Consider the following 57671-nt stretch of genomic DNA (forward strand, 5'->3'; position numbering starts at 1 on the left):
TAGCGCGATGGCCCCACCTGATCCCTTCCCGAACTCAGAAGTGAAACATCGTAGCGCCAATGGTAGTGTGGTTCGCCCATGTGAGAGTAGGTCATCGTCAGCTCTCTATTCTGAAATATCCCCCGACTAGTTACCTAGTCGGGGGATTTTCTTTGGCTAACATTAAAAATTATTTTGCCAATACTATAACGTATATGCGAACCTTACTACTGACAGAATCACAGATGCTTTCATTGCGTATGTACTATTTTAAAGCGAAACCCGTGCCCTAAGACAAAAGAAATATCTATCATCAGGCAAGACTATGCCATTCAATCTAACCAAATGTATTAGATTTATACCTAGCCAGTAGAGTTTATAAGCGATAAACGACGCCAAAATATCCGCTTCTACCCTTTTAGTATGATAAAGGAGAGAGCCGTGAGGTATTAGCATTGATATTGGGACAAGTACCCTTTACTGCGAGTGATGCGGTATCTTAATTATTGAGCGGAGTGATGTTTTTATCTTAAGCAGGGTTCTGTTGATAGAGGTGGAGACTTTATATCTAGCATATGAATTTGATTAGTTATCTGTTCATGATACCTTGATTGATTGGCTTTGCAAATATATCTATATTTAATAGAGGTCTATATCAATGATCAGTCTTATAACTTACTTAATCGTATGCTATCTAAAAAACATAGGCGGATCGAGGGCTTAATTATTTTTTAATGAAGCTGTAATGGAGAGCTATATTGGTAATAAATCTATAAGCCATAGCAGTTTCCAGAATGAGCGTAAACCCATTCTAGAAACTACTTACTGACTGCTAACTATTAACTGTTTGTTGTATTACTTAAAATTTATCTTGGAGTTCTTTATTCTTCTTTAAATTTTGGCACACCTTTTTCCCAGACATCCCAGTTATCAACGATGTAATCGACAGTTTTTGATCCTACTAGCACGATATTTTCTACTGTTTCTGCAAAGCCACCAGCTGTTTCTCCTGGCGCTGGATCTAGATGTTGAAGCGTAGTCTCATTTGGATTACCTTGGTCAAAATTCACTGCACCACGTAAGCTCATGATGCGTTCAATACCTACCGTTCTGTTAAGTACTTGTGCTATTGCAGCGGCTTCCATTTCAGTGATAATGTAATCATCTGCATTATATAGTTCAGCTATATATTGAGCTTGCTTTGACAGTCCTGGACCATGAAAGAAGGTATCTCCTGTCATATGAGTGCCTACGGTTATAGCTGGGCTCCGTCGTGCTGCTGCATCAGGATATTTCATTCGATAGGCGCTGGCTTCTTTTGAATCTTTTAAAGCAACTGACTGGCTTAGATGTAGGTTCCATTTTAGCAGTTCAGAGTTAAGTTGATAGCGGCGAATATCTTCATAGCCTTTGCGGGGAGTAAACGTAGGTGCACCTTTTTCATCTTCTTCAGCTTTCCAGCGGTGACCTAAGTCGTAATCTACGAGCCAAGACGCCCAGCTTACATCACCTATCGTGCCTTTACTCGGTGGTGTTCCTGCGACACCGCTTAGAACGAAGTAGCTTTTGCTAAAGTCAAATTTAGGAGAAAGTGTGATTGCTTGCATGGATGCTGAAGACCCTACTTTACCCATCCCTAATACCGAACCACAGACACCTTCGGAGTTACAATAAACTGGGCTATGGGCACCTTTTACTTTTATAGGCTTACTATCTGTAAAATATTGATTATACCAATGCTGAAATTCGCCTGCTTTATCTCCGCTATTTTCACCAATTTCAAACATCGCTGCGATAAATACCTTTACTTTGATTTTATCTTGATAAGTTTCAGCTTGTGCATTACTGCAAAACATGAATATCATGGTAAAAATAGATAAATGAACAAAATGTTTTTTTATAAACATGTGGGACGCCTATTTGAAGTATTTGAGTCTGGATTTATAATTTAATTAGCAATAACTAAAAAATTTGCTAAAACTAAATAAATGCTTATATATATCCAATATAGAATAGCATAATCTGTAGATAGGCTGGAGCGTTCGGCCAGTGTAGAGGGTAGGTCAAAAGGTTTTGGTTGGAATAGATTTTCCTTTTTTACTGTTTTTATTTAACTATTTACGCTGTGCAGTTATATTTTTCGATAAAAAATTTCTGCTAGTGACTATTGGACTGGACCTTCATTGTTATGTGGCACTTAATAGCGACTCATACTATTTATGCTTTTCGTTATTTTAGGGCTTACTGATACTACTTTTAGGTTATCGGATATATATTTCAGTGTGTAGTAGAAAAAAGACATTTTTTCTACTACACATTCTAGCCTTCTTTTTTGTTTGGGGGTTACCTACTTACTACGATATTTTCTAAAGAAATGAAAACAATGTTATTTGTCAAAAATTAAAATAATAAACTCATATCTAACCCCTTTGGCTAACGCAAAAGGGGCTTTTCTTCGTCTGTAGATTGGTGCGGGAAAGCTACTAGTAATTGAGTTCATGAACTTTCCCTATGATAGTCAAATAAAACTCTTATACGAAAAATTTGTCTAAAAAAGAATAGATCATGATACATATTTCTTGTCGAATATAAATACGTTGTGATGAATTGCTTCATTAGTCTTTTGAATATTAAATGTTTTCTTATCTTCAGGTAATCGTAGTACCTTTGGTAGTCGTGCTATTGCCATCTTTTCATTAGCAATGGCATAGTGACGATAGTATTCATTTAAGACTTCATTGCAGTCAAATTCTACGTAAACAATATTATCATTATGTTTTTTAGCTAAATTTATGATGGATAGAAAAAACTCATTTTTCGCTTCATTCTTTGAATGTTCCACATCTTCTAAAGTATAATTTGGTGGGAAACCGACCTTTATTTTTTGCCAAATACTACCATTTCCCTTAGTTTCAAGATAAGATTTTAATTTTTCTTCTAATTGATTCAACTGTATCAGGTTCTGTTCAGTACTATTGAAAGCTTCCTTGACAATTGCAATTATTTCTTTAGAAGCATTAGTGAAATTTTTTATCTCAAATTTTTTATCCTCTAATGAATCATAAATCGTATCTAGAAAATATTTGAAGCTAATTAGCCTGGCAATCATAATTTCTACATTAGAAGAATATGTAGCGATAGGTCGTAATTGAAAGTTTTGGAGATTATCTATAAGTTTATTAAAAATTTTAGTCAAATAATAAAATAAATAGTATCGATCATCACTATCAGTGACTGCATTATTAATTATATTAGGTAATTTATTCAAAATCGAAATTGTGATTTGGTGCTCATAGTCATTCATACGCTTACTGATATGATATTCTGTCTCTTCGCCGTCTTTTTTCAATTCTTTTTTGAGTAGAGGTATAATTTGTGTCTTACAGAGATGTTGTGCTTCTGCTATAAATTTGATGATTGTGTCTGATACACCAGCATCCAAAGTGTATAGTCGACTTGTACAGTATTTAACGTGTCGTATATAACGTTCTTCATCTATAAGCGCTTTTCTAATGACAACGTGTGTCAGATATACAAATAAATCATTACTACCGCCATCTTCATGCAAAAAACGTTTAATAGAATAAGGATTTTGTCTTGATTTGTCGGCAATACCTATTAAAAACCAGTAACGCTCACTTTCAATGACAAAGAACTTTTTACGCTTTGCCTCTCTTTTTATAATATCGGGTAATTTGTCTTGTTCCTGAAAGTCTATATCAGTAGAATCCCATGCGCGAAAGTCTCGCCCCTGAATCTTTTGCTTAATAAATACTTCTTTAAAGTATGTTTTTACGATATCAGTATTTAAGTGCCTTATACCAGGTTGTACTATAAGATTTACATTATCGATCCAAAATGCTAAATCGTATAAAAATGCTTTTTTTATACTTTCACGACTTTTTTGGTCTAAAATATGATCACCTATATCAATACGGTTAAGATAATCGATCATCGCCTCTACTTTATCAGCAAGTTCAATAGCATCATATGAATCCGGCTTGGACTCAATAAATTTCAACATCTGTATAGCAATTGCTTTTAGCTCTCGATGACGAATTGCTGTTTTAGATAACAAACTTCTCAAATCATCTGGAATGATATAAGTAAAATTTGGGCTAATGTTCCTTTTTGATAATATTTTTTCGTACACACTTTTACGACTGGGTATATCGAGCTGCGGCAAAATACTGATAAGAATGGTTTTCCAGTTACCACCTAATGCTGGGTCTATCGATTTTAATTGATAAACTTGGTATTCTGAGAGCTCATACACATACATATTACAATTTCCTTTACAGAACTAATGTTTGCACAAATGCTCGCTATCTTAGCATCTATCAAATAACTATCACAGCATCTTTATTTCTCAGGCAGCTAGTTTAATAAACTAAGGTAAGATTATGACCACCTCAAAAGTAACCTACCAAGGCAATTTACGCACCCAAGCTATTCATCTACAGTCTAACAACCAAATCATTACTGATGCGCCAACGGACAATCATGGCAAGGGTGAGGCATTTTCTCCTACTGATTTGCTAGCGACCAGTTTGGGCAGTTGTATCTTAACGATTATTGGTATCAAAGCCGAAGCAATGGACATCGATATCTCAGGTACGACCGCAGAAGTTACCAAAGTCATGGCTGCCAGACCAAGGCGTGTGAGTGAAATACATGTCGTGGTCAGTTTTGCTAAGGCATTGGATGAGAGCACCCTAAAGCGATTTTATAAAACCGCGTTAACGTGCCCAGTAGGCAATAGCTTGGATCCTGCGATTACTCAAAATCTAGTATTTAACAACGGCACAGACGCCTGATATGTCCACTAAGACTTTACTCATCGTCGCTCATGCGCCATCGCCCAATACTCAGAAATTGGCGCAGGCAGCTTATGACGGTGCCAATCATCCTGATATAGATATCAACGTCATTTTGAAATCACCGCAGGATACGCAGCCTGAAGATGTATTGGCTGCTGATGCGTTATTGCTAGGTACGACTGAAAATCTGGCGTATATGGCAGGGCTGACCAAGGACTTTTTTGATCGTTGCTACTATCCAGTGCTAGAAGAAAAGCAAGGCATGCCATTTGCGGTATATATACGCGCAGGGCATGATGGTACAGGTACCAAGCTTGCGCTCAAAACGATTACAACGGGGCTACGTTGGTCATGGATTCAAGAGGCGCTGATACTACAAGGCGATTGGCAAGATAGCTTTGCTGAGCAAGTAGAAGAGCTTGCTATGACGTTGGCTGCTGGGGTAGAGGCAGGTATTTACTAGTAGTCAGTTGTTTGGTAGCCACTAAGGTAGTATTAGACAGTGCCTGTTAATCTATTGCTACCAACGCTTAGCATAACAAACGGTCTGGGAGGATGGTGATGCATGACGATAATCTGGATAGTGATAATCCAAATAGTAAAGTAGATATTTCTGCATTGCCGTTTTCTCAAGCGTGTGAAAACAACAAGCAGCCTATTTTAGAAGCACTTCAAACAGAGCTACAAGGCTTTAGTCATGTATTAGAGATTGGCTCTGGAACGGGGCAGCATAGTGTTTACTTTGCGCCTAATCTGCCCGAGATACAGTGGCAAACTAGCGACGTCACTTGTAATCATCGCCATATAATCGCTTGGCACAATGCGTATCCTGCACCTAATTTATATTTGCCATTAGCGTTTGATTTAGCGCATGACTCAGTACCTGTTAGTAGTCATTTAGATAGTGGTCATTTAAATAGCAGTAATATAGCCAAACCTTATGATGTCATATTTACAGCCAATACTTTGCATATCATTAGCTGGGCTTTGGTCGAGCAGTTATTTGCATTGGCTAGTGACGCGCTACCTGTGGATGGTAAACTGATTATATATGGCCCATTTAACGAAAATGGCAAATATACCAGTGAAGGTAATCAGCGATTTGATGCGATGTTGAGAGCAGGTAATCCTGATAGTGGAATTCGCGATAAAGAAGACATTATCCGTCTAGCAAATGCTCATTATCTACAACTCTCTCGAACGTATACAATGCCTGCCAATAATCAGCTATTGGTATTTAATAAACGCTAATTTTTTAAAGCGTTGGCAAAAATTACATAAATAAAAAGACACCTTAATGGATCGTTATCGGATCTTAATTGAGGTGTCTTTTTGTTTGGGCTTGTTTATATTATTACTGATTCGACTTGTGCTGTTAGGTTATTTATATTCTTCTGCTAAAAAGTCCAAGTAACGTTTCCAAGAGCGCTCATCGGCGCGAGCATCATATCTATCGCTGCCAAATACGCTAAAGGCATGTGGTGCGCCGCTGTAGGTAACCATTTCGTGAGGTATCTTAGCTGCTTCTAATGTCTTGCCCAAAGTGACAAAGCTCTCTAAAGAGACAGATTCATCAGCAGAGCCATGAAATACTAGGATTTCTCCCGTAGTTTTGTCATAGCTTTGACCAGTTGGAATATCGAATGCACCGTGGAAAGGTACAAAGGCTTTTTGCTCAAAGCCTGAACGTGCTAGTTCTAACGCGACCGTACCGCCGAAACAATATCCCATAGTCGTGCCTTTGCGCACATCATTGCCTTGTAGTTGTCCTGCCGTTAATGCCCCTGCCAATATGCGGCGCATTTTATTACGATCATCATATAGTTCCCCAGTTAGGCGTTTGTTTTCTTCGATAGAAGTGGGGCGAACGCCTTGTCCAAACATATCGGCCGCCAATACGTTGTAGCCTTCAGCCGCTAACATGTCAGCACGTTTGCGCTCATAGTCAGTTAGACCATCCCAATCATGAATCAATAAGATAAAAGGTGCGTTTGGCTTGTCCGCTTTTGCGTAATAGCCTTCGTACGCTTTATCATCAACCGTATAAGTTACGTTTTTGGTCGTGATAGCAGCAGCCGTTTGACTGAACGTTAATGCCATTAGACCCATTGACGCGCCTACTAGCAATGAGTGATAAGGTTTTTTAGTCAGGGAGCTTAGAGTTGGTAACATGGTAGGTGGCCTTATAGTTATATAAAAATAGTCGCATCATCAAATCCCTATAGGTCCGCTACATCGTTATCCTCGCTGACCATACTAATGTACAGCTTGCGCTCGGTTTTCTTGTAACGAAATTATCTGAATCCAACGACATAAAAAAGATAAATATAAGGCTAAAACCCTGCCAATTTATTTATCAATAGTCTCTAGTACTGCATAAAAAGCATACCTTAAAGAATAACTACATTACAAGATTCTATTGTTAACGTTTATGCGCCTTTAAGACCATCTAAAGTAGTCGCTTTATAGCGTCTATAGACGTTAACTAAATATCAACAAGGTTTACTATATACGCAACTATATTTGACTTATTTTTTGGGTAGTATAACTCCTAAGCCTATTATTCCTTTATGAATTTTAGTGCGGTATCAATTTAACGCTCGACAATGCTATAAACACAGATAAACAAATGACAGATGAAGTCACCACTATCTCAAAGGATATCAAACCTGTGTAGGCACTCTTTTAATGATTTAAAAGAGCACTCTCAATCTATTAGCTAGGACTTTTTATGAATAATAATATCGATCATACGGACCCCGCCAAAGACATGAATACGGAACGTGGCAATGGTGGTGAAACCCATCAGCGCGCAGGTGACGACACTAAAGTATTAACCACGCAACAAGGTGTGGCCATCGCTGATAATCAAAATTCTCTAAAAGCAGGCTCACGTGGGCCGACGCTATTAGAGGATTTTGTATTACGTGAAAAAATCAATCATTTTGACCATGAGCGTATCCCTGAGCGTATCGTCCATGCTCGCGGTAGCGCAGCACATGGTTATTTTGAGCTGACAGAATCATTAGAAGAATATACGACTGCCAAAGTATTGACCGAAACAGGTAAGCAAACGCCACTATTTACGCGTTTCTCAACGGTAGCAGGTAACAAAGGATCAAAAGATACGCCACGTGATGTGCGCGGTTTCGCTGTGAAAATGTATACAGAAGAAGGTAACTGGGATATCGTTGGTAATAACATGCCAATCTTCTTTATCCAAGATGCGATGAAGTTTCCAGATTTGATTCATGCGGTAAAACCAGAACCAGATCGGGGTTTCCCGCAAGCGGCCTCTGCTCATGATACATTTTGGGATTTTGTCTCACTAAGTCCTGAAACCATGCACAATCTAATTTGGCTGATGAGTGATCGCGGTCTGCCACGTAGCCTACGTATGATGGAAGGTTTTGGTATTCACAGCTATCGCTTAATCAACAAAGATGGTAAGAGTACCTTTGTACGTTTCCATTGGAAGCCAGTATTGGGCGTACAGTCAACCACATGGGATGAGGCAGTGAAAATCTCAGGTGCGGATCCTGACTATCATCGCCGTGATTTATTTGAGTCAATCAACAATGGTGACTATCCTGAGTGGGAGTTTGGCGTACAGTTATTTACTGAAGAAGAAGCCAATGAGTTTCCGTTTGACCATCTCGATGCGACCAAACTGATTCCAGAAGAATTGGTACCAGTAAAAGTCGTGGGTAAAATGGTATTGAACCGCTATCCAGATAATTTCTTTGCAGAGACTGAGCAGGTAGCATTCTGCCCATCGCATTTGCCACCGGGTGTTGATTTTAGTAATGACCCATTATTACAAGGTCGTTTGTTCAGTTATCTAGACACACAGCTATCACGTCTAGGGTCGCCAAACTTTGCCCAGATTCCTATCAATGCGCCAAAATGTCCGTTTGCTAACAATCAGCAAGATGGTCATATGCAGATGCAAGTGCCTAAGACGCGTGTACTCTATGAGCCACAAAGCCTAGATCCAACTCGTCCTCGTGAAAGCGCTAAACGTGGCTTTAACTCATTCCATGAGCAACTAGATGATGGCGTAAAAGGTCGCGTACGTGACGAGAGCTTTGCTGATCATTATAGCCAACCACGTATGTTCTACCGTAGTCAGACAGCAACTGAGCAAGCACATATCGCAACCGCTTATGCGTTTGAGTTAGGTAAGGTAGATACAGCCCATGTGCGTACGCGTATGCTTAGTCATTTGATTCATATCGATGAAGACTTGGCCAATCGCGTAGCAACGGCACTGGGTATGGAACTACCAGAGCCAGCTGATGCAGCTGCACCGGTGCAAGACTTGGGAACCTCTAAAGCGGTACAAACGATTGGTCTAACGCCTGATAGCCTAAAAGGTCGCATGATTGGTATCTTAGTCGCAGAAGGTTCTAATAGCAGTGAAGTCAAAAAATTCGAAGATGCTGCTAAAGCGCAAGGTGCTAGTGTCAAGATTGTAGCGCCTAATAAAGAAGTCGTATTGGATGATGGTACACGCATACAAGCTGATGAGCGCCTCGCTGGTGGTCCGTCAGTGATGTTTGATGCTGTCGTTAGTATCATTATGCCTGACCAAGCGAAAAAGCTCGCAAAAGACAGCTCAGCACTAGATTGGTTCAATGATGCGTACAACCATTGCAAAGCCATCGCCTATTGCGGTGCGACTGATGAATTTATCCTAAGTAAACTGCCAGTTGAAAAAGATGAATTTGTTACGCCATTGGCTGAGCTAGACGCCTTTATCAGCAATTCTAAGTCTCGTCTATGGGAACGTGAGCCAAAGGTTCGTGATCTTGCATAAATAGGCTTAATTCAGAATTAATTATATGTTGAATCCAATAAATCAGTCATAGCAATATGGCTGGTTTTTTCATTTGGATAACATGTCTTTGGAGAGAGTATGACTGTTTATGTCTATTTATAATAATTTATATCCCAGATTCGGCGCCTCTACAGACGATCATAACTTTTTTAGAAAGTTATATTATTGCTTAAGGTTTTTAGATGCGGATATATTGTTGTTGTAAGGTATCGATGCTAATATTGTAGTTCGATATACCAACATGAATAGAAGGGGATTGCAGGTATTGTTTACTTCTCAAAAGAATCGTAGTGAATACATATATCATTACACTAAATCTGAAACTGCAATTAATTTTATTCTAAAAAATAAGAATTTGAGGTTTTCTACATTTAATGAAACGAATGATCCAAAAGAAACAAAAGATTGGCTTCTAACTCCTGGTACGAATGAAGGAAGAGATTTAACGAAATACACTCCAGAATATTTGTCAAAACGGCTGAACCCATATTTTAAACAATCAACAAGGTTACTTTGTTTTTCTAAAGACCAAGAGCTTACAGGCAGTCACTTAGAGGACACGCATAAAAGAGGTTTCTGTAAACCTCGCATGTGGGCACAATATGCAGAAAGTCATACGGGAATCTGTCTGATTTTTGACTCGGAAAGTTTTACCGAAATTTTTCATGATAAGTTTTATGATAAAACATATACCTATGATCATGTGGATTATTACGATCGCTTGCTAGCTGACATACAGTTGGAACAAGCATATATGATTAATGTTGACCACTTAGAAGAAAGAGGTGAAAGAAATTACTGTTACGATCATTTGCTCAAGTTTAACAAGCGTTTATTTTTTGAAAAAGCTAAAGATTGGGAAAATGAAAATGAATTTAGATTTGCTATTTTTGAGTGCAATGAGGAGCTCTATTTCGAATATCAAAATTCTTTAAGAGGTATAGTTTTCGGTCAGGATTGTAATGAGTCAGATGTTAAAAGAATTGTCGAATTAACAACAGACGATGGTATTCAGTATCAGAAACTGAGGTGGAGGAATTGTACACCATGGTTTGAATTTGAACGCACAAGGTGGTTATAGTATTACGTGACTTGGACTACACCTTAAGTATATGAGAAATATTTTCCATATAAAAACCCAGCCTAAGCGCTGGGTTTTTGCTTTTTATTGGTAAGGTGAGAATTGCCACGTATAAAACTATATATACAGGTTCTAATCGTTATTTGTTAATAGTATTAGCTTCATCGTCTCTCTATGCCATGTTACTTCTGTATATAGTCACAAGCGTTCACCCAAAGTCGTTTTATTTGTGGTGACGGGCGCTATACTAAAGATTGGCTGTAAAACTGAACAAAAGCCTCACAATAATAATGACGAATGAGGTAAGGAACACCAATGAGTCTATGTGAAATTGTACGTTTAGAAGGATATATCCAGAGTAGCTATCTGGCAGTATATCCAGAGAAAATAATGCTGTTAGATGGCTGTTGCCGTGCTGATGTGCCGATGGTGCTCGACTATATCAAGTCGACGTTAAAACGACCCGTCACCGACCTAAAAGTAGTGGTGGTCACGCATATGCATCCGGATCATGCAGGCGGTGCGCATAAGTTTCGAGAAAAGACGGGCTGTCTAATTGTCTCAGCTGATAAAAAAAAGCAGTGGTATAGCGGTATTGGCGGGCGCACGATGCACTTCGTAGATATACATCTAGGATATTATGTGGCCAGACGTCAAGGACGCCCATTTAAAAACCTATATTACTCGTCAAGTCTGAAACCAGATATCACTGTCACAGATGGCGAGCTTGTGCCACACTTTGATGAGTGGCAAGTACTAGAGACGCCGGGTCATACAGATCGCGATTTGTCTTTGTTTCATCTACCTAGTCGTGAAGTATACACCGCTGATTTAATCATTAAATTGCGCCATAAGTTCGTAGCACCATTTCCTGTCTATTACCCTAAAGACTATGTTCAATCGCTAAAAAAAATCAGAGCGTTGCAACCGTCAATGGTGATGATGGCACATGGTCGAGAGCTGGCGATGAGCGAGGCGGAGTTTGATGAGTTTATCGCTCATGCGCCTAAGCATCCACGTACCATCAAGGATACGATCAGACATAAACTACTATGGCGCAAGAGAGATAACTTTAGACTGTTTAAACGTAAGCACAATAAATAGAGGTATATAAAAGCTAAAAAACATGTTCAAAAAGCCCAGACGAAAAAAAGCCCAGTTACTAAGATAGTAACTGGGCTTTCTAAATATGGTGGGCTGTCCGCGACTCGAACGCGGGACCAATTGATTAAAAGTCAACTGCTCTACCAACTGAGCTAACAGCCCTGAAGAGTATATAAAAAAGCGATGCTTTTTAACTCTGCAAGAGAAAATTCTAACTAAAGAACTTTCTAAAACTAAACATCCTAATGATGTCTTTTAAACTTATCTTTATTAGTCCACTACCGGATAGGGTAGAACGATTAATAAAGATCAAACTAAATATGGTGGGCTGTCCGCGACTCGAACGCGGGACCAATTGATTAAAAGTCAACTGCTCTACCAACTGAGCTAACAGCCCTAACGTTTAAAGTGTTTGTATCCCTAAACGTGAGAGCACATTATATATATTATTATGACAATTACAACCCCACATGATAAAAAAAGTGTAATTCTCTTATAAAATTGCCAATTTATTCCAGTTTATTTAAATTTTCGTCATTATATCGATATTGACTGCTCTATTTTTGGCTAAAGCGAGTCAATAATCGATTATTAGTCTCGAGAAAGTGCTTCAACAGGATCTAGTTTGGCGGCATTACGCGCTGGCAAGAATCCAAATACTACGCCAATTAACGTCGAACAAACAAAAGCGGCAATAATAGAGGTTGATGAATAGATAACTTTGAAATTATCACCGCCCACACTATTAATCAGCTCACCAATGGCAAAGGCCAGTCCAATACCAATCAGTCCCCCTAAAATACAGACCAAAACGGCCTCAATGAGGAACTGCTGCATGATATCGCTCTGACGTGCGCCTACTGCCATACGTACACCAATCTCGTTGGTGCGCTCAGTGACAGAGACTAGCATAATGTTCATTACCCCAATACCGCCGACGATCAATGAAATAACCGCGACTGATGAAATAAGTAGAGTCATCGTGCCTGTCGTCGATTCAATGGTTTGACGGATAGAGTCTGAATTGCGCAGCTCAAAGTCATCTTTGCCATGGCGACTCTCTATCAAGTCAGAGATGGCTGTCTCTGCGGCGCTAGAAGAGATACTATCATCTAACAACGCTACAAAGCGGTCGATATTGGTACTACCCGTGACACGCGACATCACCGTTGTATAAGGCATATAGATAGTAGGCGTCGTCACACTGGGGCCAAAGCCACCATCGCTCTCTTCGAGTACGCCAATCACACGTCCAGGCACACTACCAACCAATATCACCTCGCCAACAGGGTTATCAATATCTGAGAAAAAGGTCTGCTTGGCATTATCATCAATGATGATATCTTGACTACGTAATGTGACGCTTTTTGCATCAAACCCTTGGCCCAATGCCAATGTCTCGCCAGTAACGGTTAGATAGTCTTCGCCAACGCCGTTGACGGTAGCATCCTCTTGTATACTACGATAGCGAACGCTAGAGTTGGCATTTACCTGAGGACTGACGCTGATAATATAGGGCTGATTGCCTACCGCTTCTGCGTCTTCTGGTGTCAAGTTGTCATCATTGTAACGGCGTCTAGGGTCGCCTCTAGGGTAGCCATCATTGACGGTGATGGTATTGGTGCCTAGCGAGCTAATATTAGCGAGGATTTGCTGCTGAGAGCCTTGTCCAAGACCTACGATAGATACAACCGCAGCGATACCGATGATAATACCGAGCATGGTCAGTAGGGTACGCATCTTATGCGCACGCATGGCAAGCAAAGACATTTTAAACGCTTCAAGCAGTCGATCAATAAAGCTACCAAAGGCGCTTTTACGATGCTCGCCAAGGATAGACTCTGGTTTTTTGTCTGTGTGCTTATAATGTTCAGTTTGATAGTCAGCGATGACATAGCCGTCTTTTAGCTCAATCACACGCTCCGCTTGCGCTGCCAGCTTTGGATCATGAGTGACCATGATAATGGTATGGCCTTGTGCGCTGAGGTCATGCAAAATCGCCATGACGTCTTCGCCAGACTTACTGTCTAGGGCACCCGTTGGCTCATCTGCCAAGATCACGTCACCACCATTCATCAGTGCACGAGCAACAGAAACGCGCTGTTGCTGTCCACCTGAGAGCTGATTGGGACGGTTGTTGACCTTATTGCCAAGGCCGAGGTCAGTTAGTAGCTTTTCAGCACGATTGGTGCGTGCCTCGGTATCCATGCCTGCATACACGGCAGGGACGGCCACGTTATCTTTGGCACTAATATCACCAAGCAAATGATAGCGCTGAAAAATAAAACCAAAATGCTCACGGCGCAGCTCAGCCAATTGATCGGCATCAAGCTTACGGGCAGATTGACCATAAATCTTATAATCGCCAGCAGTGGCTTGATCTAGACAGCCTAAGATATTCATCAAGGTGGACTTACCAGAGCCTGATTGTCCAATGATAGCAACCATCTCACCTTGATTGATAGTTAGATTGATATCATGTAAGACACGAATGGTTTGCTCACCAGCAGGGAACTCTCTGATAATGCCAGACAACTCCATAATAGGCTTGCCTGGTGCAGGGTGATTAACGGTATTGGTTTTTGCCAAATTATTTAAGTTATTTAAGTTATCTGAGCTGTTTGAAGGGTTAGCAGAAGTGTGTGACCCTAAGTTTTGAGCCGTGCTACTTTCAGAGCTATCTTCAGTCGACGGTTTAGGAGATTGAGATATAGTCATAGCAGTGTCTTTAATAAAGGCTAATAAGCGTTATAGCGTTGTTATGAAAGGGCTTCTATATTTAATAAGCCCTTTTTTATTCAACATAGTCAAAGAACAAGTTACATTCGAGGTCCACCAGGGATACGGCCGCTACCTGATTTCTTACCGCTTTCTTCACTGATGATTACTTCTTCCCCTTCTTTCAAACCACTTAAGATTTGCGCGTTTACTCGATTATCGATACCGACTTCTACAGTACGCTCTTCTACGGTTCCATCCTCTTTTAATACACGTACAAACTTACCAGTAGCTGCTTTGCCTTTTTCTTTACCTTTAGGGCGTTTTTCTTGTATCACTGTTGACGGTACTAACAGGGCATTTTTGGCTTCATTGACAATGATATAAATCTGCGCTGTCATATCAATGCGGAACAAGCGGTCAGGGTTTGGTACTTCTACGTAGCCGACATAATAGATAGCAGCGTCCGTTGAGCTGGTACTACTGATTTGCTCTGGGGCAGGCTCGATAGCCGTCAACGTCGCATCATACTGCTGATCTGGATTACCAATGATATTGAAATAAGCGGGCATACCAGCACTGACATTGATAACGTCAGCTTCCGAGATTTGCGCGTTGATACGTACGGTCGATAAATCCGCTAACGTCACTAGTGTTGGTGCCGTTTGATTAGCGTTAACCGTGGTGCCTTGCTCAGTCGTAATAGAAACGACAGTACCTGATATCGGGGCGCGAATCGTGGTATAGCTTAGGTCTTCTTCAGCAGTACTGACGTTGGTTCGTGATTTGCGTAATGCTGCTTGCTGACTGTTGATATTAGCTTCGGTGGTCGCAATTGCGGCTTTTGCTGTATCGATAGCCGCACGTGCATTGGCAACCGCTGCTTTTGCGGTGTCGACACTGGTCGCTTGCGTATCATATTCTTGCTGAGAAATAGCGTCGATAGCGACTAAGTCTTGCAAACGCGCAAAATCAGACTGGGCTTGTTTAAGCTCAGACTGACGGCTGGCAAGATCGGCATAGGCACTTTTTAGACTGGCTTGTTTGCTTAACGATTCTGCTTGCGCACTTTGTAGCGCGGCTTCGCTTTGTTCAAGACTGGCTTGTTCATTGCTCAGGCTGTTCTTCTGAGTCACTTGATCAATCTGCGCAATCAAATCGCCCTGTTTGACTTCGTCACCGACTTCAACGTACAGGCGTTTTACTTCACCAGATACCTGTGCCCCTACATCGACGGTATTTAACGCTTTTACTTTACCGGACGCCATGACATTGTTTTCAATATCACCGACTTCGACTGTTGCGGTTAAATAGTTAGGTGTGGTTTCTTCTGGTTTTAAAAAAGTATAGGCCAAAGCCCCTAATGCTACGATAATTAAGGTGATGACACCCCATTTTATAGCAGACTTTTTGCTTATTTTGCGCATGACAACAATCCAATCACAATTAAATCAAGTGTAGATATAGTAGAGACTTCACCTACAAAAGGGAATGGAAATTAGTTTACGAAAGGTTAAGGTAGCCAAGAATAGAGACAGGTACAGAAAAGAAATGCTTACTAAAAATCAATAAAACGGAGATTATAGGAGAATAAGATAGGGTAGTAGAATCTGGATTTATAGCGTTTAAATGTATAAACTAATAAGAAAAACGTATAGATTGGTAAGAGAAGAGATGGATAACTCGTGGCTAAGCGCAACAATAAAAGGTGGTGACAAGCGGATCAGTCTTAGCGCATCGCAAATAAACGCTTACCTGCGAGCTCTAGTGCTGCTTGTAATAATAGCTCCCATGCTGGCTGGCGAATAAGACCTTTAATAGCTTGGTCACAGCGGTAAAGCATGGCAGGCCATTCGGCCGTGTGCGTTTTTGACTGACGACGGCAGGCTTGTTGGTACAACCCTTGCTTACTACGCCAAATGCCTAATGCTTGAGGGTCTTGACCGTCCATAAGTTGAATGATTTGACGCATGTCTTTGCTAATAGCCCAGAGCACTAAAGTAGTGGGCTCATCGGTCGACTTTAGCTGAAACATGATTTTGGCAACCTGCGTACTATTACCCGCGAGCATCGCATCAGACAAATCAAACACACTAAATTGCGCGTCGCTGACCAATGCTGCTTGTAGGTCTGCAATATCCAATGCCACATTATTCACAGGTTGTGAAAAGCTATTAGATTGTTCGGTGCTACTGTCATTAGCACTATCTTCACTAGTACTGTTATTAGCCACTAGCTGCGGTGCAAACAGATAAGACAATCGCCATAGGGTTTGATAAGCACTTAGCAAATGATGCTCAGTGTGTGACATGAGTAGCTGCCACGCTTCTTGAGACAGTCGTAAGCCAAACTTCTGAGCTTGTATTTGTAGTAGCTGTTGGCGCTGCTGCTCATTATACAAATTGCAATCAATGACATTGCCGTATTGTGAAAAAGGAGCAAACCATTTGCTGCTCTGGCTGCGTTTGTCTTGCTTAGGTGTGAGCCACAACACACTATGACCGTGTGTGCCAGCTTGTGCCTCGACCGCAAAACGTTCCAGCTCGGCGATAACTGCTTTGTCAGGTTTATGATTGCCCGTCACGATTAAGGCGCTGGCATCATCAAATAGAGACTGACTGCCAAGCTCTGACAGTACTTCTTGCCAACTCTTGACAGAAATCAGCTCTATACGTTTGATTGCGTAATTTTGCGCGCGCCAGTGTGGACGCAGCGCATCTATCAACCATTGACTCAGCAGTGGCTCGTCACCGTGCGCCAGCCACAAGCCCGCTACCGCAACGGAAGGTTGCAGTAGTTTTGGATAGGCTTTTATGAAAGTATCTTGCATAGCGTGGTGTTACACAGGTTGATGAGCATGTAATACCAGTTCTAAAATATGATCAGCAGTGTCAAGCTAGCTTAGTCTACTCAATGTAGTACTTACGCTCGCTTAGTTTGCTACTCATACTTCTAGAAATGGTATCGTTTGATAATCAGAGCGACTAACTATTCCGGTTGTGGTAGGACGACAACGGTTGGTGTCAAACCTTTATTCATTTGCACAGATTGTTTGGCAGCAGGTGCGACTTTCGGAAGCGAGATAGCAACGTACTGGTCAGTGATACGGCGGGCTAAAGTATCATAGAGCCAATCGCGAGTCTGATCGCCTTGCTGATCGTCAGTACTGACAGATGCTTCGTTGTACTGATAGCTTCGCTCGACCTGAATGGGGTTGCTCAGTGTTACAGGCTTACCATTTTCCATCGTTTGATAGCTGACATCTGCTGATAGTACCAAGCGAATCTCTGTTAATACCCCAACCAATTCGTAACGTTTAAAACGTACATTACGGATATCGATAGCGGCAATAGACTCAGCCCCTGCTTGTTGGTTATTACGAGCAACTTCTTCTGAGCTCATATTACCAATAACATCGACACCTAATGTCTTTAGGCGACGCGTCAATGGTAGTTTCAGCGGGAATGAGGTGCGATTGTCTTCGATAATAACAGCTGTTTTTTCGACGTCAAGCAGCATCGCTGAGTCGTAGCCACGCAGCTGGAAGCCACAGCCGCTAAGAGCAGCGGCTGCACCTACCACCGCAAACATTGGCAGCGTAGCAAATAGGATTGCTCCGAGCTTTTGGCCATGGGACTTTTTGTTAGCTAGGCTGTGTGCGCTCGATTCTGGTTGCGCCTGCTCAGCTCGATGCTTGTATGACATAAACGCTATCCTCATATGATAAGAAGGCTTAGAGCACTAAGCCCAAAATACTTAGCCCAAGATACCTCAGCCTACAACCACGATGTTAACCAGTTTGTTAGGAACGACGATTTCTTTTTTGATCTCGCCAGTGATGAATTTTGCCACACTTTCCATAGTACGAGCTTGCTCTTTTAGCTGCTCAGGATCGCTGTTTGGTGCGACATCCATCTTACCACGCATCTTACCATTGACCTGTACCACCATGGTGATCATGTCCTGTACCAGCGCACTTTCATCCACGGTTGGGTAGTCCAATGTTAAGGTATCAAGACCCAACTGCTCAAGCAGATGCTCGCCAACGTGCGGCGCGTATACAGATAGCATAATTAGCAGATTGGTCAATGCTTCGTGTTTGACGTGCAGCTCTTGCTCATTACTCGCGTTAAAGCCAGTCAGCTCATTAGCAAGTTCCATAAGGCTTGATACTGGCGTGTTCAATGCCAGACGATCACCCAAATCACTGTCAATCTTAGCAATCGTTTCGTGCGTTTTACGACGTAAGTTTTTGGCTTCTTTGCTCAACCCGTCTGTGTTCAAGGTAGCACTATTAAGCGTATCAATATTGATATTGACGGCCGTTAGCGCTTGCATATGGTCGGTTGCAATGCGCCATACTTTTTTCACAAAGTTATAAGGACCTTTTAGCGCGTCGTCTGACCATTCAAGCGTTTGATCCGCAGGCGCAGTAAATAGCGTATATAGACGAACCGTATCAGCACCATATTTATCAATGGTTAGCTGTGGATCTACACCATTATTCTTTGATTTAGACATTTTTTCGATTTTGCCAATCGTCACTGGCTGTCCATCTGACTTCAAGATAGCTTTGATTGGTTGACCGCGTTCGTTGAAGTCAATATCGATATCTTCTGCAAAATAGTAGGTCGTACTGCCATCCGCATTGACGCGGTAGAACGTACCAGCAAGCACCATGCCTTGGGTCATTAGATTGGCAAATGGCTCGTCGCCTGTGACTAAGTTTTCGTCACGCATAAGCTTATGGAAGAAACGCGCATACAACAGATGCATCACCGCATGCTCGACACCGCCGACGTATTGATCGACCGGCAACCATTTATTGGCAGCAGACTTGTTGACCATGTTTTGCGCATCATTTGGGCTAGCAAAGCGTGCATAGTACCAGCTTGACTCTACAAAGGTATCAAAGGTATCGGTCTCACGCTCAGCAGGATTACCACATTTAGGACAAGTGGTATTGACAAACTCTGGTATATTTTTAAGTGGATTACCGCGACCATCAGGTACGACGTCGGTTGGCAATACAACTGGTAGGTCTTGCTCTTCAACAGGTACCGTACCACAATGCTCACAGTTGATCATTGGGATAGGGCAACCCCAATAGCGCTGGCGAGAGACACCCCAATCACGTAGGCGATACTGGATCTTTTTCTTAGCCAGCTCTTTTGGCTCAAGTTTGGCTAGCATTGCTTCAAATGCTTGCTCAAAGTCTAGACCATCAAACTCACCTGAGTTAACCAAAGTGTTGCGCTCAGTATAAGCAAGATTTACTTCACTATCGTTTGCTTTGGCATCTGCTTTTAGCTCATCAAAATAGCCATCAGGGGTATTGATGACCTGTTTGATCGGTAGGTTGTACTTAACCGCAAATTCATAATCACGCTCATCGTGAGCAGGTACCGCCATGACGGCGCCTGAGCCATAGCTCATTAGGACATAATTTGCTACCCACACTGGCACTTCTTCACCAGTCAAAGGATGCGTAACAGTTAGGCCTGTATCCATACCGATTTTTTCAGCTTTAGCCAAATCAGCCTCAGCGACTGAGCCTTTTTTGCAAAGGGCACAGAACTGAGCGATTGCGTCATCTTGCTCAGAGGCATACTGTGCAAGTGGATGCTCTGCGGCAACAGCGACATAAGTCACACCCATCAAGGTATCAGGACGAGTGGTGAACACATCTAAGGTGTTTTCTTCGCCAGCAAGCTCATAAGGGAAGTGCACTTCCATACCGGCACTACGACCAATCCAGTTGCGCTGCATGGTTAGTACTTCAGATGGCCAGTGACCTTCTAGCTGATCCAAATCATCTAATAGCTCATCAGCATAGTCAGTGATGTTGAAGTAGTACATAGGGATGTCACGTTTTTCGACCGCAGCACCACTACGCCAGCCTTTGCCATCGATGACTTGCTCGTTTGCTAAAACAGTGTTGTCAACAGGATCCCAGTTGACCGTCGACAGCTTTTTGTAGACTAGACCTTTTTTGTATAATTGCAAAAATAACCACTGCTCCCACTGATAATACTCAGGGCTACAAGTGGCAAATTCACGTGACCAGTCAATAGACAGGCCTAGCAATTTAAGCTGCGCACGCATGCTGTCAATATTGGCAAATGTCCATGCCGCAGGTGGCGTTTGGTTAGCAATCGCTGCGTTTTCAGCTGGCAGGCCAAAACCATCCCAGCCCATTGGCTGCATAACTTCATAGCCTTTGAGACGATAATAACGGCTCAATACGTCAGAAATCGTATAGTTACGGACGTGGCCCATATGCAGCTTACCACTTGGATAAGGAAACATCGACAGCATGTAACGACTTGGCTTGTCGCTTGGCTCGTTGCTTACTTCAAAGCGCTTGTCAGTGGCCCATTTGGTCTGCTGCGCGGCTTCTATCGCTTGTGGGTTATAATAGTTGTTTTCTGTTTGGTCTGCTGTCACGGCGTTGCTCATAGTCGGCTCGAAATTGGTTGATACTGATTTATTTAATACGGATTTGTTTAATACTGATCAAAATAGGTGGAATTTGACAATGCCATAGCATAGCGTAATTTGGCGAAAATTGCGACGATATGATGCAGTTGCTTACTAGGTTTGACGATTAAAAGTAAAGCATTCTCTATATCCCGTCAGCCTTAGGTATAATAGACAAATTAATGAATATTTATGAGGATTTATCATGACCATCACCATTTACGGTATCAAATCATGTAGCACGATGAAAAAAGCGTTCACTAAGCTAGACGATTTAGATGTCAGCTATAATTTTCACGATTATAAGAAACAAGATATTGAGAAAGAAACGGTACAGCGCTGGGTAAATGAGCTAGGTATCGACAAAGTGCTTAATAAGCGTGGTACGACATGGCGCAAGCTAGACGACAGTCAAAAGCAAGCGGCTGATGCTAGTGTAGACAGCGCGATAGATTTACTTGTGGAAAATACCAGCATGATCAAACGTCCGATTGTAGAAGGTCAGGTGGCAGATAAAGATCAAGCCGTATTACTATGCGGCTTCGATGAATCTGAGTTTGATAAAGTTTTTTCGTAAAATTAATTTATAAAAATTAAGCTAGGCTTATCTATTAAGTATAAAAATACATAAGAAAGCCCGAGCGTTTTACTAACTCGGGCTTCTCTACACTTAGCTTTTTTATATCTAGTATTGCTACATGTTGCTAGCTCAATGATAAGTCTATCTCGCGACTAATGAGCGTACCAACCCCTTCGTTGGTGAAAATCTCAAGTAAGGTCGCATGAGGAACACGGCCATCAACGATTACCGCACTTTTGACGCCGCTACGTACCGCATCCAGCGCACATTGAATTTTAGGAATCATACCGCCTGAGATAGTGCCATCTTCGATTAAGCTATCAACTTTCTTTGGCGTGAGTCCAGTTACCACTTCGCCATCACGGCCCAATACGCCTTTGATATTGGTTAATAGCATCAGTTTCTCTGCTTGTAAAAACTCCGCTACTTTACCTGCGACTAGGTCAGCATTAATGTTGTAGGTATTGCCTTCAGCGTCAACGCCAAGTGGCGCGATTACAGGGATAAAATCAGAGGCAATTAACATGTTGATCACGTCTTTATTGACACTGACCACATCACCGACGAATCCTAAGTCAACTGGTACAGCGATACCATCTGCGCCAATTTTTTCCATCATCAGTTTTTTGGCTTGAATCAAGTTTGCATCTTTACCTGTAAGACCAATCGCGCGACCGCCATGTTTATTAATCAAGCTAACAATCGATTTGTTGACGCTACCGCCCAAGACCATTTCTACGATATCCATGGTGCTTTTGTCAGTGACTCGCATGCCATCGATACGGTCTGATTGACGTCCGAGCTCTTTTAGGAGATTATCAACTTGCGGGCCACCACCATGTACGACTACTGGATGCATACCGACGGTTTTTAACAACACAATATCGCGAGCAAATGAGCTTTCAAGCTCAGGGTCGGTCATGGCGTTGCCGCCGTATTTTACGACGATGAGTTTATCAACAAAACGTTGGATATAAGGCAGAGCAGTGGTCAATACTTCAGCGGTGTTTTTGGCATCATCTAAGTTAAGCGTCATTACAAACTCCTAAGGGCCGGTTTTAAATTGGTTGTTTTTCTACTGTGTCCAATGAGACAGTTATATGTTTTATGAGGCTACTCCGCAGGAATAGCAAGAATCTGTTCTGCTAGTGCTGCGTTAAATGGTCGGCATAAAGCGCCAAATGTCGCCTGAATGTCTTTTAGGTCATCTATACTGTCACCCGCAAAGCGCGCGGTCAGGCTATTGCTGGTATTTGATTGGCGCAGTACGCCAAAGCCATGCGCAAAATCTAAACGCACACCATCGATACAGCTCAGCTTGGTTCCTACAGGTAATAATTCATGCGTCTGTTTTAATGCTATTTGCGTCTTCGCAGTAGCGCAAGTACACGCTGATGACCTGCATGTCGTGGCGGGCAGATAAGTGTCTTCTAATTGCTGACTGTATGAAGAAGAAATACTATGAGTAGACATATCTACTAGATACTGCAAGTAATGACAAAATCTCGTTAATTGTTCTACGAGAGAGCAGTCGGTAGTAGCCGTTTGCGGCATTGGCAAGTAATGGTCAGTAGTACTGACTATAGTGGGCAAGCTTTGGATGATATCTGATAGTTGTTTTTTATCATTAGCATCATTCTGAGTTTGGTCAAGCCAATGCAGCAACCGTAATGCGGCATACATCGCATCATCATAAGGGATAAAGCGGCTGTCATTAAAGATGAAATGCCCTGATAATTCACCAGCAAAGACAATCTGATTGTCAGGATGCTGTACCTGCTGGCGCATAAAGCTGCTGCCAGTTTTGCTAATTACAGGTGTAGTACCAAGCTCAGATAACAGTCTTGGCAAATGATGGGCGCACTTAATGTCGAAAAGAACTTCAGATGCTAATAAAGAGTCGCTAAGAGAGTTAGGATGTTCAGTAATAGCAATACGTGCCAATAGATAGAGCAAATGATCGGGCGTAACTATCTTGCCGTTGTTATCAACGATCATCAAACGATCGCCATCGCCATCGAACGCCAAGCCTATATCTGCTGCATGCAAAACAACGGCTCGTTGCAATTCGTTTAAGCGGTTTGGTTCGGTGGGATCTGGATTACCAAGGGGGAAATTACCATCAGGTCTGTCATTGAGAAAAATAACATGCTGGCAAAAACGTTCAAACAGGCGTTGAGCAATGCTCCCAGTGGCGCCATGCATACAGTCAATGGCTATGACCAAATCAAGTTTATAGGCGCTTTTCTGATTGGCTGCAGTTGCCGAGTGATGGTGTTGAAATAATTGTTCAAATACCTGCGCAATAGCATCGATATAGACGCTTGCTACTTGATGAGCAGGTAGTTGCTCAAGCAAATCAATTGGTAATTTTGAGTCGTGGCTACTCTTAAGATTTTTAATGCCTTCTGAAAACCAGATAGGGTTGTTAGCTTGATTATCGGGATAGGTGTGATGACCATGATTGGCGGTGAGTTGATGATAGAGCGTCTGTATCTCTGAGCTACTAGGAGACTTGTTATTTACTAACCATTTGATACCTAGTATGTCTTTAGCAGAATGGCTCGCTGTTACGACAATGCCATGACCTTGATACTGCATTGCCCAAAATGCCATCATCGGTGTAGTAATCAGACCTAACTGGATTACGCGTAAACCCTGCTGAGCTAATACAGTAGAGAGTGTATGTGCAATGGCTTCACTACCAACGCGCATATCATAACCAACAACGACAACATTTTGCTTAGTATCAACAGAGGTACTAGCATTGATATTTCGAGACGGTTGACTGTCTTGGGAATTGTAGAGAATAGCAAACGCATCGCCTAACGCTTGTATAAAACTGCTAGTAAAATACTGGTTGGTACCACGAATGTCATAAGCACGGAATAAGGATTGCTGCGCCGCAAAAGGTGGCATTGCTTACTCTCCTTATAACCGTGATAGGTGTTCAATGATAAATAAAAAATGAATAGCGCAAGGTTTTATATATAGCTCAAGCAAAATTCTAATCGCTATCTAAAAATTACTAACAGGATGGACCATCAAAATAGCTACTATTGGCGACCTGAGTGTCCAAACCCGCCCGCACCGCGTACGCTTTCATCACTAAATTCTGCAACCACTTCAAACTCAGGACGCGCAACAGGTACCACGATGTACTGTGCCATGCGATCGCTTGGATTAAGAACAAAGTCTTCGTTACTGCGGTTCCAAATACTAACCATCAGCTCGCCCTGATAGTCGGCATCGATTAGCCCAACCAAGTTACCCAAGACGATACCGTGCTTATGACCAAGACCTGAACGCGGTAAAATCATACCTGCATAATTAGGATCTTGAATATAAACCGCAAGGCCAGTGCCAACTAAATGGGTTTCACCTGCTTTAATCGTTAATGGCTCATCGATGCAAGCACGTAAATCAATACCTGCACTGCCATCGGTGGCACGAGTTGGTAAAGAAAACGCTTTATCTTCAGTAATTTTAGGGTTTACCACTTTAACTTGTACAGCTTGCATAACACACTCACTTAACGATTTGATGGTTTTTAAATTATGATTTTAAACTCGAGCTTTGAACTAGAGTTTTAAACAAATCTTATTCGACATTTTTATATAAATAACAACTCTATATTTTAATTATTCAGCAATTCAGCAATTCAGCAATTCAGCAATTCAGCAATTCAGCAATTCAGCAATTCAGCGTTTAACTAAAGTATCAACACGCTGGCCAATCCTAAAAATGACATAAAGCCGACGATATCCGTGACGGTCGTTAGGATAACCGAAGCAGATAGAGCAGGGTCGATATTCATTCGTTTTAGCATCAACGGTATGCTGATCCCCGAGACATTAGCCGCAGTCATGTTGATCGCAATGGCAAAACCGATGACGGCACTGATCTTAATATCATGAAACCATAACTGAGCAATAAACGCCATAATTATCGCCCAGATGATACCGTTTATCGCACCCACCCATAGCTCTTTATTCAACAGCCAGACACGGTTAGAACCACCGATTTGACCCATCGCCATACCGCGGATAACGACCGTCAGCGTCTGTGAGCCAGCAATACCGCCCATACTAGCGACCACTGGCATCAGTATCGCTAGCGCCACGACTTGTGCTAGTACTTCTTCAAACTGTCCAATCACTGCTGCGGCCAATAGGGCGGTACATAAATTGATACCTAGCCAAACGCTACGGCTTTTAGCACTGGTTAGGATAGGGGCAAACAGCTCTTCATCTTGGCTAACACCAGCGAGGTTTTTCATGGTGCTGTCGACATCATCTTGGATAATCTCCATGATGTCTTCACCGTTTAGTTGACCAACCAGCTCGCCATGGCTATTGATGACTGGGGCAAAACGGATGTCTTCTGAACGAAAAATCGCAGCAGCATCTTGGATATCCAAACGATCATTAATCGTAATGGCAGTGTCAATCAGCTCCGAGACCAAGGTATTCTGCTTATGCTTGATTAAATCTACTAGACTCAATAGCCCTAGTAATTGCTGGCTTTGATCGACAACGAGCAGCTCTTGGCTCTCGTCATCGAGCAGGTCGTCGTTTTCACGCAGCCATTCTTGCACATCTGCTAGGTAGATATCATCCCTTATCTGGATAATATCGGGATCCATATAGCTACCCACTTCCCAGTCGGCATAAGTATCAAGCTTGTTGACTTGAACCCGCGTCTCTTCGTCCAGCGTTGCCATAACCGAGGTACGTACGCTCTCAGTGACAGTGTCCAAAATCTCAGAGATGTCTTGAGCATCAAGGTCTTGGGTAAATAAGGAGATTTCTTGAGAAGAAATATTCTCCATCAATGGCTGGCGCGTATCGACATCTAGTTCGGCAAGTACCTCACCTTTGATATGCTCTGGCACCTGCGCCCAAATCAACAGACGGTTTTGAGTTGGGAAGGACTCTAGTAGGTTGGCAATCTCATATTCGGACTGCTTTTCTAAAAACTCTGTAATGGCCTCGTATGCTTTGTCAGCAACCAAACCCTGCAGATACAGAAGCTTATATTCGGCACTATATTCAGCCGAGTTATAGTCTCCTGACAGCATGGCGGTTCGTTCCTGATTGGGCGTCGGGGTAGGCATAAGTGTTCCAAGTTTTTACAGTATATGAAGAACAATAACGATTATAACAATCGTTTTTTACGCAGTCTAAAGCGTGTTCTCTTGAGCGTTTTACTTAAGTGTTTATTACTCAGATGCTTAAATGTTTTGAGTAAGATCAACGCTTACCCAGTAACGCTCGAATATTGGCCAGATATTCGTCAGCAACGGCTTCTGGGTCTTTGGTCGCTTTTTTCTTTTTCGCTTTGGCAGGCCAATCAATATGATCCTCAGGCAGCTCGTCCAAAAATCTTGATTCTGAGGTAACGCGCATCTGACCACCGGCACGGCGCTGAGTCGCGAGCGTCAATGTCAGCTCACGACGCGCACGGGTAATGCCCACGTACATCAGACGGCGCTCTTCTTCGACCGTTTCACTCATGATAGAGTTGCGATGCGGCAGCATCTCTTCCTCAAGCCCCATGATATAAACAAAATCAAACTCCAAGCCCTTTGCCGCATGCAAGGTCATCAAGTTGACTTTGTTGGTATTCTCTTCTTCTTGCTGCTGCTCAAGCATATCAAGCAGAACCAGCTTACGAATGATGGTATCAATCGTTCGGTCTTCATCTTCTTCAGCGCGATTAATCAAGGACTGAATACTGGTGTACAGCATATCGATATTATCAATACGGTTTTTTTCTTGTTGCGGCGTTTTGGCATCGCTACGGACAAAGTCAATATAACCTGTCTCATCAATCATCTGGCGTACGATCGGCACAGGGTCTGGGTGTTGATCCAGCTCACGCGTATAGTGCTCGATGAATTCACCAAACTCTTTTATCGTACCATAAGCCTTTGACGGCAATACATGAGTCAGACCTGCATGAGTACAAGAGGCCAGTAACGATATGCTGTGCTCCTGCGCAAACAAACCAAGTTTTTCTAGCGTTGCAGGTCCCATACCGCGCTTAGGTGTATTGATAATACGCAAAAACGCACTGTCATCTTCGGGGTTCAAAATCAGGCGCAGATAGCCCATGATGTCTTTGATTTCACTACGCGCAAAGAATGACTGACCGCCTGATAATTTATAAGGCACTTGCAGCTGGCGCAGTTGTGCCTCTAGCATACGTGCTTGAAAGTTACTGCGGTACAGTACGGCATACTGTTCCCACTCATTGCCGAAACGCAGCTTATGCGTGACGATTTCTTTGGCCACGCGCTCGGATTCATCATCGTCATTACGGCAGTTAATGATGCGGATTTTTTCGCCTTGACCTTTATCCGACCATAGTTTCTTTTCGAATAAATGCTCGTTATTTAGAATAACGGCGTTGGCAGAGGTCAAGATACGCGTGGTTGAGCGATAGTTTTGCTCAAGCATAACGATTTTTAGTTTTGGAAAATCTTCTTTTAGCAGTGCCATGTTTTCGGGCTTTGCCCCGCGCCACGCATAGATAGATTGGTCATCATCACCAACCACGGTGAAGCGACCTTGCGGCCCAACCAAATACTTAATCATCTCATACTGGGCGGTATTGGTATCTTGATACTCATCGACCAATAAATAGCGAATACGGTTCTGCCATTTGTCACGCAGTTCTCTGTTCTCACGCAATATTTTGGTTGGTAATACAATCAAGTCATCAAAATCGACCGCATTGTAAGCACGCAAGTTACGCTCATAAAGTGCGTATAACGTGGCAAAAATCATGTCTTCTGGATCGTCTAGCGTTTCCATCGCCTTATCAGGCTCGACCAAGTCATTTTTCCAATCGGAAATCATTTTGATGGCTTTACCGACCAACTCGCGGCTTTCAGCGCCGCTTAAGTTATCGCGCATCATCAGCTCCATCAGCAATCGCTTACTGTCGTCGCTGTCCATGATGGAAAAGTTGCCTTTTAGTGGAGTATGAATCAGCTCATAGCGTAAAAACTGTAGACCAAACTGGTGAAACGTCGACACCGTTAGCCCGCGCATTTTTTCGCTTGGTAGCAGTTTGCTGACTCGTGCTTTCATTTCACGTGCCGCTTTATTCGTAAAGGTCACGGCGGTGATACGCTCAGCTGGCATGTCGCACTCTTGGATTAGGTAAGCAATCTTACGCGTAATCACAGAGGTCTTGCCGGAGCCCGCACCTGCAAGTACAAGTAATGGACCAGATACGTAGAGCATGGCCTCGGATTGTTTGGGATTGAGTTGACTCATAACGTGACCTGTAAGACAAAAGCAAAAAAGAGGGTAGCGCTGATATGACAAAGATAGATAAACGCAGCGCGCATCATCAAAACTCGTATCGTTGCGATATTTTAATAATCTTTATTATAAGAATAATAGAATTTAAGGTTTGATGATGGCATATCATAAAAATCTGGTGGGTCATTATAAAGCAAAAATGCTCACTTTGGGGGAGGACTTGGGTGATGAAAGTGGGGTATTCGGACACTTGATTTTTGACAAATAGCGTGGCAGTGTTTGCTCATAGCCAAAAGTACGGATTTGGGGTTAATATAAGGTAAGGTCTATATCATAATTCATAGTAAAAAAAACACATTTTTTTTACACAGAAAGTGACCGTTCAATACAGTTAAAAACTAGCTTTTAGGCACTGATATGCGTATAGTACGTAAATAATTTATGCCAGTTGTCACGTCATTGTTGACCACGTGTAATGAGCTATTAAATCAATTAAGTAAGCAGTCAGATATGATATTGATTTAATACGTTGATCTTACGTTGTTAGAAGATGCGTTGGGCGACCAGCCTTTATCCGCGCGCATACCGGAATCTCTACAGTTGGTCACGTCTGACATCGTCGTCAATAAGCTTGATAATTGGTTGTTACCAGCAAAATACCTAACATGTGACTCAATGACAGTTACTTAAACACAGTGACAGTTACTGAAGTGCAGTGACAATTACTTAAATGAAGTCACTTTTTAAATAAAGTCACTTTGTGTTTTCGTCTGCGTTATACCTGTCGCAACATGGCCTGAGTGGGTCAGTGCTTGCGCTGTGTCTAACACTCGATTGGGTGAGGAGCACGTATTATCATGTCTGCTTTTAATTGGTCAGCCATTGCTTTTATCTTAGCCGCCATTGGGCTAGTTGTCTTTATGCTGGTCGTACCGCGCTTACTTGGCGGTCGCTCTCAAGGATCACAAAAGGAAGAAGTATTTGAAGCGGGTGTTGTCGGATCTGGCAACGCCCGTATTCGTTTGTCTGCCAAATTTTATTTGGTCGCAATCTTCTTTGTGATTTTTGATTTAGAGGCGCTATATCTCTACGCTTATGCTGTGTCAGTACGAGAGGCGGGTTGGCTTGGCTTTGCCGCCGCTGGCACGTTTATCACTATTCTGATTATCGGTTTGATTTATGAGCTGAGCTTGGGTGCGATGAACTGGGCACCTGCTGACAAGTTACGCAAAAAAGTACGCTTATATGCGGCGCCTGCAGGCTTTAACTTAGCAGACATCACCAAGTTTGATGGTGCTCATGAGCTAATGGTCGATCCGACAGGTAAAGTGCCAGCACAGTCATCCGGTCAAATCAATGTCTCAAACAATATTGAGACCAATCGTCGTCATCTACAAAACATCGATCATATTAATACCACGGGTAACGTCACTTCTGTGGATTTTGCGACGTCTGCTCAGCAGGACAAAACTGAACGTTGATAGCAGTTGATGCTCAGCCTAAGCGTTCGCAAAAACGAGCAGCAAAGCATGAAGGCGTCAGTTCTGTATGTATTAATGATCGCTGATGATTAGCCACTTATTAATAATAAAATTATGGTGACAGCGCGAGCAAGATGATTGCCACGCCAAGCCTAATATGAAGGTTGTATGTTATGAAATACACATTAACAAAAGCCAACCCCGATGCAGATACCTATCCTGCACAGACCAGTCAAACGGTCAATGATCCTATCGAAGATGAAGTGAATAAAAACGTCTTTATGGGTCGTCTTGAAGACCTCGTTCATTCAACAGCAAACTGGGGGCGTAAGAACTCACTCTGGCCATTTAACTTTGGTACCTCTTGCTGTTATGTTGAATACGCTACTACCTTAACCGCCGTTCATGATTTGTCACGTTTTGGGGCAGAGGTTATTCGTGCCTCGCCTCGTCAGGCGGATGTCATGATCGTCGCTGGTACTTGCTTCGTTAAGATGGCTCCTGTCATCCAGCGCCTATATGAGCAAATGCTTGAGCCAAAATGGGTTATCTCTATGGGTGCCTGTGCCAACTCGGGCGGCATGTATGATATTTATTCTGTCGTACAAGGCGTCGACAAGATTATCCCTGTTGATGTGTATGTGCCAGGTTGTCCGCCGCGTCCAGAAGCGCTTATTCAGGGCTTGATGTTATTGCAAGAATCTATTACTAAAGAGCGTCGTCCGCTGGGTATTCATGTCAATGAGCAGGGTATCTATCAGCCACAAATGACGCCTGAGCGTGACCGCAAGCAGGCAGATCGTATCGCTGTCAAAAACTTGCGCAGCCCAGACAGTATTTAAGTTTCAAACAGCATTTAGACTTGTAGTAACAGTTTCAATATTTTATGCGCTTATCATAGTTCGGTTATGATTAACATAGCTCAGTTATGGTTGACATAGTTCGGTTATGACTAACATAGTTCAGTTATGATTAATGAAGGAATACATCATTCATGGTCACGGTAGTCGAAAACATAGATCCTAAGATCAAGCCCGTCCCAGCAGTTATCACAGAGCTGGAGCAAAAGTATGCTGGTAAATTTGTCGTGCAGCAGACTGTGGATGAGATTCCAACGGTTTGGGTGGCGCGTGCTGATTTATTAGATATTCTCTTATTCTTGCGCAAACTGCCTAAACCGTATGTCATGCTATTTGACTTGTCAGCGATAGATGAGCGTTTACGCCAGCATCGCGCAGGTTTACCTGACAGTGACTTTACGGTGTTTTATCACTTGATGTCGCTTGAGCGTAATAGCGATGTACGTATCAAGGTCGCGCTGAGCGAAGACGATGTCAATGTACCGAGCGCCACCAATATTTGGCCAAATGCCAACTGGTATGAGCGCGAAGTATGGGACATGTTCGGTATTGTTTTTACAGGTCATCCGCATTTAACCCGTATTTTATTACCGAAATATTGGGAAGGTCATCCACTGCGTAAAGAGTACCATGCGCGCGCGACTGAATTTACCCCGTACTTCTTGAATACTGCTAAGCAACAATACGAGCAAGAAAACCTGCGTTTCGTCCCAGAAGAGTGGGGCATGAAGCGTTCAGGTCGTGATGAAGACTTTATGTTCTTGAACATCGGTCCTAACCATCCCTCTGCTCACGGTGCCTTCCGTTTGGTGCTACAGCTAGATGGTGAAGAAGTCGTCGATTGTATTCCTGATATTGGCTATCACCATCGCGGCGCGGAAAAAATGGCTGAGCGCCAAACTTGGCATTCATTTATTCCTTATACCGACCGTATTGATTATCTCGGCGGTGTAATGAATGAGCTGCCGTATATCATGTCGGTTGAGAAACTTGCTGGAATCACTATTCCACCGCGCGCTGAAACTATCCGTGTGATGATGAGTGAGTTTTTCCGTATTACCAATAACTTACTATTCGTCGGTACGTTCATTCAGGATGCGGGTGGTATGACACCTGTATTCTATATGTTTACCGATCGCCAAAAAGCCTATGACGTGATCGAAGCCGTGACTGGCTACCGTATGCATCCCGCTTGGTTCCGTATCGGTGGTACGGCTGCTGATCTGCCACGTGGCTGGCAGCGCTTGGTGCGTGAGTTCTTAGATTGGATGCCAAAACGCTTGGACGAATATGTCAAAGCGGCATTGCAAAACAGCGTGCTTAAAGGCCGTACCCAAGGTGTTGCTCAGTACAATGCTAAGCAAGCATTGGCTTGGGGCGTGACTGGCGCTGGTCTGCGCGCGACAGGCGTTGATTTCGATCTGCGTAAAGCACGTCCATACATGGGCTATGAGAATTACGATTTTGAAGTGCCAGTTGGCTACAACGGTGATGCTTATGATCGCTGTATGGTCAAAGTCGAAGAGATGCGTCAGTCATTACGTATCATCCGTCAATGTATGGACAATATGCCACAAGGTCCTTATAAAGCGGATCATCCACTGGCCGTACCACCGCCAAAAGACCGTACGCTAAATGATATCGAAACGCTTATTAATCACTTTATCTCGGTATCTTGGGGTCCTGTGATGCCAGCGGGCGAATGTACAACGATCGTCGAGGCGACCAAAGGTCTGAACAGTTATTACATCACCTCAGACAAGGCCACAATGAGCTATCGTACCCGTATTCGTACGCCGACATTTGCGCATTTGCAGCAGATGCCATCGGTCATCAATGGCTCGCTGGTTTCTGATGCCATTATGTACCTAGCATCGATTGATATTGTGATGGCGGATTGTGATCGTTAGAGCCGCTGCTTCAAAAGTATTTGTTCATCAATATATTATTGCCTGATGGCACACCAAAATGCTGTCACTTGTCGATATAACCACAGTTTCAATCAGACTGATATTGGCTTGTGATAGAGCAGGATGAGTGAGGAAAGACAGAAGATTATGAAAATTGTTTCCGACAAAATGCCAAAAGTAGATGTGGAAAGCATTCTCACCAGTGATGAAATCGCTGCTATTCATGAGTTTATGCACCATTACCCACAGGCGCGTGCTGCCTCGCTAGATGCGCTAAAAATCGTGCAAAAGCGCAACGGTTGGGTCGATGATGCGCAAGCAAATGCCATTGCTAATATCCTAGACATTCCGATGTCAGACATGGATGGGGTTGCGACTTTCTTTAACCGTATTTATCGCCAGCCTGTCGGTCGCCATGTGATTCTCATATGTGACTCTGTGGCGTGTTATTTGACAGGTTATGAGGCGCTGTCAGCTGAGATTAGATCACAGCTAGGTATTGAGTACGGTCAAACTACTGTTGATGGACGTTTTACCCTATTGCCAATTTGCTGCTTGGGCAACTGTGATAAGGGACCAGCGGTACTGATTGATGAAGACACTTACGGCCCTGTTCAGCCATCTGAGGTCGCGCAATTATTGGAGCTATACGCATGAGTTTAACGATTTCAGAGCAAATTGCTCGTCGCGGTCAAGGCCAAGCGCCAAGCCAGCTAAATGCACAGCGTGTTCCAATCTATGGTGATAAAGCGACAGCCACTAGCGAAACCAAGCCTTTGACGTGGCGTTTAGCGCATCATGATGCCGTGCTTGATTTAGCTACTTATGAATCTCTAAAAGGCTTTACGGGTCTAAAAGAAGCGCTATCTAAGTCGCCTAAAGACGTCGGCAATATGATTAAAGCGGCCAATGTCCGAGGTCGCGGCGGTGCGGGCTTTAATGCTGGTCTAAAGTGGTCATTTATGTCGCCGCCGGACGGTTTGCCGCGTTATCTGATCTGTAATGCGGATGAAATGGAGCCGGGCACGTTTAAAGACCGTTTGCTCATGGAGCGTCTACCGTTTCAGCTAATCGAAGGTATGCTGATTACCGCTCATGCGATTGGCGCCACTGACGGTTATATCTTTATCCGCGGTGAGTATATCTTGGCCGCTGAGCGTTTGGTCGCTGCTATCGAAGAGTGCTTGGCCAACAATCTAATGGGCGACAATATTTTAGGCTCAGATTTTAGTTTTAATCTGCATGTGCATACTGGCGCTGGACGTTATATCTGCGGTGAAGAAACAGCGCTAATTAATTGTCTAGAAGGCCGCCGTGCTAACCCACGTACCAAGCCGCCGTTTCCACAAATCTCTGGTGCATGGGGTCGTCCAACCGTTGTCAACAACGTTGAAACTCTGTGTAATATGCCAGCAATTTTGAATCATGGCGTTGAATGGTATCAGTCGTTATCTGAAATCAAAGGCAAAAGTAAAACGCCGGGCACCAAACTATTCGGCTGCTCAGGTTTAGTTAATGATCCAGGCCTTTGGGAATTACCGTTTGGTTATACAGCTCGCGAAATCATTGAAGATTTAGCCGGTGGTATGAAAGATGGTAAAACGCTGAAGGCTTGGTTACCGGGCGGTGCTTCTACTGACTTTTTAACCGCAGAGCATTTGGATGTAGTCGTGGATTTTGACACCATTCAAAATGCGGGTAGCCGTATGGGTACTGGTCTGATTATGGTTGTTGATGAATCACAAGACATGGTGCCATTACTGCGCAACCTTGAGATTTTCTTTCAGCGCGAGTCATGTGGTTGGTGTACACCATGCCGTGATGGTCTGCCATGGGGCGTTAAACTGCTTACCGCCATCAATGATGGTGAAGGGCAAGTGGGCGATGTAGAAAAACTAGAAGGCCTGACGCGTGACTTATGGATTGGTAAAACATTCTGTGCGCATGCTCCAGGTGCGATGGAACCACTAATGAGTGCGATTAAATATTTCCGTCCAGAGTTTGATCAAAAAATCGCGCAGGCGGTTGGTGTCGATGTTATTGATGCTGCAGCCAACCAACAGCCAGTAGTGAAATAAGGAGAGCGGCATGGCAGTCATACATATTGATGGAACCACTGTCGAAGTAGATAGCGCAGATAACTTGCTACAAGCCTGCTTATCACTCGGCATTGATGTGCCGTATTTTTGTTATCATCCAGCCCTTGGCTCAGTAGGCTCGTGCCGTCAGTGCGCGGTCAAGCAATTCCAAAATAAAGAAGATATGGAAGCGGGTCGCGGTCGCCTTGTGATGTCTTGTATGGTCGCTCCTGGCGATGATATGTACATCTCGGTCACTGACGATGAAGCCAAAGCATTCCGCAAGTCGATGGTTGAGCTACTCATGACCAACCATCCACATGACTGTCCAACTTGTGAAGAAGGTGGACATTGTCATTTGCAGGATATGACGTATATGTCAGGTCACAGCCGTCGTCGCTATCGCTTTACCAAACGCACACATCATAACCAAGAGCTTGGTCCATTCATCGCGCATGAAATGAACCGTTGTATCGCTTGCTATCGTTGTGTACGTTTTTATAAAGACTATGCGGGTGGTGAAGATTTGGGCGTTTATGGCTCAAATAATCGTGTTTACTTTGGCCGTGATAAAGATGGTCAGTTTGAAAGCGAGTTTTCAGGTAACTTGACTGAAGTCTGCCCAACGGGTGTGTTTACTGATAAAACACACTCTGAGCGCTACAACCGTAAATGGGACATGCAGTATGCGCCAAGCATCTGTCATGGTTGCTCAGCGGGCTGTAATATCTCACCAGGTGAGCGTTATGGTGAATTGCGCCGTATCGAAAACCGCTATAACGGCGAAGTAAACCGTTACTTCTTGTGTGACCGTGGTCGCTTTGGTTATGGCTATGTCAACCGCGCGGATCGTCCAACCCAAGCGCTTGAACGTATCAATGATAAGCATGTCAAAATCAATATTGACTACGCCCTTGATGAAACCATCAAACGTATCAAAGATAAAAAAGTCATCGGTATCGGCTCGCCGCGTGCCAGTCTAGAGACTAACTTTGCGCTAAAAAACCTCGTTGGCTTTGATAACTTCTCAACAGGTTTGAACCATCAGCAGCAAGCACTGGTCAATAAATGTATCGAAGTGCTTAGCACTGAAGGCATTTATAATCCTAGCATGACCGATATCGAAACGCATGATGCGGTGCTCGTATTAGGTGAAGATATCACGCAAACTTCATCACGTGTCGCGCTGTCAGTACGCCAAGCGGCAAAAAATGAAGGCTTGAAAATGGCGGCGGCGCTGCAAACGCAACCTTGGCTTGCTGAACCAGTTAAGCGTATCGCTCAAGATGTACTAAGCCCAGTCTATGTCATCGATGTAACGCAGACCAAGCTAGAAGATATCAGTAAGGTGAGCGTAGTGGCGACCCCTGAAGACATCACTAAACTTGGTTTCAAGGTTGCTGATGAGATTGCGAGCTTCGCTGATGATTTAGCAGACATAGCAGATCCACAAGATGCTGATGCAAGTACTGAAACCGATGGTATGCAAGCATTGGCGCAGCAAATCGCTTATGACTTGATTCAAGCTGATAAGCCGTTAGTTGTTTCGGGTAGTAGCTTGTCTTCTACCGCATTGATAGAAGCAGCAGCACAGATTACCCAAGCATTGACCCAAAAACGCGTGGCAATCAAAGTGACCGAGCAGCAGCAGGTTGAGGCACATAATGCCAAAGTACAAGCAGCTCAAGCAAAAGCGGCTAATGACCAACCTGAAGAAGACCAAGATTTATCTGCCAAGCCGAACAAACCTGAAACGGGCGTAAATACAGAAGCGCAGGATGATGTCGAGCGTGAGCCAGCAGAAAACCTTGAGTTAAAAGAAGTAAACAAACAGTATCAAGCACAAGCAGGTATTTATCTAACGGTTCCTGATGCCAATAGCATGGGCGTTTGTATGCTTGGCGGTCAATCAGTTGAAGAGCTGCTAGCCACTGATTACGATGTGGTTGTGGTTGCAGAAAACCAGCTAACAGATGCGATTGATGCCAATAAATTGACGCAGCTATTGACGGATAAAACGGTCATTGCGTTAGATCATCAGCTCCTTGATTGGCATAAGGACGTCGATATCGTATTGCCAGCGGCTAGCTTTGCAGAAGCGGATGGTACATTAATATCAGCTGAAGGTCGTGCGCAGCGTTTCTTCCAAGTTTATGACAACGAATACTACCATCCGATGAGTAGCATTAAAGAAGGCTGGCGCTGGATACATGCTGTGCATAGTAGCATTGAAGGTCGTGATGTCGATTGGACGCAGCTAGATGATGTAATCAATGCATTGATTGCCACCCATCCTAAGCTTGCAGGTATCAAAGGCGCTGCGCCTGATGCTGACTACCGTATAACGGGTCTGAAAATCGCGCGACAGCCACGTCGTTACTCAGGTCGTACTGCTATGCGTGCACCGATTTCAGTCCATGAGCCGATGCAGCCAAAAGATTTAGACACTGGTTTGACCTTCTCAATGGAAGGTTATAGCGGTAAAGAAACACCAAGCTCGATGATTCCTTTTGCCAATGCGGCAGGTTGGAACTCACCGCAAGCGTGGAACAAATACCAAGACAAAGTAGGCGGTCATCTGAAAAATGGTGACCCAGGTGTGCGTTTGTTCGATCAGCTAGAGCGCTTAGCTACTCGTCAATATGTGGCGCCAGAAGCGATGTCTTCGAATACAACTGACTTGCAGCAAGGTTACGCCAAACTGGTACCGATTCATAATATATATGCCAGCTCAATGATGGCATCACGTAGCCCAATCGTCGCAGAGCAACTACCTGTTGCTGCATGGCGTATCGGTATAGACGATGCCAAAGACTGGAATATCGCTGCTGGTGATTACTTGGCGATTGAAATTGACAAGCAACAAATTACCTTGCCAGTACAGCTGGTCGGTTATTTAGCAGAAGGCTGTATCGGTTACCCAGTTGGGCAGGTGAGTATTATTCACCCATCCATGCCAGCGTCGGTACGTAAAGTAGATGCACCAGTAACGATGATGGGTAGCATGGCTAACGACATGATGAACAATAACGATACTGCGCAAATAAACGCAGCGCCGACCAACACACAGGAGATGTAATATGCAAGTTACCCGTATTATCCCTGATGTGCCAAGCTTTTTGGCCAATAGCATGAGCTTTGATACTTGGTCTATTTTGTTTTTGGTGGGTCAATCGCTAGTCATTTTTCTGGTCGTGGTATTGGTTGCCGCGATGATGATTATTTATGAGCGCCGTATGTTGGCCTTGTGGCAAGATCGTTACGGTCCAAACCGTGTCGGGCCTTTTGGTTCATTGCAGCTGGTCGCCGATATGCTAAAAATCTTCTTTAAAGAAGATTGGACACCAAACTTTACCGATAAGTTTATGTTCACGTTGGCACCTGCGGTCGCCATGTTTACTGCCTTGGCTTCATTTGCCATCATTCCTATTTCGCCAACGCTTGGCGTGGTTGATTGGGATATTGGTATTCTGTTTTTCTTTGCCATGGCTGGTATTGCTGTCTATGCGGTGATGTTCGGTGGTTGGGCGTCTGCCAACAAGTTCTCGCTACTCGGTGGTTTACGCTCTGCTGCACAGACGATCAGTTACGAAGTGTTTTTGGGTTTGTCGTTGATGGGCGTGGTTGCGCTAACAGGTTCATTTAACCTACGTGCCATTGTCGAAGCACAAGCAGACGGCTGGTATATTATCCCGCAGTTCTTTGGCTTTTTGACCTTTGTTGTGGCTGGTGTTGCCGTCACCCATAGACATCCATTTGACCAACCAGAAGCAGAGCAAGAACTGGCTGAAGGTTATCATGTCGAATATTCTGGCATGAAGTTTGGTATGTTCTTTATTGGTGAGTATGTCAACGTTGTCTTGATTTCTGCCTTGATGACTTGCTTGTTCTTTGGCGGTTGGCTTGCGCCGTTCAATTTAGATATTCCATTTATTCCACCAGCTTTTTGGTTCATGATTAAAACGCTGTTCTTTATGACTATGTTTGTTTTGGCTCGAGGCTCACTCATGCGTCCGCGTTATGATCAGGTGATGAACTTTGGCTGGAAAGTATGTCTGCCCGTGACCTTGATCAATCTGTTGATTACTGCTGCGGTCATTTTGATCTTTTCCCCAACGTTGTAATCATCACTAGCCATCACTGATGAACTAGGGTAAAGCTGATAAGGATAATAATCCCATGTTTACTACCATAAAAAAGACCGTCATTGGTATATTTACCATTGTCCGCAGCATGTGGATGGTCAATAGTCATGCGCTCAGACCGCGTGACACCATCCTTTATCCTGAAGAGCCGGTACCTGTGCCGCCGCGTTTTCGTGGACGTATTGTCCTAACGCGTGATCCTGATGGAGACGAGCGCTGTGTCGCTTGTAACTTGTGTGCGGTGGCATGTCCGGTAGGGTGTATCTCATTACAAAAAGCCGAGCGTGAAGATGGACGCTGGTATCCAGAGTTTTTCCGTATTAACTTCTCACGCTGTATCTTTTGCGGATTGTGTGAAGAAGCCTGTCCAACGACAGCGATTCAGATGACCCCAGATTTTGAGCTGGGTGAATATAAGCGCCAAGATTTGGTCTACGAAAAAGAGCATTTGCTCATTTCAGGACCAGGTAAATACCCTGATTATAACTATTATCGTGTGACAGGTATGGCGGTAGCAGATAAACCAAAAGGCGCAGCACAAAATGAGTCTGCACCGATTGATCTAAGGAGCTTGCTACCATGATGAATATTTTGAACCATCCTGAACTGGCTGGGTTTTATTCGCTTGCAGCAGTGGCAGTATTTGCCAGTCTGCGCGTAGTGACTCAGGCCAATCCAGTGCATGCTATCTTATCGATGATTGTATCGTTGCTGGCAATTGCTGGGATATTTTTTGTATTAGGTGCGCCGTTTGCGGGTGCGCTAGAGATTGTTGTTTATGCAGGCGCCATTATGGTGCTATTTGTTTTCGTTATCATGATGCTTAATTTGGGCATGAGTAATGACGAGCGCGAAGAGCGTTGGCTCGATGCAGGCACTTGGGCAATACCAACAGGATTGACGATAATCATTGCCGTTGTGCTTTACGCGATGATTGGTCTTAATCATGATGAAGCTGTCATGATGGGTGGCACGACTATCTCTGCCAAAGCAGTGGGTACGGTGTTATTTACCAAATACATTATGCTGGTTGAAGTAGCCGCATTGCTATTATTGGCAGCCTTGGTCGCCGCTTATCATTTAGGTAAAGAGACAGTCGACGATGAGGTCATCGGTAACGATAGCCAAAATTTCAAGCCAAGCGTAGGCAGTATCAAACAATACGACAATGATAGTACGCTTACACAGCATGACGGCGTAGAAATGGCTAAGCCTTACGAATATAAAGATGTTGACCCGCATGACTATGTTGGTATGAAGGTAGGCATGAAAGCAGGCAGTCAAGTAGGTGCGAACAAAGTTACGCGCAAGGAGTCAGACTAATGGTACTAGCAGCAAGCGTGGCACAAGATGTGTCAAACGTGCCGTTTGCCCACGAGGTGGCAGGCTTAGTACAGCCAGTTGCTGAGGCGCAAAATGTACTGGGTATGATACCTATGAGCCATGGACTGATTTTGGCAGGTATTTTATTTGCCATCGGTTTGTGCGGCGTCATGGTACGACGTAACTTCTTATTTATGCTAATGAGCCTTGAGATCATGATGAATGCGGCAGCATTGGCATTTGTAGTGGCAGGTAGTCGATGGGTCGATCCAGACGGACAGATTATGTTTATCTTTATTTTGACCTTGGCCGCGGCTGAAGCGTCGATTGGTCTGGCAATATTATTGCGTTTTTATCATCAGCGTGGACATCTCGATGTCGATAGCGCCAATGAGATGAAAGGATGATGTCATGAGTTTATTACCATTAACCTTTATATTCCCGCTCATTGGCTTTTTGATTTTAGCCTTTATGCGCGACAAATTATCAGAGACGGCCGCAGCGATAGTTGGCGTAGGTAGCATGCTGTTATCAGCATTATGTACGCTAGTGGTTAGCTATACCTTTTTGACCACCAATCCAGCTGGAACGGTAGTAGAGGTTCCACTATGGACTTGGTTCCAAGTTGGCGATTTTGCGCCACATTTCGGTTTGAGCTTTGATGGTTTGGCATTGACCATGACTGGTGTCATTACTGGGATTGGCTTTTTGATTCATCTGTTTGCCTCTTGGTATATGAAAGGCGACACTGGCTTTGCTCGTTTCTTTAGCTATATGAACTTGTTTGTGGCCAGTATGCTGTTACTGGTACTCGCAGATGATTTATTTCTGCTATATCTCGGGTGGGAAGGCGTGGGTATCTGCTCGTATTTATTGATTGGTTATTATTACCATGATAGAGCCAACGGCCGTGCTGCGATGAAAGCCTTTACCGTCACGCGTGTCGGTGATGTGTTCTTAGCCTTTGGTTTGTTTTTATTATTTCGCGAATTTGGTACGCTTAATATTCAAGAGATTATTACGCGCGCGCCAGAAGTATTCGATGTTAATAACCCAACGATGATGCTTACCACGATGATGTTGGTCGGCGGCGCAATGGGTAAATCGGCGCAGTTGCCACTACATACATGGCTTGCTGATGCGATGGCAGGTCCAACACCAGTATCGGCATTGATTCACGCGGCAACAATGGTGACGGCAGGCGTTTACTTAATAGCCCGTCTACATCCTTTGTTTGAGCTGACTCCAGGTATTTTGTTGTATTGGGTTGGCGGCGTAGGGGCATTGACGTTGGTCGTTGCTGGATTCTGTGCACTCGCGCAAACAGACATCAAACGTATTCTTGCTTATTCGACCATGAGTCAAATTGGCTATATGTTCTTAGCGCTTGGCGTGGGCGCATGGCAAGGGGCAATCTTCCATCTAATGACCCATGCTTTCTTTAAAGCATTGCTGTTCTTATCATCAGGTGCGGTCATCCTTGCGGTACATCATGAGCAAGATATCTTTAAGATGGGCGGTCTGCGTAAAAAGATCCCATTGGTATTTTGGTGCTATATCGTCGGTGGCGGTGCACTCGCTGCCATACCTTGGGTTACCGTTGGTTTCTATTCTAAAGAAGCAATTCTTTGGGAGACTTATGCGACTGGACACTTAGTACTATTTTATATGGGTGTATTCGGTGCGTTCCTAACGGCGATTTATACGTTCCGTATGATTTGGATCATATTCTTTGGCGAAGAAAAAACCCATGCGCATAAGCTATCAGGTGTGTCGTATTGGTTACCTTTAACTGTATTGCTAGTGCTATCTACGGCCGTTGGTGCTTGGATTACACCGCCATTAGATGGTGTATTGCCAGAGAGCGTTGGCCATCTATTAGAAGTCGCAGGTCAAGCGCATGCTAAACATACCGCAGAGTATATCGCGATGGGTGCCATGGCAGCAGGTTTGATATTGGCAGCACTGTTATATGTGGTCAATAAAGGTCGCATGCTCACTAGCTTTAAGCGCTCACGTATTGGTGGGGCGCTATATCACTGGTGCTATCATGGCCTAGGTTTCGACGCGCTATATGATGTAATTTTTGTAAAACCCTTTTTATTCATCGGCCGCTTATTAAAAGCCGACCCTATCGATAAAACGTGGTTGCTGTTACCTAAGCTGGCCTCAGCAGGTAATAAAGTATTGTCTGCGACGCAAACAGGGTCTCTTCGAGGTTATGCCACAAGCTTTGGCTTGGGTATGGCTGTATTGCTGGTGCTGGTAATGATGACGGTGGTGTAAAGATGATTGAGTTACAACAAACGTGGATGCTACCAGCATTAATCGCAATTCCTTTTATTGCAGGATTGCTATGTTGGTTGGTCGAACGGTTTAATAAACGTCTACCGCGCTGGATTGCCTTAATCGGCATGACGTTGACCTTTGCTTTGTCATTGGTACTTTGGCAGCAGGGCGATTTTAGCGGTATGAGTCAGCAGGTCATTGCACCAAGCACAAACGTGCCTTGGGTGGCACAATTTAGTGTGCCATGGATACCGAGCTTTGGTATTAGCTTTCACTTAGCGCTAGATGGCTTGTCACTGATGATGGTAGCCCTAACAGGGTTGCTTGGTGTGGCAGCCGTTGCTTGTTCGTGGAATGAGATTCAGCGTCGCGTTGGCTTTTTCCACCTGAACTTGCTATGGAGTTTGGGCGGCGTTATTGGTGTTTTCTTAGCCATTGATTTGTTCTTATTCTTCTTCTTTTGGGAGATGATGCTGGTTCCTATCTACTTCTTGATCGCGATTTGGGGTCATGATGTGGTTGGCAAAACCAAAGAATACGCCGCAACCAAGTTCTTTATTTATACCCAAGCGTCTGGGCTTATCATGCTCATCGGTATTTTGGTATTGGTCATTATCAGCTACGCTCAAAAAGGGGTAGTAAGCTTTAACTATAATGACTTGCTCGGTACGTCACTTGGCGGCTGGGAATATCCAATCATGCTGTGCTTCTTCATTGGCTTTGCGGTGAAGTTGCCAATCATTCCTTTCCACGGCTGGTTGCCAGATGCGCATGCGCAGGCACCAACGGCAGGTTCGGTGGATTTGGCAGGGGTGCTCATTAAGACTGCGGCATATGGTTTGATTCGTTTTGTCTTACCATTATTTCCAGCAGCGTCACAAGAGTTTGCACCGATAGCAATTACCCTAGGTACGATTGGTATCTTCTACGGTGCATGGCTAGCGTTTATGCAGACTGACATGAAGCGTTTGCTGGCCTATACCAGTATCTCGCATATGGGTTTTGTGGTACTAGCAATTTATGCTGGAACATTGCTCAGCTTACAAGGTCTGATGATTCAGATGCTTGCTCATGGTTTGAGTTCAGCCGCACTATTCATTATGGCAGGACAGCTATATGAGCGTTTGCATACACGCGATTTGACCTTGATGGGTGGTATGTGGGGACAGTTCCGTTACTACGCACCGATACTGATGTTCTTCTGTGCTGCTTTACTAGGTATTCCAGGTACGGGTAACTTCATTGGCGAGTTCATGATTTTATTTGGCTCATTTGCTCAGTATCCAGTATTCGTTGTTTTTGCGACGTTCAGCTTAGTACTAGCAGGCCTTTACTCGCTGATTTTGATTCATCGCGCACTATTTGGCGAAAACAATATCGCCGCATTGGCAGAGCGAGAGACTAAGTCACATGGCTTACCTGCACGCAAATTAAAAGATTTGGGCAAGCGCGAGCTGTCATTACTACTGATGTTAGCCGCTGGTTTGGTATGGCTCGGACTGTACCCACAGCCGTTCCTTGATACCTCAAGTCACGCTATGCAGTGGATCAATAACGCATATATATACAGTCAAGTGACACAGGTAGATGCGTCGCAGCTGCTTGATGTAATGGAGGCACGTTAAGTCATGAATGATATTACGATGAATGATTTGATAGGATTGTTGCCTTACGCGCCGATTATCGCCGTAGTGATTACGGTACTGACGGTTATGATCGCGATTACCTTTAAACGCTCGCACATGGTCACTGGTACGATTACGGTGGCAGGCTTAAACATTGGTCTATTCACCCTTATCGGTCAGATGATCGGTGTGATTGAAAGCGGATCTATCGCGCCAAACGCTGAGCAGTTATTTGTTATTGATAACTTTGCTCAGTTTAATATGGTGGTGATTTTTATCTGTGCCTTGGCTTGTTGTACGCTGTCTTATGCGTATCTGGCCAATCTCAAAGACAATAAAGAAGAGCTGTATTTGCTCATGCTGCTATCGACCATTGGTGCATTACTCATGGTAAGTGCGCAGCATATGGCGTCATTCTTTATGAGCCTAGAGATGCTGTCAGTACCATTATATGGTTTGCTTGCTTACACTTATATGCGCAACCAGTCACTCGAGTCGGGACTGAAGTACTTGGTATTGTCGGCGACTGCATCTGCGACGTTGCTGATGGGTATGGCCTTCATCTATGCAGAAGTGGGCTCACTAGCATTTAAGCCAATCAGCATGGTGCTAGGCAATATCTTTGAGTCGCCACTACTGATATTGGGCGCGGCAATGATGATGTTTGGTATCGCCTTTAAACTCTCAGCTGCTCCTTTCCATATGTGGACGCCAGATGTTTACGAAGGTGCACCAGCGCCTATCGCTACCTTTTTAGCATCCGTATCAAAAGTGGCGATGATGGCACTGGCCGTGCGTTTCTTAATCGATACTGCTTTGCTAGCATTGCCATCAGTGCAAATGCTATTGATGGTCATGGCTACTTTATCTATCTTGGTAGGTAACTTGTTGGCAGTACGTCAAACTAGCCTGAAACGTCTACTTGGTTACTCATCTATTGCCCATATGGGTTATGTGATGATCGTGATTGTCAGCATTGGTTCAGCCGCTGATAGTATCTCTAGTATGTATATGGCGGTTTATGCCTTTACCTCTATCGGTGCCTTTGGCGTAGTGACGTTGATGTCGAGTCCATATCGCCTATCTGGTGAAGCCGATGAGTTGACACATTATCAAGGGCTATTCTGGCGTCGTCCAGTATTGACCGCTGTCATGACTATCATGATGTTGTCATTGGCTGGTATTCCGTTGACGGCAGGCTTTATCACTAAGCTATTTGCTATCTTAGCTGCGGTACAAGGCACCAACTGGTTCTTGGCTGCGATGATTATCTTAGGCAGTGCGATTGGTCTATTCTACTACTTACGCGTGTTACTCACGCTGTTCAAACGTCCTAAGCAGTTCATCGAGTTTGATGTGTCTGGGCAGTGGGGTATTCGTACCGGTGGTATTATGGTCATTGCTGTGACGGCGATTATTCTATTCTTTGGTATTTTGCCAAATAGTATGATCGAGTGGGCAAGTTTGGCTCGCATTTGGTAATGTCGCTGAGTCAATACGACAGATAAGTCGCTGCCATCTATCTGTTGTTACGGTTAAAAAACCAAGATGCGCCAGCTTTATGATAAGCTTGGCGCATCTTTTTTTATGCTTACATTTTTGGTATTTATCTTCTTTTGCCTATCAAAGGTAGCTTATAAAAATACAGTTTAATAAAGTATAAGTGACGAATAATTATGAGTGATAATATTCAAACCGTAACGGTGCTCAACAAAACCACATGGACGCCAAATTTATTTAGCTTTACCGTCAGCCGTCCCGATAGTTTTAAGTTTACAGCGGGGCAGTTTGTACGTTTAGGCGTCAATCCTAGTCAATTAAAATATTATCAACAGACTGAGGCAAGTGATGAAACTGCTGATACCGCATTGAATGAAGATGTCTTTCGCGCGTATTCGATTGTCTCTTCACCATTTGATGAGGTGATAGAATTCTTTTCTATCGTAATTCCTGACGGTGCATTTACCTCGCAATTGCAGCACTTACAAGTGGGTGATGAGCTACTGCTTAATACCATGCCATTTGGGTTTTTGACATTAGCACGTTACCAAAAACCACTCCCAAAAGACTTATGGCTGCTAGCAACAGGCACTGGCTTAGCACCGTTTTTGTCAATGCTGCAAGATTTAAAGACATGGGAAGATTACGAGCACATTGTATTGGCTTATAGTGCCCGTTCGCTCGATGAACTTGCTTACGTTGAGAAAATCGAAAGCCTACAGGAAGACTTCGGCACGCTGGTTGATAATCCAGCAAAGCTTATCTTTATCCCAATCGTCACTCGTGAGCCTGTCGAAGGCGCGTTGTCAGAGCGTCTGCCGAAGCTACTGCTAGAAGGTACGTTACAAGCGCGCGCAGGTATCGCATTAGATATTGATACTACGCATGTCATGCTATGTGGCAACCCAGATATGGTAGAAGATACTAAAGAGGCTTTAAAAACATTGGGACTGGTGATGAATCGCCGCGGTGAGGGTAATATTGCCGTAGAGAACTACTGGTAGTTATCGACTTCAATAAAAAAACGCTGCATCTATAAGGCTAATAACCTCTAAGATACAGCGTTTTTTTATGGGATAAAACATTGTCTTATGGGATGAAACATTAGCGACTTACTCTTGGCTTGGCTCAGTCGCATCGTCTACAGGGTTAATAGGGCCTTGCATCAATTCAGGATCGTCATCATCACCGATGATATCTTCGTTACTGCTGGCAGCCAGTAAATCACGATAGTTGATTTGAGCCTTCAAAATCATTTGCTCTTCTTCTAGCTCGCCATAATTTATCTGTACCTTATGCAAGGTACTCATGATTTTCTTATTGTTTTTTAACCAACGATGGATATCGAGATAAATCACTTCGTCTTTTGCGCGTGCAATATTGACGTACGACAGAATAAATCCTAAAGGGTCTTTTTTGAGGACGCTATGATAAAACCAAATCGCAAGTTTGACGCCTTGGCGTTTCACGAAAGATTCGCAGCGCAGATTTAATATATCGGTATAAGTTTGCTGACCAAACACAAAGCGCTGCACATTGCGATCGAGCTGAACGTGAACTAGGCTAAAGTTACTTGCTACCTCGGCATAGATGCCGCCTGCATTGACAGTGCAGTACAAACGAAACCAGTCATCATGCATCTCGACGCGTAGCTCTAAAATGGCTTTTACATTGTCGGTGACGAATGTTTGTAGTGCATCATTAACGTAAGTCTGTGCCACTGGCAATGACAACTCATCTTCGAACTTGTCCGTCGTTTTATTATAGATATCTTTAACCGATTGGGCGATACGCTCCCAACCACTGCCGAATGACTCGTCAAAACGATAGCCAATACTCTCGAAGAACTCATCAAAATTGTCTGAATTATTCACGTTATCAAAGTCACTCAAACTTATTATCCTTATAGGGCGCGTCATTCAATCGGTGACGTAAAAATGGCTAAACAAACTTTGCAGGCTATCATTAATTTAAACGAACGCTAATCATCTATAATTTCTGAATATCTACGACCATTAGTAATTTTTATACTGATAGGTAGCAAAAGCGAAAAACTGACCTCTGATACTAGTGAACAGTAAATCCGCACTGATTGTGCTGCTTGATCATCTACTGTGCCTAATTAAGACGATGCACAGTTCTGATTGTTGCAAAGTATTGTGCTACTAATTCTATTGTGCTAAAGCAGTATATAACAAATACAGTGGCTTCAAAATGAACACATGCGTTTTATAGCAATTCATTTGGTATAGACAGTGTTTCATCTGCCTTATATATTCTCAAACGCACGTTTTTCAATCAGCGGATAAGGTTACCAATACTGTATGGCAGATGTCAAAATGCCGTCTCAGTGCTTATACTGGCGACATAATTCTATGTCATGTTATGATAGCGCCAGTATAAATTATGCCTATCGTTACAACACTTATTAAATAGTGCTTTGTACTGATGTGCTCACAAGCTGAGATTCATTGTGGCCTATATAAAAGACTCACAGAGCTATCATTTTTCCGCGCAAGCGCCCAAGCGCGATATAAGTTTGCCTGTCGCTATTGTTATTGCGGTGGCTGTTCATGTGCTGATTATTTTTGGGATTAGCTTTTCTATGGGAAAAGACCCAGCTGCTATGATGCAAGATGTGGCAAAGGTACTGACCGACAATATGCAGCCTAACGAAGATGCGCACTTTATTGCCAACGCTTCACAAGAGGGCGGCGGTACAATAGAAGAGCAGCTCAGACAAGAGAACAATCAGTTAAGTGCAATGTCTGCTGAGCAAATAAGTGAGACTCAAGACATCGTTAACTTACAGCGTAAAGTACGTCAGCAGCGCTATCAAGAAAGCTACCTACGCACGACGTTGAGTTGGCGTCAGGCCACTGTAGAGTCGGATAATGACAGCGAACAAGCGCAAGACGATGCGATGGCACAAGAAGAGCGGCTACGTAAGCAGATTGCAACCTTAGAAGCTCAGCTATCTCAGCGTCAGCAGGTCTACGCGACCAAATCCAAAGTCGTGACGATGGATAGCAATTCGACCACACGGGGTGCGGCAGCCGATTATATCAATACATTCCGCGAGCATGTCGAGCGAGTGGGTAACTTGCACTATCCCGTGCAAGCGCGTGCCCAAGGTATTACGGGTGAAGTACGGCTTATGGTTATCATCGGTAACGACGGCAATATCAAAGCCATTCGTCTGCTTGAAAGCTCAAACTCTACGATATTGGATGAAGCGGCCAAGCAGTCTGTACGACAAGCAGCACCCTTCGGTAAATTTACCGAAGACATGAGCGATATCGTCGAGCTGCGCTTGATACGTACTTACCGCTATAGTGATACAGTCGAAGTAACGTACTAAGGTTAGTGCACTAAGAAGACAGGTGCTAAGAAGAAAGCTACTGAAATCAAAGTTACTAAAAATAAAGTTGCTGGAAAAAATGTCACTGAAAACACGACTGTTAAGAATAACGCTTAACGCACCATTTTTATTATTACAGATACCCAAGTTCATAACACACAGCTATAAAATAAAGAGTCAGTATGGAATTTTTAGGTTTTACCGTAGATATTGCCGAACTCACTAGCCACGGCTTAGAGATTGTCATTAAGGTTGCTTTGGCAATTGTCATATTCATCGTGGGACGTTGGCTTGCCAAAAAGGCAGTCGCTTTTTCCGATCGCTTGATGACGCGTAGCCATCTGGACGAGACAGTTGCTAGTTTTTTAAGTCGTCTATTGTATGGCGTGCTACTGGTCGTGGTGATTTTAGCTGCACTTAGCAAAGTCGGTGTACAGACTACGTCTGTCGTCGCGATCTTAGGTGGTGCCGCTGTCGCCGTTGGTTTGTCACTAAAAGACCAGCTATCAAATTTTGCCGCTGGTATTATGATTGTGACGTTTCGCCCGTTTGTACGCGGTGATTATGTACAGATTAGTAGCTACACAGGTACAGTGACTGAGATTACCTTGGTTAATACCCATCTGACGACCATTAACAATCACGATATCATCATTCCCAATAGCGATATCACGACTTCACCTGTGGTCAATTATACAGCGCTACCCAATCGCCGAGTCGATATCACCGTCGGTATTGGCTACGATGCTGATATCAAAACGGCTAAAGATGTGATGTTAAGTTTGGCAAGAAACAACCCATTGGCTTTCACTGATCCTGAGCCTATCGTGCGAGTGACCAATCTAGGCGACAACTCAGTAGATCTTACTCTAAACGTTTGGACAACCAATGCCGACTGGTGGTCGATGCAATGCGAGTTACTAGAGCAGTTCAAGCAAGCTTTAGATGATGAGAAAATCGAGATTCCATTCCCGCAGCGCAGTGTCCATGTTAAAGGCTTAGACCATATGATCAATCAGATGGGTCAAGCGCAAAAGCTACCATTAACTAAAGATTAATGAGTAGCTGTCTAAGAGTTAAAAGACTGTTTAATAAAGCAGTGCTAGTTTAGATATAAGGATTTGGTAGGTTTAGGCCTGCCAAAATCTCAATTTCAAAGTACTCCATCTCATCTTGTTCAGCTTGTCCGAGCTCATGATCAAAACCCAGTAGGTGTAGCACGCCATGCACTAGCAAATGGCTGATGTGCTGCGCCACGGTTTTGTCCTGTTCAGCTGCTTCACGTACCATCATTTCATGACAGATAATCAGCTCTCCAAGAGGCAATGTTGGCATCAGCTCAATGACTGCAGCAGGTAATTCGCTTGGATAAGACAAAATATTGGTCGCATAGTCTTTGCCACGTGCTTCTAGATTTAGAGCACGGCCTTCGACTTCATCAGTGATATATATATCTAGTGTTTTAGACTTTTCCTGCCATAGCTCAGGATCGATATCTGCAAAATAGGGTAGGGTCAGACCATTATTAATACGGCCGTCTATATAATCTAAAGTCGCCATCATGACTGATAGTAAATGCTCGCGATTATAAAAAGTATCTAATATTTCATCATCAATACTGTCGGTCGCACTGATATCAAGTGCTGCTAAGCTGGCATGGTTGCTAGCAATCTTGTCATCAAAATTAGTATTGTCAGGTTGGCTCATGTTGCTGTCCTCTTTATTATAAATGTGTTTCTAATGCTGCATCGTCTAGGTGATTTATTTGCCAGTTTTTTACTATAAAAGTAGTTTAATCACTGTTTATCTTATTGCTAAGTTTTCGACTCATAAATAGAGGTATATGTATAGAATATATAGAGGCTACTATAGCTAAGTTACTGGTAGGCGACTAGTAGTGAATATGCTAAATTCAATAAACTGTCGGTAAGAAAAAACCGGACTACTTTGAGTAATCCGGTTTTCTTATATAAGCTAAATGCTTATAGCAAATGATTGTAATTCAATGATTAGATCGATTATTACAAATTGGCTGCTGCATTAGCGACGGCTTGTCTACGCTCTTGTTCTTTAATACGTTCAAACTTACGTTTTTCTTCTAAAGCCATTTGCTCTTCATCAAATACGTCATAGGCTTCAACAATTTGTTGTACCAATTGATGTCGTACCACGTCTTTTGAATCAAACTTTGTGATATGAATCTCTTCAATATCCTTTAGAATATCCATCGCTTGTGCCAAGCCTGATTTGTGACCACGTGGCAAATCCACCTGAGTAATGTCACCAGTGATGACGGCACGTGAGCCAAAGCCCAAGCGGGTCAAAAACATTTTCATCTGTTCAGGCGTGGTATTTTGCGCTTCATCTAGAATGACAAACGAGTTATTCAAAGTACGACCACGCATATAGGCAAGCGGCGCCACTTCGATAATCTGACGCTCAATCATTTTACCGACTTTCTCAAAGCCTATCATCTCATAGAGTGCGTCATATAGCGGGCGTAAGTACGGATCGATTTTTTGGGTCAAATCACCTGGCAAGAAACCCAGTTTTTCGCCAGCTTCTACCGCTGGACGCACTAGCAAAATACGCTCAATCTCATTACGCTCAAGCATATCGACGGCACATGCCACTGCTAGATATGTTTTACCCGTACCAGCTGGCCCAATACCAAATGACACATCAGAGCTCAGGACATTTTTTACATAGCGTTGTTGGTTGCCACCACGCGGAACGATGCGACCCTTACGTGTACGTAAGCTGATGGGCGTAAAATCGCTAGCCTCATCCAAATCTTCATCATATTCCATATCACCATGATCTTGTTCGTCTTCTTCCATGTCTTCATCACGAGAAAGGCTAGATTGGATGATGAGATGCAGCTCTTCTGCACTGATGTCTTTGGTGTTCTGTGCTTCATCTACCATTTTGTAGATAATACGTTCACCGCGTTCGACATTGGTCACATCGCCACTCAGGCAAAAATCGCCTTGGCGCTGCATGATTTTAATATCGAGGCGTTCTTGGATATATTTCATGTGATTGTTGTATTCACCAAGCACGGTTTTTAGCTGTGCTGGGGTTAATGATTCAAACTTTATACGGCGGCTCATGGAATCAGTCAAGCGATTATCCTTTTATTGTGTACCCGACGCTATGATTTGGTTTTAATTGCGTGGCGGGTTGCAGAGATAAAATAGTTAGTGGCGTTACAGTGTTTAGGTGATAAAAAGATTGTAGATGATAAAAATGACGGCGATATTATTGTTGTTTTTGTGGAAGGTCGTAAATGAAAGTAATGAAAGTCTTGCCTTCATTATGGTAGAGAATTTTTAAATTTCAAGCCATACATCAGATAGATAGCGCTGTTTTTGTATGCAGATTGCAACTGCTTCAGCAATTTTCTATAGACTGACTAGATGTTGCTATCAGTTCTATATAATTCATCGCTACCCATCTTATGATGGCACTTTAATAAGATTGAGGTTTTTGAGTTTTATGAATATAAACCTCGTTTATGATGAGAGTAAAGAAACGATTTGTCTACGGTTAAGACCACGGCATAATAGACAATTTGTGGTAATCTATGGGCGATACCATAGGTTATTGCAACCCATCTAACAACAGCAGCGACATGATAAAAATTATAAAATAAAGTCAGTGACGAGCAGCTATCTATCACTAATAAATTGCTTGTCTAAAAAATTATACTAGGAAAATAACAATGCAAGATACTGATTCACATTTATCCAATACTGACAGCATACCTAAAAAGTTCGACCGCATCTCTAAAAACAAGGAAGCGATAACTGACCAGCAAGTGCTTATCGCAGGTGGTGGTCACGTTGGTTTGTCTTTTGCATTGCTATTGGCCCATCACGGTATTGCGAGCGCCTTATTAGAAAAAAATAGCTATCCAACCATCAGTCCAACGGATGATAGTACTCGCAGCCATTATTTAGACAGTCGCAATACGGCGTTATCACGGCGCACGGTACAGATATATCAAGAGATTGGACTGTGGGATGAATTACAGAGCCATGCCTGCCGTATCGATACCGTACAGATTAGTGAGCAAGGCAGCTTTGGGCGCGCGCAGCTGAATAAAGCAGAAGAGCGCGTTGAGTCATTTGGGCAAGTCATCGAAAACGCTTGGCTGGGTCGTAAGCTTTTATTAGCCGCCCAGCAAGAGCCACTAATTACCTTAATAGATAATGCCAATGTGACAACTGTCCAGCAGCAGGCCGATGGCGTGACACTTAGCTTTAATTACAACGATGAAGCCGAAAACGAGCAGCAGCTACAAGCTAGCGTATTAGTCGCTTGTGATGGGCGCGACTCTACGGTACGACAATTGCTAGATATCGGTACAACTACGTATGACTATCAGCAAACGGCCATCGTCGGAGTAGTAGAGACAGATACGCCACACGAGCATGCAGCGATTGAGCGTTTTAGTCCAGCTGGCCCACTTGCCGTGCTCCCACTGACTGATCCAGAAGGCGATGGCAACGATGAGTTTCAACAAGGCTACAGACGCTCTGTCGTGTGGGTATGCCCAACGGGTGAAGAAACCAGGTATTTAGAAGATGACGCCCATTTCTTGCAGACGCTACAGCAAGCCTTCGGTCAACGCGCTGGCAAGTTTATCGCTGCTGGTCGCCGCGGCGCCTATCCATTGAACCGCGTACTAGCGGACAAGCAAGTAGAGGGGCGCTGCGTCATTATGGGCAATGCCGCTCATACCTTACACCCTGTCGCTGGCCAAGGCTTTAATCTCTGTATGCGAGATGCACATGTGCTGGCACAAATGCTAAATGCACAAGTGCTCAAAGGCGCAGATATCGGTGATGCACAGCTATTAAAACGTTATGAAAAAGCACGTCAAACTGACCAGAAGCGAGTGATTCGTTTTTGCGATGCGGTAGTACACGGCTTCACGCATCCTAACCCCGCGATTAAGCTGGCAAGAAATATGGCGTTATTGGCCTTTGATAAATTGCCAAATATCAAGCCATTAGTCGCCACTTATGCGATGGGTCTAAAATCATAGCGCTATAGTTAAATCCTCTTTAAAAGAGTGACAGCGTTAACCTCGCTTGAAGTATTGCCTATACATCTGCACTCGGTTGCCTTGTCTCTCTTTTAAACTGAATCAACTAACTGTAATTAAGATTGATAATAAGCATTCTAATATTGAGCAATATTGAGAGACACCTTATGAAAAACAACCATACGCTGATTATCGGTAGCGGTATCGTTGGGGCGACGCTTGCTCTAAAGCTGGCACAGGAAAAAATGCCGGTGACGTTGATTGATGCCCGTCCTGAGCGTGATGAATCAGCTTGGCAACATGTACTTAGCAAACGTGATGCACGTGTCTATGCACTCAGTATGGCTAGTATTAATCTGCTCAATGACATTGGCGCTTGGCAAAAGATAGCCGCCTCTAAACGCAAAGCAGACTACTCGCAAATGCAGGTGTGGCAGCTAAATGGTATGGGTGAGTTATTATTTGGCGAAAGTGAAGATAGCAGCGCCGAGGATAATAGTAGTAAAAATCATGAGCCTACATTATTAGGTAGTATGGTTGAGCCTGCTGTTATCGAGCACGCATTATGGCAACGCTTGCATGAAGCTGATGTTAGTGAGTATCTGACTCTTATCGCTGGTCATAAAGTTGTCAATATGGATTGGCTAGGGGCACAGCAAGGCTACCGTGTAACTCTGGATAGTGGCGAGGCGATTGATGCGCGTCTATTAGTTGGTGCTGATGGTCGCGGTTCATTTGTCCGTCAGCAAGCAGCGATTGGGCTGGACACGCTCGACTATAATCAAACCGCGATTTGCTGTGCGATTCAGACTGAGAAACCGCATCAAGCGACAGCACGTCAAGCCATGCTACCGACGGGTACACTGGCACTATTGCCATTAGCAGATATAACCGATGCTGATAAGACAAACCCGCAGCATTGGCAGTCGATCGTATGGACATTGCCGCGCAATCAAGCATTGGCATTGATAGAGGAAGAAGATCGTTTTATTGCTGATAAGTTAGCAGCTGCTAGCAATTACGAGCTGGGTGCGATTAATCAGATTGAGTCTATCGCTAGTTTTCCATTAGCGGCACAGCAAGCGAAAAGCTACGTCGCTGATAACTTGGTGCTGATCGGTGACGCTGCTCATGGCGTACATCCGCTGGCGGGTCAAGGGTTGAACCTCGGTATGCTGGATGTGCAAGTATTATGTGAGCAGCTAAAGCATGACTTTGCCCGTAGTGGCGGTACGCTTTGGGGTAGCAATCAAACGCTACGTCATTATGAGCGTTCACGCCGTCCGCATAATAGTCTAATGATGCACAGCTTTTCTGCGCTTAACTGGTTATTTGCAGGATCGCTTACCCAATTGCGACCTGTGCAGCAAATCCGTAATGAAGGTATGTACCGAGTTAGCAAAATCAAGCCATTGATGCGTTTATTTGCGAAGCAGGCGAGTGGGGTGTAGTTTCTATACTTAAGGATGAGTAGACCATGAGTATTAAATTATCGATAATGGCGATAAGTATATCAAGCGTATTAGCACTGGCAGGTTGTCAGACGCCGTTAAAAAGCACGGCGCTCGATCAAAGTATTGAAGAGCCGCCTATTACGTTAGTACCAGATACTCCGGATTCAGATGGGGATGGTGTACTTGATGCGATAGACGAGTGTCCAGCTACACCTTGGAAGGTGATAATAGATGAAGTAGGTTGTCCTATTGCAGGTATTGGAGTAGGTCTCAAAATGGAGTATCGTGCTTTTTTTACGAAGGGTAGTAGTGAGTTGTCAAAAGAGTACCAGTTTGATCTTGATAAAGTAGCAGAGCAGATGAATAAGTACGATACTGCTACTATGAAAATTGAAGCTCATATTTCGGAAGATGAAATGGGGCAGGCGTTAAGTGCTTTACCCAAAAATAGAGCTATGATGGTCAAAAATTACCTTATTTTAAAACACGACATCGAGCCTAGTCGTTTCAGTACTTTTGACTGTGGTATCAGAGCGCCTATTGCATCAGCTGACACCGCAGAGGGAGAATTCATGAATCGTCGAGTCTATGGACTAGCGACAGAGCCTGAAGACGGAGTGGTTCATCATAATCAAAATGACTCGAAATCAGATATATGTACTGAGTTTTAAATCATAATCAGGCACCAAAAGCTATCCCTACCCAAGCGCCGAAAAGAACACCATCAGCACTGGCGAGACAATATTAATCAAAAAGCCAAAACTAATCGCTAGTGGCACGACTTTTAGACCACCTGACTGCTGAATGATAGGCAAGGTAAAGTCTAAGCTGGTTGCGCCGCCAAGCCCAACCGCGGCGGAAGGGTATTTGCGCATAAATACTGGAATAAAGATTAACGCAAAGAACTCTCGTACCAAGTCGTTGAATAACGCAACACTACCCCAAACCGCGCCATAAGCATCGGTCATGACAATCGCTGACAGTGAGTACCAACCAAATCCTGACGATAGTGCTAAGCCTTTCGTCCACGACACATCAGTAAATAATAGCGCAAAAATAAGCCCGCCTGCCAATACTGCTAGCGTAAAGATGACACTCATTTCTACGCCGCGTTTATTCAGTAATACTTCTTTTAAGGTGATGCCCGAGCCTTTTAAGCCTATACCAACCAGTAAAATCAAAATCATCAGCATGACGGTCATAGAGTTTTCAGGCGGCATATAATCAGCAGGCAAGAAATAGCCAATCACCATCCCAATCACCACACAAACCACTTGTGCCAAGCTACCTCGAATGCTCACCCGATGCTCTTTAGATTTTACACTTGGTTTTTTGGCATGCCATGGACGCAGATGGTCAAACAGCATAAGCGCAAACAATCCTGAACCAATTGTCAGTATTGATAATACAGTGACATACAGCGCAATTTCACCCAGCTGATTACCTAGACCTTCTACCTGAGACAGCTCAATGCCGATCAACGCCAGGATGATAAATACTAGATATGATAGACCTTTGTCGGCCACTTTTGTCATAGTAGGATTAGACGGAATGGCAAAGCCAATAAACATTGGCATTAATACCAGAACAAGGGTGACTAGGCTTTCCATGATGACGGGCTCGCAGCATTTTTAATAAGGCGTTTTTAAGAAGCTGAAGATTGTACCATACAAGGTTAGCAATACTGATATGAGCTACTGAGATTCATTGCAAATC

Annotated in this window: 43 protein-coding genes, 2 tRNA genes and 1 rRNA gene; 27 read left to right on the forward strand and 19 right to left on the reverse strand. The window is 43.6% G+C overall.

What is annotated here, in order from left to right; genetic code table 11:
• Positions 1-103, forward strand: a 5S ribosomal RNA gene (rrf, locus tag ABFV72_RS00005); the annotation flags it as partial.
• Between the two features lie 757 nt (positions 104-860).
• Here the strand turns inward: rrf and ABFV72_RS00010 are convergent.
• Both ABFV72_RS00010 and ABFV72_RS00015 read right to left on the reverse strand, forming a co-directional pair.
• Complete coding sequence (locus tag ABFV72_RS00010; protein ID WP_347161658.1) at positions 861-1835, reverse strand: purine-nucleoside phosphorylase; 975 nt, start codon at positions 1833-1835, stop codon at positions 861-863.
• Positions 1836-2542: 707 nt separating this feature from the next.
• A complete protein-coding gene (locus ABFV72_RS00015; RefSeq protein ID WP_347161660.1) occupies positions 2543-4261 on the reverse strand; it encodes a hypothetical protein in 1719 nt (572 codons plus the stop codon).
• Positions 4262-4382: 121 nt separating this feature from the next.
• Here ABFV72_RS00015 and ABFV72_RS00020 point away from each other — a divergent pair, with 121 nt between their 5' ends.
• The 3 genes from ABFV72_RS00020 to ABFV72_RS00030 all read left to right on the forward strand — a co-directional run bounded on the left by ABFV72_RS00020 (position 4383) and on the right by ABFV72_RS00030 (position 6050).
• Positions 4383-4796, forward strand: a complete 414-nt coding sequence (locus ABFV72_RS00020) for an OsmC family protein (RefSeq protein ID WP_347161662.1) — start codon at positions 4383-4385, stop codon at positions 4794-4796.
• Between the two features lies 1 nt (position 4797).
• Positions 4798-5262, forward strand: a complete 465-nt coding sequence (locus ABFV72_RS00025; RefSeq protein WP_341610703.1) for a flavodoxin family protein — start codon at positions 4798-4800, stop codon at positions 5260-5262.
• A gap of 98 nt (positions 5263-5360) precedes the next feature.
• Entirely contained in the window at positions 5361-6050 is a 690-nt protein-coding gene (locus ABFV72_RS00030) for a DUF938 domain-containing protein (RefSeq protein ID WP_347161664.1), read from the forward strand.
• A 129-nt stretch (positions 6051-6179) separates the two neighbouring features.
• On the opposite strand, the gene ABFV72_RS00035 is transcribed toward ABFV72_RS00030, so the two are convergent.
• Positions 6180-6971 carry a dienelactone hydrolase family protein gene (locus tag ABFV72_RS00035; RefSeq protein ID WP_347161665.1) on the reverse strand — a complete coding sequence of 264 codons (792 nt, stop codon included), beginning with the start codon at positions 6969-6971 and terminating at the stop codon, positions 6180-6182.
• Between the two features lie 559 nt (positions 6972-7530).
• Between ABFV72_RS00035 and ABFV72_RS00040 the strand changes: the two genes are divergently transcribed.
• The 3 genes from ABFV72_RS00040 (at position 7531) to ABFV72_RS00050 (ending at position 11824) form a co-directional block, all read left to right on the forward strand.
• Positions 7531-9618, forward strand: a complete 2088-nt coding sequence (locus ABFV72_RS00040) for a catalase (RefSeq protein ID WP_347161666.1) — start codon at positions 7531-7533, stop codon at positions 9616-9618.
• 262 nt (positions 9619-9880) lie between these two features.
• A complete protein-coding gene (locus ABFV72_RS00045) occupies positions 9881-10720 on the forward strand; it encodes a DUF2971 domain-containing protein (RefSeq protein WP_347161668.1) in 840 nt (279 codons plus the stop codon).
• Positions 10721-11035: 315 nt separating this feature from the next.
• Positions 11036-11824, forward strand: coding sequence for an MBL fold metallo-hydrolase (locus ABFV72_RS00050; RefSeq protein ID WP_347161669.1), 789 nt, complete (start codon positions 11036-11038; stop codon positions 11822-11824).
• A gap of 86 nt (positions 11825-11910) precedes the next feature.
• On the opposite strand, the gene ABFV72_RS00055 is transcribed toward ABFV72_RS00050, so the two are convergent.
• From ABFV72_RS00055 to leuS, 7 genes are all read right to left on the reverse strand, one after another.
• Positions 11911-11986 (reverse strand) — tRNA-Lys (locus ABFV72_RS00055).
• A gap of 159 nt (positions 11987-12145) precedes the next feature.
• Positions 12146-12221 (reverse strand) — tRNA-Lys (locus tag ABFV72_RS00060).
• A 194-nt stretch (positions 12222-12415) separates the two neighbouring features.
• Entirely contained in the window at positions 12416-14365 is a 1950-nt protein-coding gene (locus ABFV72_RS00065; RefSeq protein WP_198327634.1) for a MacB family efflux pump subunit, read from the reverse strand.
• A 278-nt stretch (positions 14366-14643) separates the two neighbouring features.
• Positions 14644-15969, reverse strand: a complete 1326-nt coding sequence (locus ABFV72_RS00070; protein WP_347161671.1) for an efflux RND transporter periplasmic adaptor subunit — start codon at positions 15967-15969, stop codon at positions 14644-14646.
• Positions 15970-16271: 302 nt separating this feature from the next.
• On the reverse strand, positions 16272-17372 hold the full coding sequence (locus tag ABFV72_RS00075) for a DNA polymerase III subunit delta (RefSeq protein WP_347161672.1): 1101 nt from the start codon (positions 17370-17372) through the stop codon (positions 16272-16274).
• Positions 17373-17530: 158 nt separating this feature from the next.
• Positions 17531-18247, reverse strand: a complete 717-nt coding sequence (locus ABFV72_RS00080; RefSeq protein WP_347161673.1) for a hypothetical protein — start codon at positions 18245-18247, stop codon at positions 17531-17533.
• Between the two features lie 66 nt (positions 18248-18313).
• Positions 18314-21001 (reverse strand): leucine--tRNA ligase, encoded by a 2688-nt coding sequence (gene leuS, locus ABFV72_RS00085; RefSeq protein ID WP_347161674.1) that lies wholly within the window; start codon positions 20999-21001, stop codon positions 18314-18316.
• A 226-nt stretch (positions 21002-21227) separates the two neighbouring features.
• On the opposite strand from leuS, the gene ABFV72_RS00090 reads away from it, so the two are divergent.
• Positions 21228-21599: a Spx/MgsR family RNA polymerase-binding regulatory protein gene (locus ABFV72_RS00090; RefSeq protein WP_347161676.1), complete on the forward strand. Its 372-nt coding sequence runs from the start codon at positions 21228-21230 to the stop codon at positions 21597-21599.
• 127 nt (positions 21600-21726) lie between these two features.
• Here the strand turns inward: ABFV72_RS00090 and argB are convergent, their stop codons facing one another.
• The 5 genes from argB to ABFV72_RS00115 form a co-directional block, all read right to left on the reverse strand.
• A complete protein-coding gene (argB, locus tag ABFV72_RS00095) occupies positions 21727-22638 on the reverse strand; it encodes an acetylglutamate kinase (protein WP_347161678.1) in 912 nt (303 codons plus the stop codon).
• Positions 22639-22715: 77 nt separating this feature from the next.
• On the reverse strand, positions 22716-24521 hold the full coding sequence (locus ABFV72_RS00100) for a phosphomannomutase (RefSeq protein WP_347161680.1): 1806 nt from the start codon (positions 24519-24521) through the stop codon (positions 22716-22718).
• Between the two features lie 137 nt (positions 24522-24658).
• Positions 24659-25123, reverse strand: coding sequence for a dUTP diphosphatase (gene dut / locus ABFV72_RS00105; RefSeq protein WP_347161682.1), 465 nt, complete (start codon positions 25121-25123; stop codon positions 24659-24661).
• Positions 25124-25314: 191 nt separating this feature from the next.
• On the reverse strand, positions 25315-26718 hold the full coding sequence (gene mgtE, locus ABFV72_RS00110) for a magnesium transporter (protein ID WP_101206268.1): 1404 nt from the start codon (positions 26716-26718) through the stop codon (positions 25315-25317).
• 136 nt (positions 26719-26854) lie between these two features.
• Positions 26855-28888, reverse strand: coding sequence for a UvrD-helicase domain-containing protein (locus ABFV72_RS00115; RefSeq protein ID WP_201547616.1), 2034 nt, complete (start codon positions 28886-28888; stop codon positions 26855-26857).
• Between the two features lie 845 nt (positions 28889-29733).
• Here ABFV72_RS00115 and ndhC point away from each other — a divergent pair.
• The 14 genes from ndhC (at position 29734) to ABFV72_RS00185 (ending at position 47091) form a co-directional block, all read left to right on the forward strand.
• Entirely contained in the window at positions 29734-30357 is a 624-nt protein-coding gene (gene ndhC, locus ABFV72_RS00120) for an NADH-quinone oxidoreductase subunit A (protein ID WP_347161684.1), read from the forward strand.
• A 173-nt stretch (positions 30358-30530) separates the two neighbouring features.
• Positions 30531-31199 carry a NuoB/complex I 20 kDa subunit family protein gene (locus tag ABFV72_RS00125; protein ID WP_101206265.1) on the forward strand — a complete coding sequence of 223 codons (669 nt, stop codon included), beginning with the start codon at positions 30531-30533 and terminating at the stop codon, positions 31197-31199.
• A gap of 152 nt (positions 31200-31351) precedes the next feature.
• Positions 31352-33127 (forward strand): NADH-quinone oxidoreductase subunit C/D, encoded by a 1776-nt coding sequence (gene nuoC / locus ABFV72_RS00130; RefSeq protein WP_057758925.1) that lies wholly within the window; start codon positions 31352-31354, stop codon positions 33125-33127.
• Between the two features lie 147 nt (positions 33128-33274).
• Positions 33275-33784, forward strand: coding sequence for an NADH-quinone oxidoreductase subunit NuoE (gene nuoE / locus ABFV72_RS00135; RefSeq protein WP_347161686.1), 510 nt, complete (start codon positions 33275-33277; stop codon positions 33782-33784).
• Complete coding sequence (gene nuoF, locus ABFV72_RS00140) at positions 33781-35205, forward strand: NADH-quinone oxidoreductase subunit NuoF (RefSeq protein WP_114700720.1); 1425 nt, start codon at positions 33781-33783, stop codon at positions 35203-35205. Before nuoE ends, nuoF begins: the two co-directional genes overlap by 4 nt.
• A gap of 10 nt (positions 35206-35215) precedes the next feature.
• Positions 35216-38284, forward strand: a complete 3069-nt coding sequence (gene nuoG / locus ABFV72_RS00145) for an NADH-quinone oxidoreductase subunit NuoG (RefSeq protein WP_347161688.1) — start codon at positions 35216-35218, stop codon at positions 38282-38284.
• 52 nt (positions 38285-38336) lie between these two features.
• The gene (nuoH, locus tag ABFV72_RS00150; RefSeq protein WP_179798733.1) at positions 38337-39329 is read left to right on the forward strand and encodes an NADH-quinone oxidoreductase subunit NuoH; all 993 of its coding nucleotides are present in this window, start codon (positions 38337-38339) and stop codon (positions 39327-39329) included.
• Positions 39330-39384: 55 nt separating this feature from the next.
• Positions 39385-39933, forward strand: a complete 549-nt coding sequence (nuoI, locus tag ABFV72_RS00155; protein WP_010198902.1) for an NADH-quinone oxidoreductase subunit NuoI — start codon at positions 39385-39387, stop codon at positions 39931-39933.
• Positions 39930-40673 (forward strand): NADH-quinone oxidoreductase subunit J, encoded by a 744-nt coding sequence (gene nuoJ, locus ABFV72_RS00160; protein ID WP_347161690.1) that lies wholly within the window; start codon positions 39930-39932, stop codon positions 40671-40673. Before nuoI ends, nuoJ begins: the two co-directional genes overlap by 4 nt.
• Positions 40674-40771: 98 nt before the next feature.
• Complete coding sequence (gene nuoK, locus ABFV72_RS00165) at positions 40772-41080, forward strand: NADH-quinone oxidoreductase subunit NuoK (RefSeq protein WP_025653102.1); 309 nt, start codon at positions 40772-40774, stop codon at positions 41078-41080.
• A gap of 4 nt (positions 41081-41084) precedes the next feature.
• Positions 41085-42959 (forward strand): NADH-quinone oxidoreductase subunit L, encoded by a 1875-nt coding sequence (gene nuoL / locus ABFV72_RS00170; RefSeq protein WP_347161692.1) that lies wholly within the window; start codon positions 41085-41087, stop codon positions 42957-42959.
• Positions 42960-42961: 2 nt separating this feature from the next.
• Entirely contained in the window at positions 42962-44587 is a 1626-nt protein-coding gene (gene nuoM, locus ABFV72_RS00175; RefSeq protein WP_347161694.1) for an NADH-quinone oxidoreductase subunit M, read from the forward strand.
• Between the two features lie 3 nt (positions 44588-44590).
• Entirely contained in the window at positions 44591-46069 is a 1479-nt protein-coding gene (locus ABFV72_RS00180) for an NADH-quinone oxidoreductase subunit N (protein ID WP_102091037.1), read from the forward strand.
• A 194-nt stretch (positions 46070-46263) separates the two neighbouring features.
• Positions 46264-47091 (forward strand): ferredoxin--NADP reductase, encoded by an 828-nt coding sequence (locus ABFV72_RS00185; RefSeq protein WP_347161697.1) that lies wholly within the window; start codon positions 46264-46266, stop codon positions 47089-47091.
• Between the two features lie 108 nt (positions 47092-47199).
• On the opposite strand, the gene ABFV72_RS00190 is transcribed toward ABFV72_RS00185, so the two are convergent.
• A complete protein-coding gene (locus ABFV72_RS00190; protein WP_227676866.1) occupies positions 47200-47979 on the reverse strand; it encodes a hypothetical protein in 780 nt (259 codons plus the stop codon).
• A gap of 581 nt (positions 47980-48560) precedes the next feature.
• Between ABFV72_RS00190 and ABFV72_RS00195 the strand changes: the two genes are divergently transcribed.
• Together ABFV72_RS00195 and ABFV72_RS00200 are read left to right on the forward strand one after the other, a co-directional pair.
• Positions 48561-49448, forward strand: a complete 888-nt coding sequence (locus tag ABFV72_RS00195) for an energy transducer TonB (protein ID WP_347161699.1) — start codon at positions 48561-48563, stop codon at positions 49446-49448.
• 182 nt (positions 49449-49630) lie between these two features.
• On the forward strand, positions 49631-50506 hold the full coding sequence (locus ABFV72_RS00200) for a mechanosensitive ion channel family protein (protein ID WP_347161700.1): 876 nt from the start codon (positions 49631-49633) through the stop codon (positions 50504-50506).
• 49 nt (positions 50507-50555) lie between these two features.
• On the opposite strand, the gene ybeY is transcribed toward ABFV72_RS00200, so the two are convergent.
• Together ybeY and ABFV72_RS00210 are read right to left on the reverse strand one after the other, a co-directional pair.
• Positions 50556-51155: an rRNA maturation RNase YbeY gene (gene ybeY, locus ABFV72_RS00205; RefSeq protein ID WP_347161702.1), complete on the reverse strand. Its 600-nt coding sequence runs from the start codon at positions 51153-51155 to the stop codon at positions 50556-50558.
• A 314-nt stretch (positions 51156-51469) separates the two neighbouring features.
• Positions 51470-52573, reverse strand: a complete 1104-nt coding sequence (locus ABFV72_RS00210; RefSeq protein ID WP_347161704.1) for a PhoH family protein — start codon at positions 52571-52573, stop codon at positions 51470-51472.
• Between the two features lie 599 nt (positions 52574-53172).
• On the opposite strand from ABFV72_RS00210, the gene ABFV72_RS00215 reads away from it, so the two are divergent.
• From ABFV72_RS00215 to ABFV72_RS00225, 3 genes are all read left to right on the forward strand, one after another.
• Entirely contained in the window at positions 53173-54501 is a 1329-nt protein-coding gene (locus tag ABFV72_RS00215; protein ID WP_347161705.1) for a UbiH/UbiF/VisC/COQ6 family ubiquinone biosynthesis hydroxylase, read from the forward strand.
• 167 nt (positions 54502-54668) lie between these two features.
• Positions 54669-55952: an FAD-dependent monooxygenase gene (locus ABFV72_RS00220; protein WP_347161706.1), complete on the forward strand. Its 1284-nt coding sequence runs from the start codon at positions 54669-54671 to the stop codon at positions 55950-55952.
• 26 nt (positions 55953-55978) lie between these two features.
• Positions 55979-56626, forward strand: coding sequence for an OmpA family protein (locus ABFV72_RS00225; protein WP_347161708.1), 648 nt, complete (start codon positions 55979-55981; stop codon positions 56624-56626).
• A gap of 27 nt (positions 56627-56653) precedes the next feature.
• Here the strand turns inward: ABFV72_RS00225 and ABFV72_RS00230 are convergent, their stop codons facing one another.
• A complete protein-coding gene (locus tag ABFV72_RS00230; protein ID WP_347161710.1) occupies positions 56654-57565 on the reverse strand; it encodes a lysine exporter LysO family protein in 912 nt (303 codons plus the stop codon).
• Between the last annotated feature and the right edge of the window lie 106 nt (positions 57566-57671).

The organism is Psychrobacter proteolyticus, from assembly GCF_039762275.1.
In the GTDB taxonomy this organism is placed as follows: domain Bacteria; phylum Pseudomonadota; class Gammaproteobacteria; order Pseudomonadales; family Moraxellaceae; genus Psychrobacter; species Psychrobacter proteolyticus_C.

Coding starts and splice junctions, on each gene's coding strand:
- ABFV72_RS00010 (WP_347161658.1), bottom strand. CDS start 1,835: ATGTTTTGCAGTAATGCACAAGCTGAAACTTATCAAGATAAAATCAAA.
- ABFV72_RS00015 (WP_347161660.1), bottom strand. CDS start 4,261: ATGTATGTGTATGAGCTCTCAGAATACCAAGTTTATCAATTAAAATCG.
- ABFV72_RS00020 (WP_347161662.1), top strand. CDS start 4,383: ATGACCACCTCAAAAGTAACCTACCAAGGCAATTTACGCACCCAAGCT.
- ABFV72_RS00025 (WP_341610703.1), top strand. CDS start 4,798: ATGTCCACTAAGACTTTACTCATCGTCGCTCATGCGCCATCGCCCAAT.
- ABFV72_RS00030 (WP_347161664.1), top strand. CDS start 5,361: ATGCATGACGATAATCTGGATAGTGATAATCCAAATAGTAAAGTAGAT.
- ABFV72_RS00035 (WP_347161665.1), bottom strand. CDS start 6,971: ATGTTACCAACTCTAAGCTCCCTGACTAAAAAACCTTATCACTCATTG.
- ABFV72_RS00040 (WP_347161666.1), top strand. CDS start 7,531: ATGAATAATAATATCGATCATACGGACCCCGCCAAAGACATGAATACG.
- ABFV72_RS00045 (WP_347161668.1), top strand. CDS start 9,881: ATGAATAGAAGGGGATTGCAGGTATTGTTTACTTCTCAAAAGAATCGT.
- ABFV72_RS00050 (WP_347161669.1), top strand. CDS start 11,036: ATGAGTCTATGTGAAATTGTACGTTTAGAAGGATATATCCAGAGTAGC.
- ABFV72_RS00065 (WP_198327634.1), bottom strand. CDS start 14,365: ATGGAGTTGTCTGGCATTATCAGAGAGTTCCCTGCTGGTGAGCAAACC.
- ABFV72_RS00070 (WP_347161671.1), bottom strand. CDS start 15,969: ATGCGCAAAATAAGCAAAAAGTCTGCTATAAAATGGGGTGTCATCACC.
- ABFV72_RS00075 (WP_347161672.1), bottom strand. CDS start 17,372: ATGCAAGATACTTTCATAAAAGCCTATCCAAAACTACTGCAACCTTCC.
- ABFV72_RS00080 (WP_347161673.1), bottom strand. CDS start 18,247: ATGTCATACAAGCATCGAGCTGAGCAGGCGCAACCAGAATCGAGCGCA.
- leuS (WP_347161674.1), bottom strand. CDS start 21,001: ATGAGCAACGCCGTGACAGCAGACCAAACAGAAAACAACTATTATAAC.
- ABFV72_RS00090 (WP_347161676.1), top strand. CDS start 21,228: ATGACCATCACCATTTACGGTATCAAATCATGTAGCACGATGAAAAAA.
- argB (WP_347161678.1), bottom strand. CDS start 22,638: ATGACGCTTAACTTAGATGATGCCAAAAACACCGCTGAAGTATTGACC.
- ABFV72_RS00100 (WP_347161680.1), bottom strand. CDS start 24,521: ATGCCACCTTTTGCGGCGCAGCAATCCTTATTCCGTGCTTATGACATT.
- dut (WP_347161682.1), bottom strand. CDS start 25,123: ATGCAAGCTGTACAAGTTAAAGTGGTAAACCCTAAAATTACTGAAGAT.
- mgtE (WP_101206268.1), bottom strand. CDS start 26,718: ATGCCTACCCCGACGCCCAATCAGGAACGAACCGCCATGCTGTCAGGA.
- ABFV72_RS00115 (WP_201547616.1), bottom strand. CDS start 28,888: ATGAGTCAACTCAATCCCAAACAATCCGAGGCCATGCTCTACGTATCT.
- ndhC (WP_347161684.1), top strand. CDS start 29,734: ATGTCTGCTTTTAATTGGTCAGCCATTGCTTTTATCTTAGCCGCCATT.
- ABFV72_RS00125 (WP_101206265.1), top strand. CDS start 30,531: ATGAAATACACATTAACAAAAGCCAACCCCGATGCAGATACCTATCCT.
- nuoC (WP_057758925.1), top strand. CDS start 31,352: ATGGTCACGGTAGTCGAAAACATAGATCCTAAGATCAAGCCCGTCCCA.
- nuoE (WP_347161686.1), top strand. CDS start 33,275: ATGAAAATTGTTTCCGACAAAATGCCAAAAGTAGATGTGGAAAGCATT.
- nuoF (WP_114700720.1), top strand. CDS start 33,781: ATGAGTTTAACGATTTCAGAGCAAATTGCTCGTCGCGGTCAAGGCCAA.
- nuoG (WP_347161688.1), top strand. CDS start 35,216: ATGGCAGTCATACATATTGATGGAACCACTGTCGAAGTAGATAGCGCA.
- nuoH (WP_179798733.1), top strand. CDS start 38,337: ATGAGCTTTGATACTTGGTCTATTTTGTTTTTGGTGGGTCAATCGCTA.
- nuoI (WP_010198902.1), top strand. CDS start 39,385: ATGTTTACTACCATAAAAAAGACCGTCATTGGTATATTTACCATTGTC.
- nuoJ (WP_347161690.1), top strand. CDS start 39,930: ATGATGAATATTTTGAACCATCCTGAACTGGCTGGGTTTTATTCGCTT.
- nuoL (WP_347161692.1), top strand. CDS start 41,085: ATGAGTTTATTACCATTAACCTTTATATTCCCGCTCATTGGCTTTTTG.
- nuoM (WP_347161694.1), top strand. CDS start 42,962: ATGATTGAGTTACAACAAACGTGGATGCTACCAGCATTAATCGCAATT.
- ABFV72_RS00180 (WP_102091037.1), top strand. CDS start 44,591: ATGAATGATATTACGATGAATGATTTGATAGGATTGTTGCCTTACGCG.
- ABFV72_RS00185 (WP_347161697.1), top strand. CDS start 46,264: ATGAGTGATAATATTCAAACCGTAACGGTGCTCAACAAAACCACATGG.
- ABFV72_RS00200 (WP_347161700.1), top strand. CDS start 49,631: ATGGAATTTTTAGGTTTTACCGTAGATATTGCCGAACTCACTAGCCAC.
- ybeY (WP_347161702.1), bottom strand. CDS start 51,155: ATGAGCCAACCTGACAATACTAATTTTGATGACAAGATTGCTAGCAAC.
- ABFV72_RS00215 (WP_347161705.1), top strand. CDS start 53,173: ATGCAAGATACTGATTCACATTTATCCAATACTGACAGCATACCTAAA.
- ABFV72_RS00220 (WP_347161706.1), top strand. CDS start 54,669: ATGAAAAACAACCATACGCTGATTATCGGTAGCGGTATCGTTGGGGCG.
- ABFV72_RS00225 (WP_347161708.1), top strand. CDS start 55,979: ATGAGTATTAAATTATCGATAATGGCGATAAGTATATCAAGCGTATTA.
- ABFV72_RS00230 (WP_347161710.1), bottom strand. CDS start 57,565: ATGGAAAGCCTAGTCACCCTTGTTCTGGTATTAATGCCAATGTTTATT.